Annotated in this window: 33 protein-coding genes and 1 pseudogene (2 of these 34 only partly in view); 32 read left to right on the top strand and 2 right to left on the bottom strand. The window is 74.2% G+C overall.

From position 1 onward, the window contains the following. From OG689_RS01195 to hypE, 10 genes are all read left to right on the top strand, one after another. Positions 1–153, top strand: the end of a protein-coding gene (locus OG689_RS01195; protein ID WP_266326778.1) for a DUF5947 family protein. 459 nt of this gene lie to the left of the window's left edge; only the last 153 of its 612 coding nucleotides appear in the window; its start codon lies off the left edge, out of view; it ends in the stop codon at positions 151–153. Further along, complete coding sequence (locus OG689_RS01190) at positions 150–860, top strand: DUF6084 family protein (RefSeq protein ID WP_266316758.1); 711 nt, start codon at positions 150–152, stop codon at positions 858–860. The genes OG689_RS01195 and OG689_RS01190 overlap by 4 nt, the downstream gene beginning before the upstream one ends. Next, the gene (locus OG689_RS01185) at positions 857–2287 is read left to right on the top strand and encodes a hypothetical protein (RefSeq protein WP_266316757.1); all 1431 of its coding nucleotides are present in this window, start codon (positions 857–859) and stop codon (positions 2285–2287) included. The genes OG689_RS01190 and OG689_RS01185 overlap by 4 nt, the downstream gene beginning before the upstream one ends. Further along, a complete protein-coding gene (locus OG689_RS01180) occupies positions 2284–2928 on the top strand; it encodes a hydrogenase maturation protease (RefSeq protein ID WP_266316755.1) in 645 nt (214 codons plus the stop codon). Before OG689_RS01185 ends, OG689_RS01180 begins: the two co-directional genes overlap by 4 nt. 263 nt (positions 2929–3191) lie before the next feature. Beyond that, the gene (gene hypA, locus OG689_RS01175; protein ID WP_266316753.1) at positions 3192–3572 is read left to right on the top strand and encodes a hydrogenase maturation nickel metallochaperone HypA; all 381 of its coding nucleotides are present in this window, start codon (positions 3192–3194) and stop codon (positions 3570–3572) included. 5 nt (positions 3573–3577) lie between these two features. After that, complete coding sequence (gene hypB / locus OG689_RS01170) at positions 3578–4435, top strand: hydrogenase nickel incorporation protein HypB (protein WP_266316751.1); 858 nt, start codon at positions 3578–3580, stop codon at positions 4433–4435. Then, positions 4432–6801, top strand: coding sequence for a carbamoyltransferase HypF (gene hypF, locus OG689_RS01165; protein WP_266316749.1), 2370 nt, complete (start codon positions 4432–4434; stop codon positions 6799–6801). The genes hypB and hypF overlap by 4 nt, the downstream gene beginning before the upstream one ends. 49 nt (positions 6802–6850) lie before the next feature. Continuing rightward, positions 6851–7147: a HypC/HybG/HupF family hydrogenase formation chaperone gene (locus OG689_RS01160; protein WP_190213902.1), complete on the top strand. Its 297-nt coding sequence runs from the start codon at positions 6851–6853 to the stop codon at positions 7145–7147. Beyond that, positions 7144–8298, top strand: a complete 1155-nt coding sequence (gene hypD, locus OG689_RS01155; RefSeq protein WP_266316746.1) for a hydrogenase formation protein HypD — start codon at positions 7144–7146, stop codon at positions 8296–8298. Before OG689_RS01160 ends, hypD begins: the two co-directional genes overlap by 4 nt. A gap of 88 nt (positions 8299–8386) precedes the next feature. Next, positions 8387–9376, top strand: coding sequence for a hydrogenase expression/formation protein HypE (gene hypE / locus OG689_RS01150; RefSeq protein ID WP_266326776.1), 990 nt, complete (start codon positions 8387–8389; stop codon positions 9374–9376). A gap of 73 nt (positions 9377–9449) precedes the next feature. Here hypE and OG689_RS01145 read toward each other — a convergent pair whose 3' ends face one another. Beyond that, a complete protein-coding gene (locus OG689_RS01145) occupies positions 9450–10823 on the bottom strand; it encodes a PLP-dependent aminotransferase family protein (protein ID WP_266316744.1) in 1374 nt (457 codons plus the stop codon). A gap of 184 nt (positions 10824–11007) precedes the next feature. Here OG689_RS01145 and OG689_RS01140 point away from each other — a divergent pair, with 184 nt between their 5' ends. The 21 genes and pseudogenes from OG689_RS01140 to OG689_RS01040 all read left to right on the top strand — a co-directional run bounded on the left by OG689_RS01140 (position 11008) and on the right by OG689_RS01040 (position 53506). Continuing rightward, on the top strand, positions 11008–11718 hold the full coding sequence (locus OG689_RS01140) for a hypothetical protein (protein ID WP_266316742.1): 711 nt from the start codon (positions 11008–11010) through the stop codon (positions 11716–11718). 254 nt (positions 11719–11972) lie between these two features. Then, positions 11973–12239 (top strand): annotated as a pseudogene (locus OG689_RS01135) (alpha/beta hydrolase); the annotation flags it as partial. A gap of 421 nt (positions 12240–12660) precedes the next feature. Next, positions 12661–12930: a hypothetical protein gene (locus tag OG689_RS01130; protein ID WP_266316741.1), complete on the top strand. Its 270-nt coding sequence runs from the start codon at positions 12661–12663 to the stop codon at positions 12928–12930. A 36-nt stretch (positions 12931–12966) separates the two neighbouring features. Further along, positions 12967–15792, top strand: coding sequence for a hypothetical protein (locus OG689_RS01125; RefSeq protein ID WP_266316739.1), 2826 nt, complete (start codon positions 12967–12969; stop codon positions 15790–15792). A gap of 372 nt (positions 15793–16164) precedes the next feature. Continuing rightward, the gene (locus OG689_RS01120) at positions 16165–17490 is read left to right on the top strand and encodes a helix-turn-helix domain-containing protein (RefSeq protein ID WP_266316737.1); all 1326 of its coding nucleotides are present in this window, start codon (positions 16165–16167) and stop codon (positions 17488–17490) included. A gap of 239 nt (positions 17491–17729) precedes the next feature. Beyond that, the gene (locus tag OG689_RS01115) at positions 17730–18173 is read left to right on the top strand and encodes a cobalamin-dependent protein (protein WP_266316735.1); all 444 of its coding nucleotides are present in this window, start codon (positions 17730–17732) and stop codon (positions 18171–18173) included. Continuing rightward, on the top strand, positions 18170–19450 hold the full coding sequence (locus OG689_RS01110) for a methylaspartate mutase (RefSeq protein ID WP_266316733.1): 1281 nt from the start codon (positions 18170–18172) through the stop codon (positions 19448–19450). The genes OG689_RS01115 and OG689_RS01110 overlap by 4 nt, the downstream gene beginning before the upstream one ends. 107 nt (positions 19451–19557) lie before the next feature. Beyond that, complete coding sequence (locus OG689_RS01105) at positions 19558–20559, top strand: asparagine synthetase A (RefSeq protein ID WP_266316731.1); 1002 nt, start codon at positions 19558–19560, stop codon at positions 20557–20559. Next, on the top strand, positions 20556–21824 hold the full coding sequence (locus OG689_RS01100; RefSeq protein WP_266316730.1) for a glutamate synthase-related protein: 1269 nt from the start codon (positions 20556–20558) through the stop codon (positions 21822–21824). The genes OG689_RS01105 and OG689_RS01100 overlap by 4 nt, the downstream gene beginning before the upstream one ends. A gap of 198 nt (positions 21825–22022) precedes the next feature. Continuing rightward, positions 22023–26723, top strand: a complete 4701-nt coding sequence (locus tag OG689_RS01095) for a non-ribosomal peptide synthetase (protein WP_266316728.1) — start codon at positions 22023–22025, stop codon at positions 26721–26723. Between the two features lie 121 nt (positions 26724–26844). After that, on the top strand, positions 26845–31299 hold the full coding sequence (locus OG689_RS01090; protein WP_266316727.1) for an amino acid adenylation domain-containing protein: 4455 nt from the start codon (positions 26845–26847) through the stop codon (positions 31297–31299). Between the two features lie 89 nt (positions 31300–31388). Next, positions 31389–33230, top strand: a complete 1842-nt coding sequence (locus OG689_RS01085) for a non-ribosomal peptide synthetase (protein WP_266316725.1) — start codon at positions 31389–31391, stop codon at positions 33228–33230. Further along, positions 33227–34117, top strand: coding sequence for a thioesterase domain-containing protein (locus OG689_RS01080; protein WP_266316723.1), 891 nt, complete (start codon positions 33227–33229; stop codon positions 34115–34117). Before OG689_RS01085 ends, OG689_RS01080 begins: the two co-directional genes overlap by 4 nt. Beyond that, a complete protein-coding gene (locus tag OG689_RS01075) occupies positions 34093–35274 on the top strand; it encodes a cytochrome P450 (protein ID WP_266316721.1) in 1182 nt (393 codons plus the stop codon). Before OG689_RS01080 ends, OG689_RS01075 begins: the two co-directional genes overlap by 25 nt. 125 nt (positions 35275–35399) lie before the next feature. Continuing rightward, positions 35400–35612, top strand: coding sequence for an MbtH family protein (locus OG689_RS01070; protein ID WP_266316719.1), 213 nt, complete (start codon positions 35400–35402; stop codon positions 35610–35612). Positions 35613–35619: 7 nt separating this feature from the next. Next, positions 35620–36612 (top strand): TauD/TfdA family dioxygenase, encoded by a 993-nt coding sequence (locus OG689_RS01065; RefSeq protein WP_266316717.1) that lies wholly within the window; start codon positions 35620–35622, stop codon positions 36610–36612. A gap of 336 nt (positions 36613–36948) precedes the next feature. Continuing rightward, positions 36949–50295 (top strand): non-ribosomal peptide synthetase, encoded by a 13347-nt coding sequence (locus tag OG689_RS01060; protein ID WP_266316716.1) that lies wholly within the window; start codon positions 36949–36951, stop codon positions 50293–50295. 4 nt (positions 50296–50299) lie between these two features. Continuing rightward, positions 50300–51577: an MFS transporter gene (locus OG689_RS01055; RefSeq protein ID WP_266316715.1), complete on the top strand. Its 1278-nt coding sequence runs from the start codon at positions 50300–50302 to the stop codon at positions 51575–51577. Then, a complete protein-coding gene (locus OG689_RS01050) occupies positions 51574–52164 on the top strand; it encodes a GNAT family N-acetyltransferase (RefSeq protein ID WP_266316714.1) in 591 nt (196 codons plus the stop codon). Before OG689_RS01055 ends, OG689_RS01050 begins: the two co-directional genes overlap by 4 nt. Then, positions 52161–53015, top strand: a complete 855-nt coding sequence (ddaH, locus tag OG689_RS01045; RefSeq protein WP_266316713.1) for a dimethylargininase — start codon at positions 52161–52163, stop codon at positions 53013–53015. The genes OG689_RS01050 and ddaH overlap by 4 nt, the downstream gene beginning before the upstream one ends. A 323-nt stretch (positions 53016–53338) precedes the next feature. Next, positions 53339–53506, top strand: coding sequence for a hypothetical protein (locus tag OG689_RS01040; protein ID WP_266316712.1), 168 nt, complete (start codon positions 53339–53341; stop codon positions 53504–53506). A gap of 187 nt (positions 53507–53693) precedes the next feature. On the opposite strand, the gene OG689_RS01035 is transcribed toward OG689_RS01040, so the two are convergent. Continuing rightward, positions 53694–56969: a BTAD domain-containing putative transcriptional regulator gene (locus tag OG689_RS01035; protein WP_266316711.1), complete on the bottom strand. Its 3276-nt coding sequence runs from the start codon at positions 56967–56969 to the stop codon at positions 53694–53696. A 338-nt stretch (positions 56970–57307) separates the two neighbouring features. Here OG689_RS01035 and OG689_RS01030 point away from each other — a divergent pair, with 338 nt between their 5' ends. After that, positions 57308–57671, top strand: the start of a protein-coding gene (locus OG689_RS01030; protein ID WP_266316709.1) for a hypothetical protein. Its footprint extends 668 nt past the window's final position; the window shows 364 of its 1032 coding nt (coding positions 1–364); its start codon is at positions 57308–57310; the stop codon falls past the right edge of the window.

Here is a 57671-nt window from a genome sequence, read left to right as displayed (position 1 = left end):
GTGCCGATCGACATCTGCTACGAGCTGGTCGGCCGGATGCGCCTGCACTGGCAGGGCTTCGACGGCGGCGCCGAGGCCCGGGCCGACCTCGCGGCCTTCTTCGAACGCGTCCGGGCCCGGGCCCGCACCCTCCCGAAGGGCGAACTCCCTTGACCCCACTCAGCTTCACCTGCACCGGGGTCCGGGCCGACCCGTACGCGGCCGGCCCGACCCTGGTCTTCCGGCTCCGGATCACCGCCGCCGACCAGGCCCGGGTGCACGCCCTCGCGCTGCGCTGCCAGTTGCGGCTGGAGCCGGCCCGACGCGGCTACGGCACCGAGGAGGGCGAACGGCTCACCGACCTGTTCGGCGAACGCTCCCGCTGGGGCAGCACGCTGAACCCGGTGCAGTTCGCCCAGGTCTCGCTCACCGTCCCCGGCTTCACCGGGGAGACCGAGGCCGACCTGGTGGTGCCCTGCACCTACGACATGGACATCGCCGCCTCCCGCTACCTCGGCGCGCTGACCGACGGCGAGGCCCCGCTGCTGCTGCTCTTCTCCGGCACCGCCTTCACCGGCGCCGGCGGTTTCCAGGTCGAGCCGGTGCCCTGGGACCGCGAGGCCCGCTGCGCCATGCCCGTCGCCGTCTGGCACGAGATGATCGAGCAGCACTTCCCCGGCTGCGGCTGGATCCGGCTGCCGCACGAAACCATGGACGCCCTGCTCGGATACCGCTCCCGGCACGCCCTGCCCTCCTGGGAGGCGACCGTGGGCGCCCTGCTGGCGGCCTCCGGCAGCGGGCCGTCCGCGCCGCGACCCGCCCGACTGCTCGGCGCGGCCGCGGCACCCGCACACCTGTCGACCGAAGGGACCGTCCGGTGACCACCAGCGCGTCCGTGCCCAAGGTGGAGTCACGCTTCTCCGCCGCCCGTCAGATCGCCGACGCCGTGCTCTTCGAGGGCTACGTGCTCTACCCCTACCGGGCGTCGGCCGCCAAGAACCGGCTCCGCTGGCAGTTCGGCGTCCTGGTCCCGCCCGCCTGGGGCGCGGACAGCGCCGAACACTTCGCGCAGCGCACCGAATGCCTGATGGAACCGCGCCGGGGCGCCACCCTGATGATCGAGGTTCGCTTCCTGCGGGCCCAGCGCCGTACCGTCGAACGTGCCCTGCCGGGCTGGGCGTTCGAGGTCACCGACGCCCTGGAACTGCCCGACCGGATCCTCGTCCCCTGGGACGAGGGCGTCGAGGAGAGGATCGAACTCTCGATCCCCGTCGACGAGTTGACCGGCACCGGGGTCACCGTCCCGTTCAGCCGGCCGGCCAGCGAGGAGAGCGAGCTGGTGCACACCGAGGAGGGCCAGGTGACCGGGCGGCTGCTGCGCCGCCGCGAACAGGTGGACGGCCTGCTGCGCCTGCGCACCACCGAAGTCCCCGGCCCGTACGCGGCGTTGAAGCTCACCGCCGAGCTGGAGAACGCCGGCGGCTGGGCCCCGCAGGACGGTGACGCCCGCGACGCCGCGCTGCCGCACTCGCTGATCTCCGCCCACCTGCTGCTCGGCCTCGACGACGGGTCCTTCGTCTCGATGACCGACCCGCCGGAGTGGGCCAAGGGCGCCGTCGCCGGCTGCCGCAACGAGCACACCTGGCCCGTGCTCGCCGGCGAGCAGGGCCGCGCGGACGTGCTGCTCTCCTCGCCGATCATCCTGGAGGACCACCCGATGGTCGCTCCGGAGAGCGCCGGCACCCTCTACGACGCGACCGAGATCGACGAGATCCTCGCCCTGCGCACCACCGCGCTCACCGACCGGGAGAAGCGCGAGGCCAGGGGCACCGACATCCGGGCGGGCGAGGTGATCGACCTCGCCGACTCGCTGCCGCCGGAGGTGTGGGAGCGCCTGCACGGAGCCGTTCGGGCCCTGCGCGAGATCACCGAGCCCGCCGACCCCCGGCCGCCCGCCGGGGTGACCGGACCGGACGACCCGTTCACCGCGGTGCGGCCCGACACCCCCTGGTGGGACCCGGCGGGCGACCGCAGCGTCGACCCGGCCCGCGACCGGGTGCGGATCGGCGACAGTTCGGTCGGCGCCGGCAGCCGGGTGCTCCTCAAGCCCGGCCTGCGGCGCACCGACGCGCAGGACCTCTTCCTGGACGGCCGCGCCGCCCTGGTCGAGGCGGTGCTGCACGACGTCGACGGCGCGGTGCACCTGGCCGTGACCGTCGAGGGCGACCCGGGCGCGGACCTCTGGCGCCAGCAGGGCAGGTTCCTGTACTTCCAGCCCGACGAGGTCGTCCCGCTGGAGGAGGCGTGAGCGCGCCCGCCGGCGGCGGCCCGGCCGGCCGGGTGCTGGTCGCCGGGGTCGGCAACATCTTCCTCGGCGACGACGGGTTCGGCGTGGAGACCGTCCGGCGACTGGCCGCCCGGCCGCTGCCCGAGCACGTGGAGGCCGTCGACTTCGGCGTCCGCGGCGTCCACCTGGCCTATCAACTCCTGGACGGCTACCGGACGCTGGTCCTGGTGGACGCCACCGCGCGGGGCGGCGTGCCCGGCACGGTGTACCTCATCGAGGCGGCCACCCCCGGCTCGGTGGAGCCGCAGTCCCCCGTCCTGGACGGGCACCGGATGGGGCCCGACGCCGTCCTCGCGCTGCTGGACACCCTCAGCGCGGGGACGGGCGGCGCCCCGCCCGGGCGGGTCCTGGTGGTCGGCTGCGAACCGCAGTCGCTGGAGGAGGGCATCGGGCTCAGCGGGCCGGTGGACGCCGCGGTCGACCAGGCGGTGGAGGTGGTGCTCCAGGTGCTGCGGGACGAGGCCCAGGACCTCGCGGCGGGGCCCGGCCAGGAGACCGGACACCGGGCGGGGAACGACGACCCGGCCGCCGCGGACCGTGCGGCGGCCGTGATGGCGGGGGACCGAGACGAGAGAAGGACACCAGCATGCGGAAAATCCTGATCGCCGGCCTGGCCGGGGCCGTCACCGTGCTCGTCGTGGTGAGCCTGCCCGACATCAAGCGCTATCTGCGGATCCGCCGCATGTGAGCCGCGGTACATGCCGCCGGCCCCGCCGCGGGGCTGCGGCGAATGGCGTAGGCACCGGCGTGGTGACGGCGCGGCTGCGGGGCCGCGCGGTCACCACGCCTTGTAATGGGGCCCGGACGAAGGCGCCGGCCCGACGGCAGGCGCCCACTGCGGCGACCACGCGCGGGAAGAAGGCCGATGCACGAGATGTCGATCGCCATGGCCGTGGTGGAACAGGTCGAGGAGGCCGCCGGCGCGGCCGGGGCCGGCGCCGTCGAGGCGGTCCACCTGGAGGTCGGCGAACTGGCCGGAGTCGTTCCGGAGGCCCTCGCCTTCTGCTTCGAACTCGTCTGCGCCGGAACGCTCCTGGAGGGCGCCGAGCTGGTCACCGCGACGGTGCCGGGCCTGGCCCGCTGCGGGCCGTGCGCCGCCGACTGGCCGGTCGGGATGCCGCCGGACCTGCTCTGCCCGCACTGCGGCGGATCCCAGGCCGAACTGCTGGCCGGGCGCGAACTCCGGATCACCGCCGTGCGCTGGGCCGAAGGACCGGCCTACGCCCGAGCCAACCAGGAAGGCTGAAGCCCATGTGCCGAGTCGTCGACCTGCAGCAGGCCGTGCTCGCCAAGAACGACCGCAGCGCGCAGGACCTGCGGGCCGAACTGGCCGCGCGCGGAGCCGTCGCCGTCAACCTGCTGTCCAGTCCGGGGAGCGGCAAGACCGCCCTGCTGGAGAGCGAACTCACGATCGCCCGGGAGCGCGGTGTCCCGGTCGCGGCCCTCACCGCCGACCTCGCCACCGAGAACGACGCCACCCGGCTGGCCCGCTCCGGCGTGCCGGTGAAGCAGGTCCTCACCGACGGGCTGTGCCACCTGGAGGCGTCGATGCTCGGCCAGCACCTGGCCGGCTGGCTGCCCGAGGACACCGCGCTGCTCTTCGTCGAGAACGTCGGCAACCTGGTCTGTCCGGCCTCCTACGACCTCGGGGAGTCGCTCCGGGTCGCGCTGGCCGCCGTCACCGAGGGCGAGGACAAGCCGCTCAAGTACCCCACCGCCTTCGGGCTGGCGAACCTGGTGGTGGTCACGAAGACCGACATCGCGGCCGCGGTGGAGTTCGACGAGGCGGCGTTCCGGGCCAACGTCCAGCGGGTCAACCCGGGGGTGGAGATCCTCCTCACCTCCGCCCGGACCGGTCAGGGCCGGGGCGACCTGCTCGACCGGGCGCTGGCCGTCCGCGCGGGCGGGCCGGTGCACCTGCCGGTGATGGCCCGGCAGGTGTCGACCGGACACACCCACGGGACCGGACACACCCACGGGACCGGTGACGACCACGGCCACGGCCATACGCACGGCGATGACCACCTGCACGACGGCGGGCACGACCACGATCACGACCACCCGCACGGGCACAGCCACTCGCACCTGCCGGTCGGGGAGCGGTCTTGACGCTCGACCAGGACCTGACCGTCCGCGAGCGGCGCCGGGTCGCCGTCCGCGGGGTGGTCCAGGGAGTGGGCTTCCGGCCCTTCGTCCACAAGCTCGCCACCGAGCTCGGCCTGCACGGCGAGGTCAGCAACACCGGCGAGGGCGTCACGGCCGAGGTCGAGGGGCGCCCCGACCTGGTCGCCGACTTCTGCCGCCGGCTGGCCAGCGACGCGCCCGTGCTGGCCGCGGTCGAGTCCGTCAGCCACGAGGAGCTGCCCGTCACCGGCGGCCGCGGCTTCGCCATCCTCGCCTCCGGCCCCGGCGGGCCCCGCCGGACCCTGATCCCGCCGGACGTAGCGACCTGCGCGGACTGCCTCACCGAACTCGCCGACCCGGCCGACCGCCGCCACCGCCATCCCTTCATCACCTGCACCAACTGCGGCCCGCGCTTCACCATCGTCACCGCGCTCCCGTACGACCGGGCCAACACCACCATGGCCGGCTTCCCGATGTGCCCGGACTGCGCCCGCGAGTACGGCGACCCGGCCGACCGCCGCTTCCACGCGCAGCCCGTCGCCTGCCACGCCTGCGGGCCCGTCCTCACCCTCACCGTCCCCGGCGAGCCCGGGCCGACCGGGTCGGCCGCCATCGCTCGCGCCCGCCAACTGCTCGCCGCCGGCGCTATCCTGGCGGTCAAAGGCATCGGCGGCTACCACCTCGCCTGCGACGCCGCCGACCCGCAGCCCGTCGCCCTGCTGCGCCGGCGCAAGGCCAGGGGCGACAAGCCGTTCGCGCTGATGGCCCGCTCGCTCGCCGAGATCGAACCGTACGTCCACGTCGGCCGGGCGGAGCGGGAGCTGCTCACCGGGACGGCCCGGCCGATCGTCCTGCTGCGCCGCCGGTCGGGCGGGCCGCAGCTCGCCGAGGAGATCGCGCCGCGCAGCCCGGACCTGGGGGTGATGCTGCCGTACACGCCGCTGCACCACCTGCTGCTCGGCCTGCCCGGCGACCCGCCCGGCCCCGGGCTGCTGGTGCTGACCAGCGGCAACCTGGCGGGCGAGCCGATCGTCACCGACGACGCCGAGGCGCTGGTCCGGCTCGCCCCGCTCGCCGACGCCTGGCTGGCGCACGACCGCCCGATCCACGTTCCGTGCGACGACTCGGTGATGCGGATCTGCGACGGCGAGCAACTCCCCGTCCGCCGCTCGCGCGGGTACGCGCCGCTGCCGATCACCCTCCCGCTGCCGGTGCGCGCCGCGCTCGCCGTCGGCGGCGACCTGAAGAACACGTTCTGCCTCGGCGAGGGCCGCCGGGCCTGGCTCTCCGGGCACGTCGGCGACATGGACGACCTCGCCACCCAGCGCGCCTTCGGCCGCGCGGTCGGCCAGTTGGGCGGCATCACCGGGGTCACGCCCGGACTCCTCGCCGCCGACCGGCACCCCGGCTACCGCGCGACCGGGTGGGCCCGGCGCAACGCGGCCGGTCGTCCGCTCGTCCAGGTGCAGCACCACCACGCGCACATCGCCGCCGCGATGGCCGAGCACGGGCTCGACGGTACCCGGCCGGTGATCGGGGTGGCCTTCGACGGCACCGGCTACGGGGACGACGGGGCGGTCTGGGGCGGGGAGATCCTGCTCGCCGACTACGACGGGTTCCGCCGGTTCGCGCACCTGCGGTACGCCCCGCTGCCCGGCGGCGACGCCACGGTGACCCGCCCGTACCGGATGGCGCTGGCCCAGCTGTCCGCCGCCGGGATCCCCTGGACGCCGGACCTGCCCTGCGTGGCGGCCTGCCCGCCGGAGGAACGCCGGGTGCTCGCCCGCCAGTTGGAGCGGAACCTGAACTGCGTCCCGACCTCCAGCATGGGCCGGCTCTTCGACGCGGCCGCCTCGCTGGCCGGCGTCTGCCAGCTGGCCGGCTACGAGGCGCAGGCCGCGATCGAACTGGAGGCGGCGGCCGTGGCCCATCAGGGCGACGACGGGCCGGGCTACGCGTTCGCCCTGCGCCCGGCCGAGGACGGGACGGGCCCGGGCGGTGAACGGCTGGTCGCGGACCCCGGGCCGGTGCTTGCCGCGATGGCCGCCGACCTGCGCGCCGGCGCGGCTCCCGGTCTGCTGGCCGCGCGCTTCCACCGGGCGGTGGCCGGCCTGGTCCGCCGGGTCTGCGGGCTGGCCCGTGCACAGCACGGACTGGAGACGGTGGCGCTGACCGGCGGGGTGTTCGCCAATGTGCTGCTCTCCTCGGACTGCGCCCGGGAGTTGAGGGCGGACGGCTTCACCGTGCTGCGCCACCGGCTGGTCCCGCCGAACGACGGCGGGCTGGCGCTCGGGCAGCTGATGGTGGCCGCGCGTCTCGCGGCGGGGGAGGCGGAGCAGGCCCAGTCCTGAACAGCGGGTGAGCAGTTCGACCGGTCGCGGAGCAGTGAAGGAGAGCCGGATGTGCCTGGCAGTACCCGGAAGGGTTGTGGAGATCGAGGAGCGGGACGGTACCCGGATGGCCGTCGTCGACTTCGGCGGCGTGGTCAAGGACGTGTGCCTGGAGTACCTGCCGGACCTGGCGGTGGGTGAGTACGCCATCGTCCACGTGGGGTTCGCCCTGCAGCGGCTGGACGAGGAGTCGGCCCGCAAGACGCTGGAGCTGTTCAACGAACTCGGCCTGCTGCAGGAGGAGTTCGGCGACCCGTGGGAGGCGGCCGCGGGCGCGGGCGCCGCCGCGAAGGAGGTGCAGGAGTGAAGTACCTGGAGGAGTTCCGGGATCCGGAGCTGGCCCGTCGGCTGCTGGACGACATCCGCGCGACGGTGACCAGGCCGTGGGCGCTGATGGAGGTCTGCGGCGGTCAGACGCACACCATCATCCGGCACGGCATCGACCAACTCCTCCCGGAGGGAGTTGAGTTGATTCACGGCCCGGGGTGTCCGGTGTGCGTGACGCCGCTTGAGGTGATCGACAAGGCGCTGGAGATCGCCTCCAGGCCCGGCGTGATCTTCTGCTCCTTCGGTGACATGCTGCGGGTGCCCGGCACCGACCGGGACCTCTTCCGGGTGCGCGGCGAGGGCGGGGATGTCCGAGTGGTGTACTCGCCGCTGGACGCGCTGCGGATCGCCCAGCAGAACCCGGATCGGGAGGTGGTCTTCTTCGGCATCGGCTTCGAGACCACCGCGCCACCCAACGCCATGACCGTCTACCAGGCGCGCAAGCTCGGGATCCGCAACTTCAGCCTGCTGGTCTCGCACGTGCGGGTGCCGCCCGCCATCGAAGCGATCATGACCTCGCCGGACTGCCGGGTCCAGGGCTTCCTGGCGGCCGGCCACGTCTGCAGCGTGATGGGCGTGGAGGAGTACCCGGAGCTGGCCGAACGGCACCGGGTGCCGATCGTGGTGACCGGCTTCGAACCGCTCGACATCCTGGAGGGGATCCGCCGCACCGTACGACAGTTGGAGCGCGGCGAGCACACCGTCGAGAACGCCTACCAGCGGGCGGTGCGGCCGGAGGGCAACCCCGCCGCCAAGGCCATGCTGGCGGACGTCTTCGAGGTCACCGACCGTGCCTGGCGCGGCATCGGGGTGATCCCGCAGAGCGGTTGGCGGCTGTCGCCGCGCTACCGCGACCAGGACGCCGAGCACCGGTTCCAGGTCTCCGGCATCACCACCGTCGAGCCGGCCGAGTGCCGCAGCGGTGAAGTCCTCCAGGGCCTGCTGAAGCCGAACCAGTGCGAGGCCTTCGGCACCACCTGCACCCCGCGCAACCCGCTCGGCGCCACCATGGTCTCCAGCGAGGGCGCCTGTGCGGCCTATTACCTCTACCGGCGGCTCGGCCTGCCCGCCGCACCCCTGCCGGCCAGGTCGCTGCCGGTCGTTCCGCTGGAGGCGAGCCCCGTTGCCTGACACCACGACCACCGTCACCGCCCCCGCGGCACCCGACTTCGCCAACTGGAGCTGCCCGCTGCCCTTGCGGGACCACCCCCGGGTGGTGATGGGCCACGGCGGCGGCGGGGCGATGTCCGCCGAACTCGTCGAGCACGTCTTCGCCCCCGCCTTCGGCGGACCGCTGCTGGCCTCGCTCGGCGACTCGGCGGCGCTCACCCTCGGCGGCGCCCGGCTCGCCTTCTCCACCGACTCGTTCGTGGTGCGGCCGCTGTTCTTCCCCGGCGGCAGCATCGGCGACCTCGCGGTCAACGGCACCGTCAACGACCTCGCCATGAGCGGGGCCCGGCCGGCCTACCTGTCCTGCGCCTTCATCCTGGAGGAGGGCGTGGAGATGGCGGTGGTCGCCCGGGTCGCCCAGGCACTCGGCGCGGCCGCCCGCCGGGCCGGCGTCGAGGTGGTGACCGGCGACACCAAGGTGGTCGAGGCCGGCCACGGGGACGGGATCTACCTCAACACCGCCGGGATCGGCCTGATCCCGGCCGGCGTCGACATCCGCGCGCAGCGGGCCGAGCCGGGCGACGTGGTGATCGTCAGCGGCGACATCGGGGTGCACGGCGTCGCGGTGATGAGCGTGCGCGAGGGCCTGGAGTTCGGGGTCCGGATCGAGAGCGACTGCGCCGCCCTCGGCGGGCTGGTGGAGGCGATGCTCGCGGTCACCCCCGACCTGCACGTGCTGCGTGACCCCACCCGGGGCGGGCTCGGTGCGGCGCTCAACGAGATCGCCGTCGCGGCCGGTGTCGGCGTCCTGGTCCAGGAGCGCAGCGTCCCGGTGCCGGACGAGGTGGCCAATGCCTGCGCCATCCTCGGCCTGGACCCGATGTACGTCGCGAACGAGGGCAAGTTGGTGGCCTTCGTCCCGCGCCGGCACGCCGACGCCGTGCTGGCGGCGATGCGGACCCACCCGCTCGGCGCCCGGGCGGCCGTGATCGGCGAGTGCGTCGCCGACCACCCCGGGATGGTGGTCGCGCGCACCGGGCTCGGTGGTACCCGGGTGGTGGATCTGCCGATCGGTGAGCAGCTGCCCAGGATCTGCTGACGGCCGGGCCGGCAGGCCGGTTCGGTGTTGGCCCCCCGCACGGCCCGGTACCGGTGCTCCCGGTGCCGGGCCGTCAGTGGACGGGCGGCGCGCAGGCCTCGTCGAGGAGGTCGGCGATCCGGTCCAGGGTCGCCGTCGGCGGCGTCCAGGGCACCCGCAGGTAGCGGGCGAGCGTGCCGTCCACGGCGAAACTGCTGCCGGGCGCGAGGTGGAGCCCGGCGGCGCTCGCCCGGGCCGTCACGGTGTCGGCCCGCAGGCCGTTCAGCCTGAGCCACAGCACCAGGCCGCCCTGCGGCACCGTGAACCGCCAGCGGGCGTCGTCCGCCAGCCGTCCGGCCAGGTGGTCGCGCTGGATGAGCAGTTCGGCCCGGCGCCGCTCGAGCAACGGTTCGAGGGCGTCGAGGAGTTCGACGGCGACGAGCTGTTCCATCGGCGGCGCCGAGAGCGGCTCGCAGAGCGGGTGGTGCAGGAGCTCGCCGATCAGCGCCGTGCCGGGGGCCCTGATCCAGCCCACCCGCAGCCCGGCCCAGACGGCCTTGCTGGCCGAGCCGACCAGCACCGCCCGCGGGATCCGCGCAGGCAGCGGCGCAGGCCCGGACAGGTGCAGGTCGCGCAGGGTCTCGTCGGCCACCACCGTCACCCGGTGCTCGGCCGCCGCCTCGGCGACCAGCTGCCTGGTGGGGGTGTCCATCAGCGCGCCCGTCGGGTTCTGGAAGTCCGGGACCAGATAGGCCAGTCCGCCTCGCGCGGTGGCGAACGCGGCCCGCAGCTGGTCCTCGTCCCAGCCCTCGGTGGTGACCCGCAGGCCGGACAGGCGGGCCCCGGCGGCGCGCAGGACGGCGGCGGCGCGCGGATACGTCGGGTTCTCGACGGCGGCCACCCGGGGGCGCAGCTGAGCGGCGAGCAGGGCGAGCGCGGCGCGGGCGCCGGAGGTCACCAGGATCTGCTCGGCCCGGGTGGGGAGACCCTCGCGGGTGTAGCGCGCGGCGATCGCCTCCCGGAGTTCGGGCAGCCCGGCGCCGCAGTGGCCGCCCTGCGCCAGCGCGGGGCCGGCCCGCCGGGCCGCGCGTGCCGTGGCGGCGAGGTACTCGGCCCGCGGGGCGGCGGGGACGGCCCTGCGCAGGTCGATCGACTCGCCGCTGCCGTCCGCCGACGGGGGCGCGAACCGCTCGGCGGAGCTGGGCGGCAACTGCACGGTACTGGCGCTGCCGTGTCTGGTCCGCACCCAGCCGCCGTCCCGCAGCCGGTCCAGTGCTGCCACCACCGTGCCCCGGCTGACGCCGAGCGCGTCGGCGATCCGGCGCTCGGCCGGCAGGGCACTGCCGACCGCCAGCCGCCCGTCCAGCACGGCCTCCCGCAGGGCGCCGTCCAGCGCATCCACCAGCGGGACGGCGCCGGCCTGCCACTCGCCGAGCGCCCTGACCAGTTGCTCCACTCCGATTCGCACTGGTCCAGTTTGCCCCAGGTGGACCAGGACGTGGTGCGGTGCGCCGCTCTAGGTTCGAGCCGTACCGGGCGGTCGACGCGCCCGGGCCGTCACCCCGCCCGGGCGGTCACCCCGCCCGGGCGGTCACCCCGCCCGGGCCGTCACCGCGCCCGCCCGCAGCCCGATCCCCGCACCGGAGAGTCAGTTGGCCAGCACCCGCACCACCCTGCCCCCACTCGGCTACCTCCCGCTCGGCGAGCGCCCGCTCCGCCGCCTGCCCCAACTCCTCTCCGGCCTCGCGCTGTACGGGTTCAGCCTGGCGCTGCTGGTCCGCGCCTCGCTCGGCGTCAACCCGTGGAGCGTTCTGTACGACGGGCTGACCAGGCACACCCCGCTCAGCTTCGGCACGATCAGCGCCGTGGTCGGGGTCCTCGCCCTGCTGGGGTGGATCCCGCTCCGGCAGCGGCCGACCTTCGGCACCTTCGCCAACATCGCCGTCCTGGCCCTCTCCTCCGATCTGGGCCTGCTGCTCGTCCCGCCCTACCAGGGCCTCGCCGCCCGGAGCGTCCTGCTGGCGGCCGGCATCGCGGTCAACGCCCTCGCCATCGCCGTCTATGTCGGGGCACGCCTCGGTCCCGGGCCGCGCGACGGGCTGATGACCGGCGCCGCCGCGGTCACCGGGCGCTCGCTGCGCTTCGTCCGGACCGTGATCGAACTGACCGTCCTGGCCGCGGGCTGGCTGCTCGGCGGCCGGGTCGGCGTCGGCACCGTGCTCTACGCCCTCGCGGTCGGCCCGGTCGCCCAACTGCTGCTGCCCCGCTTCGCCTACCGGGGCGCGGCCGAATCGGCGGGTCCGGCCCAGGCCCCGGCCGGACGGGACCGGCGGCGGGACGTCACGGGGGCGGGCGGACGGTGAAGCCCGCAGGGTCCGTGAGGCCGACGGGCGAAGCGCAGAACCGGGAGATGCCGTCCTCGAACACCATCTCTCCGTCGTCCGTCGCGGGCTACTGCGCCGGCGGCACCCCCTCCAGCTGCTACGTGGCGTCAGGGCGGCGACGCCGGCTACATCGAGAGCCCGAACCACCGGTACTGAGCGTGGAACCGGCTCGCCTATCCCTCATCGAGGTCCTGGTCGGCGGCTTCGTTGGCGTGGTCGATCTCGGCCATGTGCTCCGCTGCGCGTTCTCCTACTACCGGGCCCTGCCCACCAGCGCGCAGCAGATCCAGGACGCCGTCGCGACGGCTCGGCTGACCATGCCCACCATGGCCGTCGGCTCCCACCCCGTCGGCACCGGGCTCGAACGCCAACTCCGACCCATCGCCGACGACCTGGTCGGACACAGTCTCCAGGACTGCGGCCACATCATCCCCCTCGACCGCCCCGACGCGTTGTTCGCGCTCCTTGCTCCCTTCCTGTCCGCCGATCTGGCGAAGTGACTGCAGCGGGGCCGGAGGATCACGGTCGGCGGGCTACGAGACACATGCCGACCTCCACCACGGCCTGCTCCAACTTACCTGCAGCGTCATCTGCCTACGACGACTCAGAACCTCATTTTGGAAGGATCGGTTGGTCCCTGGAGCTCCGGTACCGGGTTGCGCAGAGAATCAGATACGTACACATATCGTCCGACATTCCGTCATGAACACGAGATTCCCGGAAAAGGCAATGCGGAGAAGTCGTCGTACGCAATTTTGGTGAACGTCCGAGCGGTGCGGCCGTGGCGGTGGAAAAAGGGTGGGCACACTGTGCGGTGCGGCCTTCGGCGGATTCCCCTCAGGAGTCTGTTCGCTCTCGAACGATCTGCGGATAGCCGCCTCCCACAATCCCCGGACGCGATCCGCGACGAGAGGGACTCCTATGCACCGAACCGCGAAGCGGCTGCGGAGCCTGGCGGCCTTGATGGTCGTCCTGCTCACGCTGGCGCTCGCGCCGGCGATGGCGCACGCCGCCGGCACCCGCCCGTTCTCCATCACCATCACCCACGTCGAGTGCGTCGACGACTGCGACGCGGTGGGACTGGAGGGACTTTTCGAAGGCCATGCCGACTTCTTCGTGAAGGCGTTCATCAACGGCGAGGAACACCGCACCCCGACATGGGACGACAGCGGGGACATCGACCCGTTCTGAACGGTCTCGGCCCAGCTACCGGCCGACGTCCAGAAGGTGCCGGTCACCATCCAGGTCTGGGACGAGGACGCCGCCCCGGGCGGCGACGACCTGGGTGACGCCAGCGAACACGACGACAACAACAACCTGGACCTCCTCGTCTCCTACGTCGACGGGAAGTGGCAGGACGCTCGCGCCACCACCGACCACGACGTCAGCTGGCCGAGGTCCTGCTCGACCGGCGACGGCGAGGACGGCAGCGAGAACGACGGGCCCCGGGTCAAGGTGTGCTGGGAGGTCAGCAGCATCTCCGAGAACGGTGACGCCGACGGCGACGGCCTGCTCGACGGCTGGGAGCGCAACGGCTACAACGACGATGACGACGGCATCGTCGACGTCGACCTGCCGAAGATGGGCGCCGACCCCAACCACAAGGACATCTTCCTCGAAATCGACTCCCAGGCGGGCCACGCGCCGACCCGCGCGACCATCCAGGGCCTCAAGGCCGCGTTCGCGGCGGCACCCATCACCGCCGGCTCGAAGGCCGGCGCGAGGCCGGGCGGGGTGAACGCGCCACCCAACCCCGACGGCAGACCCGGTATCAACCTGCACGTCGACACCGGCGGGCAGTACGACAGGAACGGCAGCGAAGGCCGGCCGCCGGTGAGCGACTGTGCGGACGGACGGGACAACGACGACCAGGACGGACGGGCCGACGGCCTGGACGGCCAGTGCAGCGGCAAGGAACCCCTGGAGGGGAGCTACGAGGACCCCCGTCCCAACTGCGCCGACGACCAGGACAACGACAATGACGGGCTGAAGAACGCCGCCGACCCGGACTGCCAGGCCGGGGAGAACCTCGGCGGCGGTCAGATCCTCTCCGGCTCGCCGGACACCTGCGAGCTCGGCGAGAACTTCTACGCCTCGAAGAAGGTGAACTTCGACCGGAGCAGGCGGTGGATCTTTCGCTACGCCCAGTCGGTCGCCTACTCGAAGGCGGGCGAGCCGCAGCAGGGTGCCCTCTGCGACGAGGACGCCGACGGAGTGCAAAAGCTCGGCGGACTGGGTGAGATCGGCGGGAACGACTTCGTCGTGTTCTCGCCGGCCGCCGGTGGCCTCATGCACGAGCTCGGCCACAACCTGAACCTGCAGCACGGCGGGGTCGAGAGGCATCCCAACTGCTCACCGAACTTCGTGAGCGTCATGAACTACGACCACGTGCGCGGGATCGAGCGCGTCGGGGGCGGGTACATCCTCGACTACTCACCGCCCAGGATCGCGATGGACGGCGCGACCCGCGGCGTCGCCCCGTTGCCCGACCTGGTCGAGAACCGGCTCGCCGAGCCGACCGTCCTGGACCCTTCGGACAACCAGAACACCTTCGTGTACGTCAACACGCTCGGCTGGAAGACCCACGGCGAACTCAACGTCTCCGCGGACTGGAACGCCGACGGCAGCACGGATCCCGGCGCGCCGATCCCGCCCGTCAACATCAACGACAGCGGGACCGGCGGCTTTCCCGAGGACTGCAAGAACGGCTCCACCGACGAGACCCTGCACGGCGCCGACGAGTGGTCGGCCGTGTCGCTGCCGTTCCGGCAGTTCGGGGAGCACGCGGACGGCCCGCTCAACCCTGAGCAGGACCCGCTGCCCACTCTGGCCGCCCAGACCGCGCTGAGCGAGGAGACCAACACCACGGACATCGGGGTCACCGTCTCCGACAACCCCGACCCGGTGGCCGCCGGGACCGACATCACCTACACGGCCGTCGTGACCAACCACGGCTTCAGCCCCTCCTTGGCGACGGTCCTGACCGACACGCTCCCCGCCGAGGCCGTCTTCGTCACCAGCGACGCCGGCTGCCGGGCGGACGGCGCCACCGTCAACTGCGGCGTCGGCCACCTGCTGCCCGGCGCCTCCCGCACCATCACCATCACCGCGCACGTTCCCGCGGACCTGGTCCACGACGCGGGCGGGCCGGTCACCCTGACGAACCGGGCCGTGGCCGACAACCTGATGGGCCCGGACCCGGTGGCCGCGAACGACACCGCCGTCACCGAGACCACCGTGGTCGCGGTCGCCGACCTGGCCGTCACCGAATTCACCGCCCAGGCGCCGCCCACCCAGCTGGTGATCGGCCGGACCCTGGCCGTCACCCTGCACGGCACGGTGGCCAACAGCGGGCCGTCCTCGCCGATGGACGCGACCCTCACCACCGTCGCCGCCCCGGACCCGGGCGCGACGGTCACGCCGGCCTCGTCCACGCAGAGCCTCCCCGCCCTGGCGGTCGGCGCGCCGCGGACGGCGGACAGCACTTTCACGGTCGGCTGCGACCGGCCGGGTTCGCACACCTACCGGTTCACCGCCTCCGTCGGGCCGGCCAGGCCCGGTGACACCGATCCGGTCGAGGCGAACAACCACCGGCCGGTCGAGTTCACCCTCGACTGCATCGTGCCGGTCCGGATCGACATCGAGCCGGAGGGCGGCCTCCCGACGCCGGTCGTCGTCCCGCGCGGCGTCACCACCGTCGCCGTCCTGACCACCGCCGCCGGCGAGTACGGCCTGCCGCTGGCCTTCGACGCGGCCACCGTCCAGGTGCCCACCGTCCGGTTCGGGCCGCGCCAGGTGGTCTACGCCGGGCCGGGCGGCAGCACCGAACCGCACCCGCAGGGCCATCTGATCGACGTGGTCGAGCGGACGGCGAACCCGGTGGAGGCGGTGAAGGACGGCGACCTCGACCTGGTCCTGCACTTCGACACCGAACCCTCCGGCGTCCAGGCCGGTGACACCGAGGTCTGCGTCAAGGGCTCCTACACCGACCGGGCCACCGCGCAGACCTACCGCTTCTTCGGCTGCAAGGCGGTGCGGGTCCTGCCGTTCTAGCCTCCCGCTCCTCCCGGCAGGGCGTCGGGAGCCCGGCGCCGAGCTGAACCGCCGCGGTGCGGCGCCCCGGACCGAGCGTCCCGGGGCGCCGCACCGCGGTCGTTCCCGGCGGCGGACGGCCCGGCCGGGCGGGTGCGGGACGGCGGCGCCGGGCACGGTGATCGGCCGTTGATCCCGCGTAGAACCCGGGCGTGGAGCATCGCGGTCGTAAGGGGAACCGGTCCAGTGGCTACAGCCGAAACCGGGATCCGGGCCGGCCGAACCGCGCGGGCCCAGTCCCCGGCGCCTTGGGCGCACGACCGAGGTCGTCAGTCTCGGGCCGAACCGGAGCTTCCGAGGGTGTTGTCCGAACGCGAGGAAAGGGGGGCTGGCATGGACGGCGGTCAGCCGGTGTCGAGTTTTGGCGAGTTGCTCAAGGTACGGCGGGAGCGTGTCGGGCTGACCCAGCAGGGCCTGGCCGACCACGCGACGCTGAGCGTGCGGGCGATCCGCGACATGGAGACGGGACGCGTCCACCGCCCCCGGCACGAGACCGTGCGGCTGCTTGCCGACGCGCTGCGGCTGGAGGGGCGGAGCAGGGCCGCCTTCGAGGCGGCCGCCCGGCAGCAGGCGCCGGTGGAGGAGCCCGCCGCGCCACCGGCCGCCCGCAACGCGATCGTCGGCCGGAGCACCGAGGCCGAGGTGCTGGCCGACGTCCTCACCGTGCACGGCGACCGGCTGGTGTCGGTGGTCGGCCTCGGCGGGGTGGGCAAGACCCGGCTCGCCCTGGAGGTGGCCCGGCGCCTGCACGACTCGGTGCGCTGGGCGGTGCGCTGGGTGGCCTGCGGCGACCGCGAGCCCGGCGGCCCCGGGGCGGCCTTCGCCGACCTGGTGGGCCGCCCCGGCCCGGCGGAGGGGCTCGCCGACCAGATCGGCGAGCGGCCCACCCTGCTGGTGCTCGACGGCGCCGACGGCGGCGTCAACTCCTCCACGCTGGACGACCTGTTCCACCGCTGCGCGGGACTGCGGGTGCTGATCACCTCCCGGGTGCCGCAGGGGCTGGACGGCGAACAGGTGATCCCGCTCGGGCCGCTGGAGACCCCGGCCCCCGAACTGGACGACGACCCGCAGCGGCTGGCCGAGGTCGCAGCGGTGCGGCTGCTGCTGTCGCACGTCCGCCGGGTGCGGCCCGGGTTCCGGCTCGGACGGGAGGAGGCCGCGGCGGTCGGCGCGCTCTGCCGGTACCTGGACGGCCTGCCCGGCGCGCTGGAACTCGCGGCTGGCTGGACCCTGGTGCAGTCGCCCGGCCAGCTGATGGCCCGGCTGCGCGGCAACCCCTTCACCCTCACCGCGCCGTCCCCGCTCTGCCACGAACGCGGGGACGTGCGTGACTCGCTGACCGGCGCGCTGCACCTGCTGAGCCCCCGTCAGCGCGCCCTGCTGGGCCTGCTGGCGGACGGGGACCAGGGGTGGACGGTGGAGGAGGCGGTGGCGCTGAGCGGCCGGCCCGTCCAGGAATGCCTGGCCGTGGTGCACGAACTGCTCTCCCGCGGGCTGGTGCGGACGGTGGGCGGCGGCCAGGGCGGGGTGCGGTTCGCAGTGCTCAACCTCTTCCGGGTGCTGTGCCGGGAGGAGCGGGAGAGCTGGCTGTCGGCGGGGGCCGCGCGCAGCGAGGAGCGCTCGGGACCGTACCCCCTGTTGGAGGCCCTCGCCGGGTGAGGCCGGGTCGGGCCGCCGGTGGTGGCAGCGGCGGGGGAGCGGGGCCGCCGGCGGTCCCCGGCCGCCGGCCGGCCGGCGGCCCGTTGCGCACATGATCTGCCGATCTGCTGCCGGGTGATCTGCCGGTCGGCGCGGAACACGCTCCATAAGCTTTTCGTCAGGGCAGGCGGAGAAATTCGCCCGGGAATCGACGCCGATCGTCGTTCCACGTTGGCCCACTAGGTGACGAGGGGCAGTCCGTGGAGCGTGGAAAGGCCGGAAAAGCCGGGCTGAATGTCGTGGTGACCACCATGGTCTCCGATTCGCACACCTGGAATCTGGTGTTTCTCCAGCTGTTGCTGGAAGAACTCGGGCACCGGGTGGTGAATCTCGGCCCGTGCGTCCCGGACGACGTCCTGGCCGCCGAATGCCGGCGGCGCCGACCCGACCTGATCGTCCTCAGCAGCGTCAACGGGCACGGCTACAACGACGGCCTGCGGGTCGTCGCAGGCCTGCGCGCCTGCCCGGAGCTGCGCGGCACGCCGATCGTCATCGGCGGGAAGCTGGGCATCGCCGGGGCGGAGGACGGCGCCCGCGCCCGGGCCCTGCAGGAGGCCGGCTTCGACGCGGTCTTCGAGGAGGCCGCCTCGGTGGACGCGTTCCGCTCCTACGTCCGCTCGCTGCCGGCCGGAGTGCTGTTGTGACGGCGTTCGGGCCGTTCGTGGCCCGCGCCCGGGCGGCCGGCGCGCTGGTGGTGCAGCCACGGATGGGAATGAGCGAGCCCGACCGGATGCGGGCCGGCCTGCTCGCCACCAGGAACGCGGCCGCCACCACCGTCGGCACCGTCACCCTGGACAGCTACACCCGCACCGGCGAGCTGGCCACCGCCCGCCGGGCCGTCGCCGAGGGTGTCCCGCTCAACGGCTACCCGATCATCAGCCACCCGCCCGGCGTCACCCGGTCCGTGCTGCACGGCGTCGCCGACGACAGCTTCCCGGTCCAGGTCCGGCACGGCTCGGCCCGCCCCGAGAAGATCTTCGCGGCGCTGCTCGCCGCCGGCCTGCACGCCACCGAGGGCGGCCCCGTCTCGTACTGCCTGCCCTACAGCCGCACCCCGCTGTCCGAGGCCGTCGACAGCTGGAGACGCTGCTGCGAGCTGCTGGCCGCCTCCCGGGCCGACGGCGCCGAGCCGCACCTGGAGACCTTCGGCGGCTGCATGATGGGCCAGCTCTGCCCGCCTGGCCTGCTGATCGCGCTCAGCGTGCTGGAGGGCCTCTTCTTCCGCCGGCACGGGCTGCGCAGCATCTCGCTCAGCTACGCCCAGCAGGCCAGCACCCGCCAGGACGAGGAGGCGGTGACGGCCCTGCAGGCGATCGCCGCCGAACTGCTCCCGGACGTGGACCGGCACGTGGTGATCTACACCTACATGGGCGTGTACCCGCTGTCGCCCGGCGGCGCGCAACTGCTGCTGGACGAGGCGGCCCGGCTCGCCGTCCGTACCGGCGCTGCCCGGCTGATCGTGAAGACCACCGCCGAGGCGTACCGCATCCCCACCGTCGGCGAGAACGTCCGGGCCCTGGAGAGCGCGGCCGCCGTCGCCGCCGGCGAGCGCCGCAGCCCGCCGGGGGCCGCCCCCGACACCGGGATCCGCGCCGAGGCCCGCACCCTGATCGACGCCGTCCTCGACCTGCACCCGGACATCGGCCGCGCGCTGGAGCTGGCCTTCGCCAAGGGCTACCTGGACGTCCCGTACTGCCTGCACCCCGACAACGCCGGCCGCGCCCGCAGCCGGCTCGACCCGGACGGGCGGCTGCACTGGTCGGACCCCGGGTCGATGCCGATCGGCCGGGCCGGCGGCGCCCCGGGCGCCCCGGCGCTCAGCTCCACCGAACTGCTCGGCGCGCTGTCGTACGTGCAGCGCACCTACGACCGGCGGGCGTTCCGCACCCCGGTCGCCGGCGGGATCTCCGTCGCCCGCTGAACCCGCCGGCCGCCCGCCTCCCCGGGTACTCCATGCACTCCACCCACCGCGCTCCACCCACCGCATTCCACCGGCACCGCGCCGCTACAAGGATGGGAAACGGCACCATGACCGTGCAGACCGCCCAAGGGCCCACGCCGCCGGCCGACCCCGGCAGGCACCTGGCGTCGCCGACCACGCGCAGCGCGCTGCGCATCCAGCACCACCTGCTCGGCGCCGCGCGGGAGTTCCTGCGCGGGGAGGGGTTCACCGAACTGCTGCCGCCGGTCATCGGGCCGGTCACCGACCCGGGCGCCCGGGGCTCCAAGCAGGTCGACATCGACTTCTACGGCCACCGCTACAAGCTGATGACCAGCGCCATCCTCTACAAGCAGGCCTCTCTGCTGGCCTTCGACAAGATCTTCTGCGTCGCCCCGAACGTCCGGCTGGAGCCCCTGGAGACGGCCGCCACCAATCGCCACCTGGTCGAGTTCCACCAGCTGGACGTCGAGGTCGCCGGCGCCTCCCGGGAGCAGATCACCGCACTCGTCGAGCAGTTGGTCGTGCACATGGTGCGCAGCACCGTCGCGGCGCTGCCCGCCGAGTTCGAGGAGCTCGGCCGGGACACCGACGCCTTCCACGACCTGCTGCAGGGCGCCTTCGAGCGGGTCCGGCACAGCGACGCCGTGCTGGACCTCCGGGCGGCCGGGCACGACCAGAACCCCGACGCCGAACTCGACTGGGAGGGCGAGGCACTGCTGTCCGCCAAGGCCGGCCGCCCGTTCTTCGTCACCGACTACCCCAAGGGTTCGCGCGGCTTCTACGACCGCGAGTGCCCCGGCGAGCCCGGCCTGCTGCGCAACTTCGACCTGATCGCGCCCGAAGGCTACGGCGAACTGTGCAGCGGCAGCGAGCGGACCAACGAGTACGCCGACATCATCACCCGGATGCGGGAGACCGGCGAGAACCCGCAGAAGTACCGCTGGTACCTCGACCTGGTCCGCGAGGGCATCCCCGCCAGCGCAGGCTTCGGCATCGGTGTGGAGCGCCTGACCCGGTACGTCGCCGGCCTGGACGCCGTCTGGCAGGCCAGCGCCTACCCCAAGCTCGCCGGGGTGGTCTCGCCGTGAGCGACCTCGCCGCCCCCGGTTTCCCCGAGGAGGCCGTCCGGCTGCGGGCCAGGACCGGCGCCGCCGCCGCGTTCCCGCCGGCCGGCGACTACGGCCAGGTGCTGTTCGGCGCCGGCCCGGACGGGCCGGACGGCCTCGGCGGCCCGGCCGACCGGCTGGACGCGCTGCGCCTGGCCCCGCCGGTGTTCATGGAGCAGCGGCTGGCCAAGCTCATCGACCTCGGCCGCGAACCCACCTACCAGGACGTCGACCTGACGACCGTGATCGGCGGGCTCCGGTCCACCGCGCCCGTCTACGTCTCCGCGCTCGGCTCGACCCGCGCCGCCGGCGGCGACCTCGGGCTGGCGCTCAGCCGGCAGGCCGGGGCGCTCGGCATCCCGATGGTGATCGGGGAGAACGTCGTCCCGGTGAACGGCTACGGCCGTCTCGGCGAGGCGGCGGGCCGCTCCCTGCTCGGCCGACTCACCGCCTACACCGAGCAACTCGCCGACGGCGTCGGCGGGGTCGCGGTGCAGCAGAGCACCGAGGACGCCGACGCCGAGGTGTGGAACCTCGTGCACAGCGACCCCGCCGCCCGGCCGCTGCTCGACTCCGGCCGGCTCGCCTTCGAACTGAAGGTCGGGCAGGGCGCGAAGCCCGGCCTCGGTGGGATGACCGTGCTGGACGCCGCGGCGGCCGCCCGGGTCGCCGACCGCTACGGCCTCGACCCGCTGTTCGAGGGGCAGCGGGTGCTGCGCTCCAGCAGCCCCGGCACCTTCACCGAGGAGATCCTGCGCCAGCAGGTCCGGCTGATGCGCAACAACTTCCCCCGGGTGCGGATCTGGGTCAAGCTCCACCCGGGCCGGGACGTCGCCGAGGCCGTACGGACGGCCGTCGAGGCCGGCGCGGACGCGGTGACCGTGGACGGCGCCGAGGGCGGCACCGGCTGGGCGCCCGCGGCCTTCCCCCGGCACGTCGGGCTACCGCTCGCCGAGTGCCTGCGCCGGCTCGGCACCCGCCCGGCCGGTCCGCCGCCCGGCCGGCTGCTGGTCTCCGGCCGGATGTGGGAGGGCAGCCGGGCGGTGAAGAGCCTGGCCCTCGGCGCCACGGCGGTCGGCCTCGGCCGCGCGGCCCTGCTCGCGGTCGCCGAGGACCCGGCGGACGGTCTGATCCGCCTGGTGGAATGCCTCGGCACCGAGATGCGGCTTCTGATCAGCTCGCTCGGCAAGTACGCGCCGGACGCGCTCGGGCCGGAGGACGTGTGGTCCCCCGACGGGGAGATCTGACCTCCGCACCGGAACGCGGTGCCTGAAACACCGGAACAGCCGCAGCGCGGCGGCCGGAACACCGCGACGCGGTACGTGAAAGACCCGGAACGGCAGCGCCCATTCCTGCCGTGATTCTTCCTCCTGCTCGCCGGCCGGCGGGCAGGTGCGCCCGGTCCACGGGCGCCTGGCATCGGTGTCATTAATCATCGGGGTTGAATGATGTCCTCAAGCGATTTCCCCTTCCTTCAGGCGGCCCGCCGCCACCCGTCCCGCCCGGCGGTCCGCCGGGCCGGCCGGACGGTCACCTACCGCGAGCTGGACGAGCTGAGCGGCGCCCTCGCCGGGGAGATCGCCCGGGAGACCGCCGCGGGCCAGGTCGTCGCCGTCACCGCCGACGACCGGCTCGACCACCTGGTCGGGATGCTGGCCGTACTGCGGGCCGGCCGGGTCCACCTCCCGCTCGACCCGCAGGCACCCGAGGAGCGCAACCGGGCGATCCTGGACGGGGCCGGCGCGGCCGCCGTCCTGACGGGCGGCCGGCTCACCGCTCGCCCGGGCGCCGCGGCCACCACCGCCGGGCCGGCCGGGTACGTGATCCACACCTCCGGTACCACCGGCACCCCCAAAGGCGTCCTGGTCCCGCTGGACGCCCTGACCGCGCACCTCACCGCCGCCGTCGCCCGGTTCGGCTTGACCGGGGACGACGTGGTGCTGCAGTTCGCCCGGCCCACCGTGGACGTGGCGATCGAACAGATCCTCGGCACGCTCGCCGCGGGGGCCTGCCTGGTCCTGCCGGAGCGCCGACTCCTCACCCCCGCCGCCCTGCTCGACCTGTTGGACGCCGAGGGCGTGACCGTCGCCAACCTGTCCGCCGGCTACTTCCAGGAGGTGGTCGCCGCCCTGCCCGGCCGCGCCGCGCCGGGCACCCTGCGGTTGATGATCTCCGGCAGCGACCGGCTGCACCCGGGCACCGCGGCCACCTGGCGGCGGCTCACCGGCGTGCCGCTGCTGAACGCCTACGGCCCCACCGAGACGGTGATCACCGCGACCGTCCACGCCGCCGACGGCGACGACACCGCCGCCGTCGTGCCGATCGGCGAGGCACTCGGCGGTCGCACCCTGCACATCCTCGACGAACGGCTGCGCCCCTGCCCGCCCGGCACCGCCGGCGAGCTGTACATCGGCGGGCCGTTGCTCGCCTGGGGCTACTGCGGCCGGCCCGGGCCGAGCGCCGAACGCTTCGTCGCCGACCCCTGGGCCGGTACCCCCGGCGCCCGGATGTACCGCACCGGGGACCTCGTCCGGCGGCCCGCCGAGGGAGCCCCGCCGGAGTACCTGGGCCGGGCCGACCAGCAGCTGAAGATCCGCGGCTTCCGGGTCGAGCCCGGCGAGATCGAGGTCGCCCTGGCCGCCTGCCCGGGCGTCGCAGGCTGCGCCGTGGTCGCCCACGAGGGCCGGCTCGCCGCCTACGTCACCGCCTCGGCCACCGCGCCCGCGCCCGACTACGCCCGGGCCCGGGCCTTCCTGGCCGGCCGGCTGCCCGAGCACATGATCCCGGCGACCCTCACCGTGCTGGCCGCCTTCCCGCTGACCGCCGGCGGCAAGGTCGACCGCGCCGCGCTGCCGGCGCCCGAGACCACCGGGACCCGCCGCCCCGGCCACCGCCCGCCGCGCACCGCCGCCGAGCAGCTGATCGCCGCGGTCTGGTCGGACGTGCTCGGCGTCGCCGAGGTCAGCGCCGACGACAACTTCTTCCACCTCGGCGGGGACTCGCTGACCGCCGTCCGGGTGGTCGGCCGGGTCTACGAGGTCTTCGGCATGGTGTCGCCGTACACCATCTTCGACGCGCCGACCCTGGCCGAGTTCGCCGCCGCCGTCACCGCCTCGGCCGGCCCCGCGCAGGCGCCGCTGACCGCCCGCGGCCTGACCCGGGCGCCGCTGTCCAAGTTCCAGCGCGGGCTCTGGTTCCTGGAGCAGTGGAACCCCGGCGCGGCCACCTACAACGTGCCCTGGGTCTTCCGTTTCCACGGTCCGGTCGAGACCGAACTGCTGCGCGCCGCCCTGGAGACGGTGGTCGCCCGGCACCAGAGCCTGCGGACCACCTTCGTCCTCGGCGAGAACGGTCCCGAGCAACTCGTCCACGAGCGGATCGAGCTGCCCTTCACCGTCCTCGACTGCCCGGCGGAGCACCCCGACGCGCTGGTCGCCGAACTGGCCCGGGAGCCCTTCGACCTGGAGACCGGCCCGTTGGTGCGCGCCCACGCCGTCCGCACCGCCGACGGGGCGACCACCCTGCTGCTGATGTTCCACCACATCGTCTGGGACGAGGGCTCGCTGCCCGTCCTGGAGCAGGAGCTCCAGGAGCTGTACGCGGCGCTGCGCGCGGGGCGCGACCACGCCCTGCCCGAACTCCCCGTCCAGTACACCGACTACAGCGCCTGGCAGTACGAGGACGAGAGCGCCGAGGAGCGGCTCGCCCACTGGCGCGCGGCGCTCGCCGACGCCCCGCAGACCCCGGTGCTGCCCACCGATCACCCCCGCCCCGAGATCCAGGCCTTCCGCGGCGCCTTCCACCGCTTCGCGCTGCCGACCCCGGTCGCCCGCGCGGTGCGCGAGTTCGCCCGCAGCGAGGACGCCACCCCGTTCATGGTGCTGCTGGCCGGCCTGGCGCTGACCCTGCACCGCCGCTCGGGCCAGCGGGACATGGTTCTCGGCACCCCGGTGAGCCTGCGCGGACGCACCGAACTGGGCGGCCTGATCGGCTACTTCATCAATTTGCTGCCGCTGCGCCTGCGGCTCGCGGAGGACCCGGGCTTCCGTGAACTCGTCCAGCACGTCCGGGAGGTGGCGATCGGCGCCTACCGGCACCAGGACACCCCCTTCGACGAGATCACCGGACTCGTCCTGGAGGACCGGCCCGAGGACCGCAACCCGCTCTGCCAGGTGGTGCTCGAACTGCACCCGCTGGACACCCGCCCGCTCACCGTCGGCGACAGCGAGGTCACCCGCGAACTGCACTCCAACGAGGTGTCCCGGTTCGACCTGTCGATCTCCGTGGACGACCTCGGCACCGGCTTCACCGGCCGCTTCGAGTACGACAGCGACCTGTTCGACCCCGCGACCGTCGCCGACCTCTGCGACAGCTGGGCGGACACCCTGGCCGCCGCCGTCGACCCCGCCGCGCACACCCTCTTCGAGGCGCGGGCGGAGCGCACCCCGCAGGCCACCGCCGTGGTCGAGGGCGACACCGGGCTGGCGCTCAGCTACGCGGAGCTGAACACCCGGGCCAACCGGCTCGGGCACTTCCTGGCCGGCCGCGGCGTCGGCCGGGGCGACGTCGTCGCGATCCTGACCGAACGCGGCCACGACCTGGTGGTGGCGCTGCTCGCGGTACTGAAGACCGGCGCCGGCTACACCCTGCTGGACCCGGACTTCCCCGCCGACCGGCTGGCCGGCGCCGTCGCGGACAGCGGCGCCGCGCTCGTCCTCACCCACCGCCGTGCCCCCGCGCCGTTCGAGGGCACCGCCCACCTCGACCTGGACGCGGTGGCCGAGCAGGTGGCCCGCTGCCCCGGCCAGGACCTCGCGCTGCCGGTCACCGGCGACGACCTGGCCTGCGTGATGTTCACCTCCGGCTCCACCGGCCGCCCCAAGGGCGTCGCCGCCCCGCACCGGGCGCTCACCACCACCTACCTCGGCCAGGACTACGCCCGCTTCGGCCCCGACGAGGTCTGGCTGCAGTGCTCGCCGGTCTCCTGGGACGCCTTCGCACTGGAGCTGTACGGTGCCCTGCTGTTCGGCGGCACCTGCGTGCTGCAGCCCGGCCGGCGGCCCGACCCGGAGACCATCGCCACCCTCACCCGGCGCCACCGGGTCACCCAACTCCAGCTCTCCGCCAGCCTGTTCAACTTCCTGCTGGAGGAGTTCCCGCAGACCTTCGACGACCTGAAGGTGGCCTTCACCGCAGGGGAGCGGGCCTCGGTGACCCATGTCGCCAAGGCCCTGGAGAACTACCCGCGACTGGTGGTCGCCAACGGCTACGGGCCGGTGGAGAGCCTCGGCCTGACCACCTGCCACCGGGTCGGCCCGCAGGACCTCGGCGGCACCTCGATACCCATCGGTCACCCGCTGAACGGCAAGGAGATCCACGTCCTGGACGCCGCCCTGCAGCCGGTCGGCCCCGGTGAGAGCGGCGAACTCTACGCCGCCGGCGGCGGGTTGGCGTACGGCTACCTGGGCCGCTCGGCGCTGACCGCCGGCAGTTTCGTCGCCCACCCGTACGGCCGGCCGGGGGAGCGGCTCTACCGCACCGGGGACCTCGGGCACCGGGCCGAGGACGGCACGCTGGAGATCACCGGACGGATCGACGACCAGATCAAGATCCGTGGGTTCCGGGTCGAACCGGGCGAGATCGAGGACGCCCTGACCCGCCACCCGCTCGTCCGGGAGGCCGCGGTCACCGTCCACGAACCGGCCCCCGGGGACCGCCGGCTGGCCGCCTACATCACCGCCGGACCCACCCCGCCCGACGTCGACGCCCTGCTCGCCGAGCTGGCCGGCCGGCTCCCCGAGTACATGATCCCGGCCACCGTCGACATCCTCGACGGCCTGCCGCTCAACCCCAACGGCAAGACCGACCGCCGGGCGCTGCCCGCCCCGGCACCCCGGCCGGCGCCGGGTTCGGCGGCCGCCGCGCTGGACGGGATGGAGCAGCTGGTGGCCGACGCCGTCCGGGCCGTCCTGGACCTGCCGCAGGTCGGCCGGGACGACAACTTCTTCCGGATCGGGGGCAATTCGCTGGCCGCCGTCCGGGTCGCGATGCGGCTGTCCCGGGAGACCGGGACAAAGGTGCCGCCGCACGTGGTGTTCCGGGCGAAGACCGTCAGCGCCATCGCCGAACGCCTCACGGCCCGATGACCGGCCGCGCCCGCCGCACCGCCGGCCCCGGCCGCACTGCCGGCCCCGGCCGCACCATCGGCCCCAGCCCCATCACCCGCCCGTGCCCCCGCCGGGTCCGCCCAAGGAAGGAAGCAGGACAGTGACCTCCACCGAAGAGCCGGCCCGGATCGCCCCCGTGTCGGGGCTGCAGAGGGGCCTGTGGTTCCTCGACCGCTGGAACCCCGGAGCGGCCACCTACAACATCCCCTGGGTGTTCGAGCTCACCGGCGCCCTCGACCTGGCGCATCTGGAGATTGCCCTGAGCGCCCTGGTGGCCCGGCACGAGGCCCTGCGGACCACCTTCGCCCTGCACGAGGACGGCCCGCGCCAGCACGTCCATCGCGACCCGGCCGTCCCGTTCACGGTGACCGACCTGCGGGCCCTCGACGAGCGGGAGACCGCCCGGCGCACCGAGGAGCTGATCGCCGCCGAGGCCGCCGCGCCCTTCGACCTCGAACAGGGGCCGCTGCTGCGGGTGTCGGTGATCCGCACCGGGGAGCGGCGGACCACCATGGCCGTCGTCGTCCACCACATCGTCTGGGACGGCTGGTCGGCCGACGTCTTCGAGCGGGAGCTCGCCGAGCTCTACACCGCCGCCGTGACCGGCCGCGACCCCGAACTCCCGCTGCTCACCGCCCAGTACGCCGACTACGCGGCCGAGGAGCAGGCGCAGTCCTTCGAGGAGCACCTGGCCCACTGGAAGCTCCAGCTCGACGGGGCGCCGGGCCTGCTGGAGCTCCCCGGCGACCGCCCCCGCCCCGCCGACCGGAGCCACCGCGGCGCCACCGAGCCGTTCGCGCCGGAGCCGGGCACCGCCGCCCGGGTCAAGCAGCTGGCGGAGGCCGAGGGCGTCACCCCGTTCATGGTCATGCTGGCCGCCTTCGCGTTGCTGCTGCACCGCTGGACCGGCGCCGAGGACATGGTGATCGGCACCCCCGTCACCACCCGCAACCGGCCCGAACTGGAGAACCTGGTCGGCTACTTCGTCAACCTGCTGCCGCTGCGGGTCCGGCTCGCCCGGACGATGACCTTCCGCGAGCTGCTGGAGCACGTCCAGGACGTCGCCTTCGAGGGCTACGCCTACCTGGACGTCCCCTTCGACCAACTGGTCGACCGGCTGGCACCGGACCGCTCGGCCCAGCACGCCCCGCTGGTCCAGGTGGTGTTCGGCGCGCACGCCGAGGACACCGCCCCGCTGCGGTTCGGCGAGGCCCTCGCCGAACGGGCCGTCCGCTCCAACGGCACCAGCAAGTTCGACCTGACCTGGTCGGTCTTCGACAGCGGCGAACTGCGCGGCGAGGCCGAGTACCGCACCGACCTGTTCGACCCGGCGACGGTCCGCCGGATGGCCGCCGACTGGCAGAACCTGCTGGCCGCCGCCCTCGACCGACCGGACCGCCCGCTGCGCGAGCTCGGCACCCCCGCGAGCGCCGGCCGGCCCGCCCGGATCCCGGCCGGCCGCTGCCTGCACCAGCTGTTCGAGGACGCCGCCGACCGGCACGGCGGACGGGTCGCGCTGACCGACGGCGCCCGCTCCCTCACCTACACCGAGCTGGAGATGCGGGCCAACCGCCTCGCCCACGCACTGACCGCCGCCGGCGTCCGCCACGGCGACCGGGTCGGCCTGCTGCTCGACCGGACCGCCGACATCGTGGTCTGCGTCCTCGCCGTCCTCAAGGCCGGCGCCGCGTACGTCCCCGTCGACCCGGCCGCTCCGGCCGGCCGCGCGGCCACCGTGTTCGGCGACACCGGCGTCACCCTCGTCCTCACCGACCTGCCCGACCGGGTGCCGGACGGGCCCTGGCTGCGCCACGACCTCGCCGCCCGGGCCGCGGACACCGCCGCGCTGCCCGCCACCCGCCCGCGAGCCGGTGCCCGCCCGGGCGACACCGCCTACGTGATCTTCACCTCCGGCTCCACCGGCCGCCCCAAGGGCGTCGCCATCGCCCACGAGCACGTCAGCCGCCTGATGGCGGCCGGCGTCGAGCACTTCGGCTTCGGCCCGCAGGACGTCTGGACGCTCTTCCACAGCTACGCCTTCGACTGGACCGTCTGGGAGATCTGGGGCGCCCTGCACCACGGCGCCCGGCTGGTCGTGGTGCCCTACCTGACCAGCCGCTCGCCCGAGGAGTTCGCCCAACTGCTCGACGAGGAGGGCGTGTCCCACCTCTGCCTCACCCCGTCCGCACTGCGCCAGCTGGAACCGGCCCTGCGCCGCCGCCCCCGGCCGCTGCCCGCGCTGAAGCAGATCATGCTCGGCGGCGAGGCCCTCGACCCCGCCGTCGTCCAGCGCTGGCTCGACCTCGACCCGCTGCCGCCCGCCCGGATCTGCAACCTGTACGGGATCACCGAGACCACCGTCCACGTCACCACCTTCGACATCGCCGGTCCCGGCTCCACCGGCGGCTTCGAACGCAGCCTGATCGGCGAGGCGATGCCGCACCTCGACGCGCTGGTGCTCGACGACTGGCTACGGCCCTGCCCCGAGGGCGTGCCCGGTGAGCTGTACATCGGCGGCGGCAGCCTCGCCCACGGGTACTGGCAGCGGCCCGGCCTCACCGCCGGCCGGTTCGTCGCCGACCCGTACGCCAACGACCCCGGCGCCCGGATGTACCGCACCGGGGACGTCGCCAAGCGACTGCCCGGCGGCGGCCTGGAGTACGTCGGCCGCGCCGACTTCCAGGTGAAACTGCGCGGCTTCCGGATCGAACTCGGCGAGATCGAGCACGCGTTGGGCGCCCACCCGGACGTCGACGCCTGCGTGGTCACCGTCCACGACCAGCGTCTCGCCGCCTACCTGACCGGCCGGGCGCCCGAACGGGTCCGCGAGTTCCTGGCCCGCACCCTGCCGGACTACATGATCCCGGCGAGCGTCACCGTCCTGGACGCCCTGCCGCTGACCGTCAACGGCAAGGTCGACCGGGCCGCCCTGCCCGAACCCGGCGCCCCCGCCGCGGCCGGCGGCCGCCACGTACCGCCGCGCACCCCCGCCGAACGGGCCTTCGCCGCCGCCTGGTCGCAGGTGCTCGGCGTCGACGGGATCGGCGTCCACGACGACTTCTTCCACCTCGGCGGCGACTCCATCCGGGCCGTCCAACTGGCCGGCCACCTGCACGAGGCCGGCTGGACGGTCTCCCTGCGGGACGTCTTCGGCGCCCCCACGGTCGCCGAACTGCTGCCGCTGGCCCAGCCGGTGACCGCCGCGGCCGCGGCCGACCAGCCCTTCGCCCTGCTCGACCCCGAGGACCGCGCCGACCTGCCCGCCGGCCTCGCCGACGCCTACCCGATGGTCTCCATGCAGCTCAGCATGGTCTTCCACATGGAGATCGCCGGCGGCACCGACAGCTACCACAACGTCAACAGCTACCGGATCTCGGCCGCCCTGGACGAGACCGCGTTCCGCCGGGCGGTGGCCGAAGTCCTCACCCGGCACCCGGTGTTGCGGACGGGACTCGACCTCTCCGGCTACCGCGAACCGCTCCAGCTCGTGCACGGCGAACTGCCCGCACCCGTCGAGTTCGCCGACCTGCGCGGCACCGGCGCCCAGGACGAGGCCGTCCGCGCCGTCTTCGAACAGCACCGCTCCACCCCCTTCGACCTGATGGAACCGCCGCTGCTGCGGATCACCGTGCAGCACCTGGCCGACCAGGTCTTCCAGCTCACCTTGTCCGAACACCACGCCATCCTGGACGGCTGGAGTTTCACCTCGCTGCTCACCGAACTCCTGGAGCGGCACGCCGAACTGGCCGCCGACCCGGCCAGCCCGCCCACCCCCGCCCCCCGCTCCGCCTTCCGCGACTTCGTCACGGTCGAACGGGAGGCCGCCGCCGACCCGGACTCGCTCGCCTACTGGCGAGGCAAGCTCGCCGGCGTCAGCGGTGAACTGTGGCCCGGCAGCAGCGAGGTGCACGAGGTGCCCCGGACCCTGGAACGGGTGCTCCCGGCGGCGCCCGCCCAGCTGCGGCTGGTCGCCGACGCGGCCGGTGTCCCGGTCAAGTCGGTCGCGCTCGCCGCCCACCTGCGGGCGCTGCAGGCGATCACCGGCCGCTCGCGGGTCACCACCGGCCTGGCGATGAACGGCCGGCTGGAGCGGCGCGGCGGCACCGAGGTGCTGGGGCTCTTCCTCAACACCGTCCCGCTGGTCGGCGAGCCGGTCGAGGGCGACCCGCTGGCCCTGGTGCGCGCCGTGCACCGGGAGGAGCTGGAGATGATGCCGCACCGGCGGGTGCCGTTCGCCCGGCTGGCCCGGCTGATGGCCGACACCCGGCTCGACAGCCAGTTCGGCTACCTGCGCTTCCACGCCCTCGGCACGCTCAGCTCCGCCCGGATCGTGGACGCCCGGATCGGCTGCGAGCCGACCATGCGGCACGAACCCAACAGCTTCGCCTTCGGCGCCTCGCTCATCCAGGACCCGGTGTCCGACCGCGTCCTGCTGGCCGTCGACCACCAGCGCTCGGTGGTGTCCGACCGGACGGCCACCGAGTTCGTCGACGCCTACACGGCGGCCCTGGCCGACCTGGCCGCCGCCGTGGCCGCCGGGCCCGACCGGGCCTGAGCGCCCGGCCACCGTACGGCCTCGGACCAGCACCGCGCCCCGGGGCGCGGCACCCACCCAGTATCCCGACCAGACGAGAGGTACCCCGCATGACCGACACCCTGGACACCGCCCCGGTCCTCGCCCCCTCCGCCGCCGACCCGCAGCGGCTCGACCCGGCGCAGGACCCGGTGGCCCGCTTCCTCCGGGCGGCCGCCGCCGCCCCCGCACGCACCGCCGTACAGGCCGCCGGCACCAGCCTCAGCTTCGCCGAACTCGACCACCGCACCGCCGTCCTTGCCGGTGCCCTGCGCGCCCACGGCATCCGCCGCGGCGACCGGGTCGGCGTCCACCTGCCCCGGACGGCCGAGCTGGTGGTGGCCCTGCTCGCGGTCTGGCGGGCCGGCGCCGCGTACGTCCCGCTCGACCCCGCCTACCCGGCCCCGCGGCTCGCCCTGATGGCCGAGGACGCCGCCCTCGCCCTGCTGATCAGCACGGACGCCGCCGCCCTGGCCCTGCCGCCCGGCCTGCGCACCATCCGCCCGGACGCCGCCGGGACGCCTACCGACCCGGCGCCCGGCACCCCCCACGATCCGGCGTACGTGATCTACACCTCCGGCTCCACCGGCACCCCCAAGGGCGTCGAGGTCTGCCGCGGCAACGTCGCCGCCCTACTGGCAGGCCTGGAGCGGAGCGGCGCCTACCGCGCCGAGCCGGCCGTGGTCGGCTGGAACGCCAGCGTCTCCTTCGACGCCTCCGTCCAGCAGTGGGCCCGGGTCTGCCGCGGCGACACCCTGGTCGTCCTGGACGACGCCGAGCGCCTGGACCCGGAGCGCCTCGCGGCCGTCATCGCCCGGCACGGCGTCACCGACCTGGACCTCACCCCCTCGCACTGGGAGCTGCTCCGCGAGCCGCTGGCCGGCGCCCGCACCCCGCGGCTGTTCATGGGCGGCGAGCCGGTGCCCGAGCGGACCTGGAAGGAGATCGACGCGGCCGGCCTGGACGCCCTCAACCTGTACGGCCCCACCGAGTGCACCGTCGACTCCACCACCACCCGCATCAGCGGTCCCGGCCCGCACATCGGCGCCCCGCTGCCCGGCGTCGGGGCCCACCTGCTGGACGAGCACCTCCGGCCCGTCGCCCCGGGCGCCACCGGCGAGCTCTACCTCACCGGTCCGGGCATCGCCCACGGCTACGTCCGCCGCCCCGGCCAGACCGCCGGACGCTTCGTCGCCAGCCCCTTCACCCCCGGGGAGCGGATGTACCGCACCGGCGACCAGGCCCGGCGGGGCCCCGGCGGCCTGCTGGAGTACGCCGGGCGGGTCGACCGACAGGTCAAGCTGCGCGGCTACCGGATCGAGCTCGGCGAGATCGAACACGCGCTGGCCCGCCACCCGGCCGTCGCCGAAGCCGCTGTCAAGGTGTACGAGGCCGCCCCCGGCGACCGGCGCCTGGCCGGCTACGTCACCGCGGCGTCCCCGGTCACCCCGGGCGAGCTGCTGGAGGACCTGCGCGGCCGGCTGCCGGCACACCTGGTGCCCGCCACCGTGACCGTGCTGCCGGCCTTCCCGCTCACCCCCAACGGCAAGACCGACCACGCGGCGCTCCCCGTACCCGCCGCGCCGGCCGAACCCGACGCCCCCGCCGCGGCCTCCGCGGCCCCCGCCCCCGGCGCCGACGGTGTCGGCGAGCAGGTCGCCGGAGTCTGGCGCACCGTCCTCGGCCTGGACACCGTCCGCCCCGACGACAGCTTCCTCGACCTCGGTGGCCACTCGCTCGCCGCGCTGCGGGTCGTCCACATGCTGCGCCGCAAGCTCGGCGTCGAACTGCAGCTGCGCCACCTGCTGGACGCCGAGGACCTGGCCGCCTTCACCGAGGCCGTCCGCCGCGCCACCCTGGCCGGGACGGCGCCCCGCCCCGCGCTGGTCGCCCGCCGCGACGGCACCCGATGACCCCCGGCCGCCCCCGCGTCGAGGGCGACTGGCTGCTCGTCCCCGCACCCCAGCCGCACCGCCCCTTCCGGCTGTTCTGCTTCCCGCACGCCGGCGGCGACGCCACCGCCTACATCCCGCTGGCGCACGCGCTGGCCCCGCTCGCCGAGGTCTGGGCGCTGCGGATGCCCGCCCGGGGCGGCCGCGGCCGGCACCCGATGCCCGCCACCTTCGACCAGCTGGTCCGCACGGTGGTGGCGGAGCTCGGCCCCCACCTGGACGGCCCGTTCGGCTTCTACGGCCAGAGCCTCGGCGCGCTGCTCGCCTTCGAGACGGCCCGCGCCCTGCCACCCGGCCGGCGGCCCCGGATCCTGGTGACCGCGTCCGCCCAGCCGCCCAGCGCCTGGATCGGCGGCCGCCCGCAGCACCGCGACGCCGAGGACCTGCTCCGGCTCGCCGGGATGGGCGAACTCGTCGCGGCCGACCCTGAGTTGCGGGAGATCGCGCTGCATTCCATCCAGACCGACCTGGACGTCAGGCACACCTACCGGTACCGGCCGGCGCCGCCGATCGAGTCCGACCTGCACGCCGTGGTCGGCGCCGCCGACCCGATGCTCGGCGCCGGCCTGCTGGACGACTGGGCCCAGCACACCAGCGGGACGTTCGGCCTGACGGTCGTCCCCGGCGGGCACCTGCTGGCGACCGTCGAGCAGCGCGGACCGGCCGAGCTGCTCACCCACCTGATCACCCGCGAGCCGGTGCGTCCGAGCCGGCCGGCAGGCCCGAGCGACCCGGACCACCCGTACGACCTGGACCGCCCGAACCGTCTCGACCGCCCGAACCGCCTCGACCAGCCGGTCCTCCGGCGCCAGAAGGAGCAGCAATGGTCAGCACCACGCTCGATCTGAGTGACCCCGGACTCTGGGCCCGCCCGGAACTGCCCGCCGTCATCGACGAACTGCGCGCCGACGACCCCGTCCAGCGCACCGAGACCGCCGAGGACGGGCCGGTCTGGTCCGTGCTCTCCTACGACCTGGCCGCCGAGGTACTGAAGAACGCCGGCGCCTACAGCTCCGAGGGCGGCTCGCTGCTCGGCACCGGCGAGGGCCGCACGCCCGCCGGCGCCGGCCGGATGATGGCCCTCTGCGACCCGCCCAAGCATCGCCAACTCCGTACCCCGGCCAACCCGTTCTTCTCACCCGGCGGAGTGCGCAACGCCGCCCGGAGCATCACCGAACTGGCCGGCGAGATCATGGACAAGGCGGTCGCCCAGGGCGAGACCGACCTGGTGGACGCCGTGTCGGCGCTCCCGCTGGCCGTGATGTGCGACCTGCTCGACGTGCCCGCGGGGGACCGCGACATGGTGGTGCGGGTCTGCGACGCCGCCTTCCTCGGCCGCACCGCCGACGAGCGCCGGGCCGGCCACCAGCAGCTCATCCCGTATCTGCTGCACCAGGTCATGCGGCGCCGGGCCGACCCCGGCGAGGACCTGATCAGCGTCATGGCCACCTACAAGCCCGGCGGCCGGCTGATGCCGGTCGAGGACGTGGTGCTCAACCTGGACAACATCGTCGTAGGCGGCGTCCAGACCGTTCGCCACACGGCCGCGATCGGCCTGCTCACCCTGGCCCAGCACCCGCACCTGTGGCGCCAGTTGCAGAGCGGCGAAGCCACCATGGAGCTCGCCGTCGACGAACTGCTGCGGTGGACCTCGGTCGGCCTGCACACGCTGCGCACCGCCACCCGGGACATCGAGCTCGGCGGCCACCAGGTCCGCCGGGGCGACCGGGTGGTCGTCTGGACCTGGGCGGCCAACCACGACCCGGCGGCCTTCGAGCGGCCGCACGAGATCCTGCTCGACCGCAAGCCCAACCGGCACCTGGCGCTCGGCCTCGGCGCCCACTACTGCATCGGCGCCCCGCTGGCCAAGGCCGAACTCGGCGCGCTCTTCTCCGCCGCGCTGGAGCGGGTCGAGGTGATCGAGCCGATCGGGCCGCCGCAGTACAACCGGTCGCTGATCAACTTCGGACTGGACCACTTCCCCGCCCGGCTGGTCGCCCGCTGACCGGGGACGATCCGAACGGCTCCCGTCGGAGCGGGTGTTGAACTGCCGCTCTCCTGCCTGGCCTACTGCCGCTCGGGCCGCCCGGCCGTCGATAGGTTCGCAACACCAACAAGGAGGTCACCACCATGACGAACCCGTTCGAGGACGACAGCGCCAACTACCTGGTCCTGGCCAACGACGAGAATCAGCACTCGCTCTGGCCGGTCTGGATCGACGTGCCGGCCGGCTGGACCGTGGTGCACGAGGAGGACACCCGCCAGGGCGCCCTCGACTACATCGAGGCCAACTGGACCGACATCCGCCCGGCCAGCCTGGTCGCCTCCCTCGGCGGGAAGTGATCGCGCCGTGCTCACCTGGGAGATCAACCCCGGCCGCCCGGCCCTGACCCGGGCACCCGCCCTCGCGGGCATGGCCGAGGCGGGCGAGTGGCTCCGCGCGGCCGCCCCCGAGCTGCGGACCGCCCTGCACGAGCACGGCGTGGTGTTCCTGCGCGGCCTGCCGGTCGCCGGGACCGCCGACATCGCCACCGTCCGCGACATCCTGCTGCCGAACCGCACCCCCTACCGTGAGAAGGCCACCCCGCGCAGCGACTTCGGGGACGGCGTCTTCTCCTCCACCGACCTGCCCCCCGCGCAGTCCATCCGGATGCACAACGAGAACAGCTACACCCTCACCTTCCCCGGGTTGCTGCTGTTCGCCTGCCTGATCGCCCCCGCCGAGGGCGGCGCGACCCCGGTCGCCGACTGCCGCCAGGTGCTCAAGGAGCTGCCGCCCCATCTGGTCGACCGGATGAAGTCCTCCGGCTGGACGCTCACCCGCAACTACTCCGACTACGTCTCGCTGGGCTGGCGGACGGCTTTCGGCACGGAGGACCGGGAGGAGGTCGAGGCCTACTGCCGGGAAAACCTGATCTCCTGGGAGTGGCTGCCGGACGGCAACCTGCGCACCCGCCAGCTCCGGTCCGGGACCATCAGCCACCCGGAGACCGGTGACGAGGTCTGGTTCAACCACCTCGCGTTCTGGAACGAGTGGTCGCTGGAGGAGGACGTCCGGGAGGCGCTGACCGAGGAGTTCGGCTCCGCCGGCCTGCCGTTCAACACCGGCTTCGGCGACGGCGAGCCGGTCACCGCGAAGGACGTGGCCGCGCTCAACGCCGCGTACGCGGCCGCGACCGTCCGGGAGACCTGGCAGCGCGGTGACGTGATGCTGGTGGACAACGTGCTGGCCGCGCACGGCCGCGACCCGTTCGGCGGGGACCGCAAGATCGCGGTCGCGATGGGTGAGCCGCTCGACGTCCTGGACTGCTGGCCGAGCGTGCGGCCGGCCGCCGGCGCCTGAGCCCGGCCCTCAGGTTCGCGTGAGTATCGCGACCTGACATCCCGCGCGAAGTCCGCTGCCGAAAGCCGGACTTGATGCGGGCATTCTTTGGAGCCGGCGCCCTGGAGTCAACGGGCCCGGTGCCCGGTCCGCCCGTCGGGCGCGGGTCCGCCTGCCCCGTCCCGCCCCACAAGCCCGCCCGCGCAGCCCGCCCGTACGTCCGGCGTGCGCGCGGGCGGGCTGGGCCCGGCCGTCGCCGCGGACCTCCGCCACCGCCCCGACACCGGCCCGCACCGCCGGCCCTGATCGGCGCGCACCGCCATGCCCCCAGACGCGATCTGAGACGAAGGAAGATCCGTGATACCGGTTTCGTTTGCGCAGCAGCGGCTGTGGCTGATCGACCAGATCGAGGGCCCGAGCCCGCTGTACAACCTGCCGTTCGCCGTACGGCTGCGCGGCGAGCTGGACGTCCCCGCCCTGCGGGCCGCGCTGGCGGACGTGGTGGAGCGGCACGAGACGCTGCGGACGGTGTTCCCGGTCGTCGGCGGTGGCCCCGTGCAGCAGGTGCTCCCCGCCGCCGAGGCGGAGTTCGGCTTCGAGGTGGTCGAGTGCGGTCCGGCCGACTACCCGGCCCGGCGGGACGCCGCGGCGGCCACCACCTTCGACCTGGCAGCCGAACTGCCCATCCGGGTCACGGTGTTCACCCTCGCTCCGGGGGAGCACGTACTGCTGGTGGTGCTGCACCACATCGCCGGGGACGGCTGGTCGCTCGGCCCCTTCCTGCGTGACCTCGCCGCCGCCTACACGGCGCGGCACGCGGGCGACCGGCCCGGCTGGGAGCCGCTGCCGGTGCAGTACGCGGACTACGCGCTCTGGCAGCGCGAGCTGCTGGGCGCCGAGGACGACCCCGAGAGCCTGCTCTCACGCCAACTGGCGCACTGGCGCGAAGCCTTGGCCGGCCTGCCGGAGGAACTCGACCTGCCCGCCGACCGGCCGAGGCCGGCCGTGTCGAGCGGCGCCGCCGACGGACTTGAGTTCCGCCTCGACGCCGGCCTGCACGCCGCTCTGCTGGAGCTGGCCCGTGCCCACCGCGCGACCCTCTTCATGGTCCTGCAGGCCGGGTTGGCCGCTCTGCTGTCCCGGCTAGGCGCCGGCACCGACGTGCCGATCGGCTCGGGCGTCGCGGGCCGGCCCGACGAGGCGCTGGACGACTTGGTGGGGTTCTTCGTCAACACGCTGGTGCTGCGCACGGACACTTCGGGCGACCCGGACTTCGTCGAGCTGCTGGCCCGCGTCCGGGAGACCCAGCTGGACGCGCACGCCCACCAGGACGTGCCGTTCGAGCGGCTGGTGGAGGAGCTGAACCCGGTCCGCTCGCTGGCCCGGCACCCGCTCTTCCAGGTGCTGCTGGTGCTGCAGAACAACGAACCGGCCCGGTTGGGCCTGCCCGGCCTGGAGGTCTCGCCGGAGCCGATCGGCATGCGGGTCGCGAAGTTCGACCTGAACATCGGCATGGAGGAGACCTTCGGTCCGGACGGTGCCCCCGCCGGCATCACCGGCTCGGTCGAGTACGCGGCCGACCTGTTCGACCGGTCGACGGTGGTTTCGATGGCGGAGCGGTTGGGGCGGTTGCTGGCGGCGGTGGCGGCTGATCCTTCGGTGTCGGTGGGTCGGGTGGAGTTGTTGGGGTCGGACGAGCGGGTGTTGGTGCTGGAGGGGTGGAACGACACGGCGGTGCCGGTGGTGGCGGGTTCGTTGCCGGAGTTGTTCGCGGTGCGGGTGGCGCGGTCGCCGGATGCGGTGGCGTTGGTGGCGGACGGGGTTGAGCTCTCCTACCGGGAGTTGAACGCGCGGGCGAACCGGTTGGCGCATCGTCTGATCGGTCTGGGGATCACTGCGGAGTCGCCGGTGGCGATGTTGCTGGAGCGGTCCTGGGAGGTGGTGGTCGCCACGTTGGCGGTGCTGAAGGCGGGTGGTTTCTACGTGCCGATGCACGCGAGTCTGCCGCCGGAGCGGATGGCGGGGGTGCTGGCGGACACGGGCGCCCGGGTGCTGCTGACCGACCGTACCGAGCTGGGCTTCGCGCACGCGGCGGCCGTGCTCCGGCCGGGGGACGACCTGCCGGACATCGACACCGATCCGTCGGTGGTGGTGCACCCGGACCAGTTGGCGTACGTGATGTTCACCTCGGGCTCGACCGGGGTGCCCAAGGGCGTGGCCGTCCGGCACCGCGACGTGGTCGACCTCGCCGCCGACCGCCGCTGGCGGGGCGGCGCGCACGACCGCATCCTGCTGCACTCGCCGCACGCCTTCGACGCTGCCACCTACGAGCTCTGGGTGCCCCTGCTCGCCGGCGGTACCGTGGTCGTCGCCCCGCCCGGCGGTCTGGACGCGCCGGGACTGCGGTCGGTCGTGGCCCGCCACCGGGTGACGGCCCTGTTCATCACCAAGGCCCTGTTCGACCTGGTGGCCGAGGAGGACCCGGAGGCCTTCGCCGGCCTGCGGACGGTCTCCACCGGCGGCGAGGCCGCCTCCGGCGCGCTGATGCGCCGAGTCCTGGACGCCTGCCCCGACCTGCTGCTCGCCCACGTCTACGGACCGACCGAGGCGACCACCTTCGCCACCTACCAGGCCCTGTCCGCGACCGAACCGGCCGCAGTCCGGGTGCCGATCGGCACCCCGCTCGACAACATGCGCAGCTACGTCCTGGACGGGAATCTGCGGCCGGTGCCGCCGGGGGTCGCGGGGGAGCTGTACATCGCCGGCGCCGGCCTGGCCCGCGGGTACTGGAACCGGCCCGCGCTGACCGCCGAGCGGTTCGTGGCCTGCCCCTTCGTGCCCGGCGGCCGGATGTACCGGACAGGCGACCTGGTCCGCCAACGGGACGGCGGCGCGCTGGAGTTCCAGGGCCGGGCGGACGCCCAGGTCAAGCTGCGCGGCTTCCGGATCGAGCTGACCGAGATCGAGGCGGTGCTCAGCCGCCACCCGGCCGTCCGCCAGGTGATCGTGATCGCCCGCGAGGACCGGCCCGGTGACACCAGGCTGGTCGCCTACTGCGCCGCAACCGGCGAACCGGCCGAGCTGGCAGCCGAGTTGCGGAGGCTCGCGGCCGACGCACTGCCCGCCTACATGGTCCCCGCCGCCGTGGTGGTGCTGGACGCCCTGCCGCTGAACGCCAACGGCAAGGTCGACCGCCGGGCCCTGCCCGCCCCCGACCAGGGCCGGCCGGACGGTGGCCGGGCACCGCGCGACCCGCGCGAGGAGATCCTCTGCGGCCTGTTCGCCGAGGTGCTCGGCCTCGACGAGGTGACCATCGACGAGGACTTCTTCGACCTCGGCGGGCACTCCCTGCTGGCCACCCGCCTGGTCAGCCGGGCCCGCACCGCCCTCGGGGTGGAGCTGGGTATCGCCGACCTGTTCCAGGCCCCGACCGTGGCCGGCCTCGGCGAGCGGCTCTCCGGCACCGCGACCCGGCCCGCCCTGCGCCCCCGGCCCCGCCCGGCGCACCTGCCGCCGTCCTTCGCCCAGCAGCGCCTCTGGTTCATCGGACAGGTCGAGGGCCCGAGCCCCACCTACAACGTCACGCTCGCCCTGCGGCTGCGCGGCCCGCTCGACCGGGCCGCACTGGCCCAGGCCCTCGCGGACGTGGTGGACCGCCACGAGTCCCTGCGCACGGTCTTCCGCGCGATCGACGGTGTGCCCGGGCAGGAGATCCTCCCCGGCCCGGTCGGCCCGCTGCTCACCGTCACCGGCGACCCTCTCGACGAGCTGGCCGGCCACACCTTCGACCTGGCCACCGACCTGCCACTGCACGCGTACCTTCGGCCGGAAGGCCCGGACGAGCACGTGCTGCTGCTGGTCATGCACCACATCGCCAGCGACGGCTGGTCGATGGACCCGCTGTTCCAGGACCTCGCCCGCGCCTACCGGGCCCGATGCGGCGGCGCCGCCCCCGGCTGGCGGCCGCTGCCCGTCCAGTACGCCGACTACACCCTGTGGCAGCAGGAGCTGCTCGGCTCCGAGCAGGACGGCGGCAGTCTGCTGGCCGGCCAACTGGCCTTCTGGAAGGACGCGCTGGCCGGACTGCCGGAGGAGCTGCCGCTGCCGCTGGACCGTCCGCGCCCGCCGGTCGCCGGCCACCGCGGCGACGTGGTGCCGGTCGAGCTGGAACTCGGCCTGCACCGACGGTTGGTGGAGCTGGCCGCCGCCAACGGCGTCACGCTCTTCATGCTGCTCCAGGCGGCCCTCGCGACGCTGCTGCACCGGTTCGGCGCCGGGGAGGACATTCCGATCGGGGCACCGGTGGCCGGCCGGATGGACGAGGCCTTGGACGAGCTCGTCGGGTTCTTCGCCAACACCCTGGTGCTGCGGGTGGACCTCGGCGGCCGGCCGAGCTTCGAGGAGGTGCTGCACCGGGTCCGGGCCACCAACCTGGCGGCGTACGCGCACCAGGACGTGCCGTTCGAGCGGCTGGTGGAGGAGCTGAACCCGGTCCGTTCGCTGGCCCGGCACCCGCTCTTCCAGGTGATGCTGGCCTTCAACAACACGGCGGAGGCGAACCTGGAATTCCCCGGCGTCAAGGCGGAGTCCGAGCCCGTCGGGGCGGGCAGTGCCACCTTCGACCTGACGCTGAACCTGGTCGAGCGCCGCCGGGCGGACGGGACCCCGGCCGGGCTCGGGGGTGCCTTCGAGTACGCCACCGACCTGTTCGACCGGGAGACCGCGGAGCGGCTGGCGGCCGGGTTGCTCCGGCTGCTGGCGGAGGTGGCCGAGGCCCCGGCGGGCCCGGTCGGGGCGATCGACGTCCTCTCGGCCCACGACCGGCGTGCCCTCGCGGGCCGGAACGCGACCACCGTCGCCCAGGCGCCGTCGACGTACACCGAGGTGTTCGAGGCGCAGGCGGCCCGGACACCGGACGAGGCGGCCCTGGTCTGCGGGGAAGTACAGCTGACCTACGCGGAGTTGAACGCCCGGGCGAACCGGGTGGCGCGCGGCCTGGTGGACCAGGGCGTCGGCCCGGAGGACGTGGTGGCCCTGGCGCTGACACGCTCCGCCGACGCGGTGACCGGGCTGCTCGCGGTGCTGAAGGCCGGTGCGGCGTACCTGCCGCTGGACGCGGAGTACCCGGCGGAGCGGATCGCCCACATGCTCGGCGACGCGCGGCCGGTGCTGGCGCTGACGCACCGGGCCTGGTCCTCGGACCTGGCGGGGGTGCGGGGCGTCCGGATCGACGAGCCGGCCTGGCAGGAGCTCTCCGGGGAGAACCTGGGCCCGCGGGCCGGGGCCGGGAACGCCGCGTACGTGATCTACACCTCCGGTTCGACCGGCCGGCCCAAGGGCGTGGTGATCGACCACGGCAACCTGGCCAACCTGCTCGCCTTCCACCGGGCCGAAACCGTGGCGGCCACCGAACGCGCCCACGAGGGCCGGCGGTTCCGGGTGGCGTTGACCGCCTCGCTCTCCTTCGACACCTCGCTGGAGGGGTTCCTCTGGCTGGCCTCCGGCCATGAGCTGCACCTGCTCGGCGAGGACGTCCGCCGGGACGCCACGGCGGTGTCGCGCTACGTCGCCCAGGCGGAGATCGACGTCCTGGACCTCACCCCCACCTACGCCGAGCAGCTGATCGAGGAGGGCCTGCTGGCGGGCCGCCGGCCGGCCCTGCTGATGCTCGGCGGGGAGGCGGTCGGGCAGACCCTGTGGAACACCCTGCGCGCCACGGACGGCACCCTCGCGTACAACATCTACGGGCCGACCGAGTGCACGGTGGACGCCCTCTACGCCCGACTGGCGGACGGTGAGCGGCCGTTGATCGGTGCTCCGGTGACCAACACCCGGGTGTACGTGCTGGACGCGGGGTTGAGCCCGGTGCCGCCAGGCGTGGCGGGGGAGCTGTACCTGGCGGGGGCGGGTCTGGGGCGCGGGTACCTCAACCGGGAGGCGTTGACGGCGGAGCGATTCGTGGCCTGCCCCTTCGCGCCGGGTGAGCGGATGTACCGGACGGGTGACCTGGCCCGGTGGCGGGCGGACGGCCAGGTCGAGTACCTGGGCCGCACCGACCAGCAGGTGAAGATCCGCGGCTTCCGGATCGAGCTCGGCGAGGTCGAAGCCGCGCTGGGTGCGCACCCGCTGGTGCTGCAGGCTGCGGCCGTCGCCAGGACGGACGCCCCGGGCGGGAGCCGGCTGGTGGCGTACGTGGTCGCCGAACCTGGTGCGGAGGCAGCCGAGTTGCGGGCCTTCGCCGGAGCCTCGCTGCCCGCGTACATGGTGCCCTCGGCGGTGGTGCTGCTGGACGCCCTGCCGCTGACCGTCAACGGAAAGCTCGACCGCACCGCCCTGCCCGCACCTGAGTACCCGGCGGCCCCGGTCGGGCGGGCGGCGCGGACGCCGCGGGAGGAGATTCTCTGCGGGCTGTTCGCTGAGGTGCTGGGGCTGGCGTCGGTGGGTGTCGACGACGGGTTCTTCGACCTGGGTGGTCATTCGCTGCTGGCGACGAAGCTGCTCAGCCGGGTGCGTGCGGTGCTGGGCGTGGAGCTGGGCATCCGGGCGGTGTTCGAGCACCCGACGGTGGCCGGCCTCGCCCGGCAGCTGGACAGCGGTGGGAGCGCCCGGCCGGGCCTGGTCCCGGCGCGCCGCCCCGAGGTGGTGCCGCTGTCCTTCGCGCAGCAGCGCCTCTGGCTGATCGACCGGATGGAAGGGCCGGGCCCGCTCTACAACGTGCCGGTGGCGCTGCGGCTGCACGGCAGCTTGGACCTGGCGGCGTTGGAGGCGGCGCTGGCGGATGTGGTGGAGCGGCACGAGAGTCTGCGGACGGTGGTGGTGGAGGCGGACGGCGAGCCCTGCCAGCTGGTGCTGCCGGCCGAGGCCGCCCGCCCGGCGCTGGAGACGGTGGACTGCCGCACCGGTGGCGCTGAGGACGCCCTGGCCGAGTACGCCTGGCGCCCGTTCGACCTCGCGGCCGACCTGCCGGTCCGCGCCGCGGTGCTGGAGGTGGGCCCGGACGAGCACCTGCTGGTGCTGGTGCTGCACCACATCGCCAGTGACGGCTGGTCGATGGGCCCGCTGATGCGGGACCTGGCCGAGGCGTACACGGTCCGTGCGGCGGGTGAGCGGCCCAGCTGGACGCCGTTGCCGGTGCAGTACGCGGACTACGCGCTCTGGCAGCGTGACCTGTTGGGAGCCGAGGACGGGACCGGCACCCTGCTGGAGCGGCAGATCGCGTTCTGGCGCGAGACCCTCACCGGGCTGCCGGAGGAGCTGGAGCTGCCGACCGACCGGCCCCGGCAGGCGGTGACCGACCACGTCGGTGACCGGGTGGTGCTGCCGCTGGGGGCGGAGGTGCACCGGGAGTTGCTGGAGGTGGCGCGGGCGCACCGGGTGACGCTGTTCATGGTGCTGCGGGCCGGCCTGGCGGCCCTGCTGTCCCGGCTCGGCGCCGGCACGGATGTGCCGATCGGGTCGGTGGTGGCCGGGCGTTCGGACGAGGCGCTGGACGAGTTGGTGGGGTTCTTCGTCAACACGCTGGTGCTGCGGACGGACACCTCCGGGGATCCGAGCTTCACCGAACTGCTGGCCCGGGTACGGGAGGTGGACCTGGCGGCCTACGCCCATCAGGACGTGCCGTTCGAGCGGGTGGTGGAGGAGCTGAACCCGGTCCGTTCGCTGGCCCGGCACCCGCTCTTCCAGGTGATGCTGATCCTGCAGAACAACGAGTCCTCGGAGCTCGGCCTGACCGGTCTGCAGGTCGCGGCCGAGCCGATCGGGATGCGGGCCGCCAAGTTCGACCTGAACGTGATCCTGGAGGAGAGTTTCACCCCCGACGGACGGCCGGCCGGGCTGGACTGCGCGATCGACTACGCGGTCGACCTCTTCGACCGCTCGACGGTCGAGTCCGTCGCCGAGCGGCTGGGCCGGCTGCTGGCGGCCGTCGCCGCCGACCCGTCGGTCCCGGTCGGGCGGATCGAGCTGCTGGACGAGGCGGAGCGCGGCCGGATCCTCACCGACTGGAACGCCACCGAGCTCCCCGTCCCCCCGGCTCTGGTACCGGAGGTGTTCGAGGCGCAGGCGGCCCGGACCCCGGACGAGGTGGCGCTGGTCTGCGGCGAAGTCCGGCTGAGCTACGCGGAGTTGAACGCCCGGGCGAACCGGGTGGCGCGGGGTCTGGTGGACGAAGGGGTCGGCCCGGAGGACGTGGTGGCGCTGGCGCTGGCCCGCTCGGCGGACGTGGTCGTCGGCATCCTCGGGGTGCTGAAGGCGGGTGCGGCGTACCTGCCGCTGGACGCGGAGTACCCGGCGGAGCGGATCGCCGCCATGCTCGGTGACGCGCGGCCGACATTGGCGCTGACGCACCGGGCGTGGTCCTCGGACCTGGCGGGGGTGCGGGGCGTCCGGATCGACGATTCGGCCTGGCAGCGGTACCTGGGGGAGAATCCGGGCCCGCGGGCCGGGGCGGGGAACGCCGCATACGTGATCTACACCTCCGGTTCGACCGGCCGGCCCAAGGGCGTGGTGATCGACCACGGCAACCTGGCCAACCTGCTCGCCTTCCACCGCGCCGAGACCATCGGCGCCGCCGAACTCGCCCACCCCGGTCGCAGGTTCCGGGCCGCGCTGACCGCCTCGCTGTGCTTCGACGCCTCCTGGGACGGGCTGCTCTGGATGGTGGCCGGCCACCAGCTCCACCTGATCGGCGACGAGGTGCGCCGCGACGCCGCGGCCCTCGTCCGGTACAGCCGGGACGCCCGGATCGATGCCCTGGAGGTCACCCCGACCTATGCCGAGCAGCTGATCGAGGAGGGCCTGCTGGCGGCCCGACCGCCGGCCGTGCTGGCGCTCGGCGGTGAGGCCGTCCGGCCCGCCCTCTGGGACGAGCTCCGGGCGGCGCCGACCACCGCCGGCCACAACCTGTACGGGCCGACCGAGTGCACGGTGGACGCGCTGCACGCCCGACTGGGCGACGGTGAGCGGCCGTCGATCGGTGCACCGGTGGCGAACTCCCGGGTGTATGTGCTGGACGATCGGCTCAGCCCGGTGCCGCCGGGGGTGGCGGGGGAGCTGTACCTGGCCGGTGCCGGACTCGGGCGCGGGTACCTGAACCGGACGGCGTTGACGGCGGAGCGGTTCGTGGCCTGCCCGTTCGCCGCGGGTGAGCGGATGTACCGGACGGGTGACCTGGCCCGGTGGCGCGCGGACGGCCAGGTCGAGTACCTGGGCCGCACCGACGACCAGGTGAAGATCCGCGGGTTCCGGATCGAACTCGGGGAGGTGGAGGCGGTACTCGCCCGGCACCCCGAGGTCCGGCAGGTCACGGTGACCGCCAGGGAGGACCGGGCCGGGGACCGCCGGCTGGTCGCGTACTGCGCGGTGACGGCCGCGGGCCCCGCCCTGGCCCCGGAGTTGCGCCGTTTCGCGGCCGATGCGCTGCCTGCGTACATGGTGCCCTCGGCGGTGGTGCTGCTGGACGCGCTGCCACTGAACGCCAGCGGCAAGGTGGACCACCGGGCCCTGCCGGAGCCGGACTACACGGCCTTCTCCACCGGCCGGGTGGCGCGGACGCCGCGGGAGGAGATCCTCTGCGGGCTGTTCGCTGAGGTGCTGGGGCTGACGTCGGTGGGGATCGACGACGGGTTCTTCGACCTGGGCGGTCACTCCCTGCTGGCGACCAAGCTGCTCAGCCGGGTGCGTGCGGTGCTGGGCGCGGAGCTGGGCATCCGGGCGGTGTTCGAGCACCCGACGGTCGCCGGCCTCGCCCGGCAACTGGACACGACCGCGGGGCCGCGCACCGCCCCCGCAGCCCGGACCCGCCCCGAGGCCGTACCGCTGTCCTTCGCGCAGCAGCGCCTCTGGCTGATCGACCGGATGGAAGGGCCGGGCCCGCTCTACAACGTGCCACTGGCGCTGCGGCTGCACGGCAGCTTGGACCTGGCGGCGTTGGAGGCGGCGCTGGCCGATGTGGTGGAGCGGCACGAGAGTCTGCGGACGGTGGTGGTGGAGGCGGACGGCGAGCCCTGCCAGCTGGTGCTGCCGGCCGAGGCCGCCCGTCCGGTGCTGGAGGCCGTCGACTGCCGGACCTCTGGTCCGGGGGCGGTGGCGGAGGAGTTTGCCGACCGGCCCTTCGACCTGGCCACGGACCTGCCGATGCGCGCGGCGGTGTTCCAAGTCGCTTCGGACGAGCACCTGTTGGTGCTGGTGCTGCACCACATCGCCAGCGACGGCTGGTCGATGGGCCCGCTGATGCGCGACCTGGCCGAGGCCTACACGGCGCGGACGGCCGGAGAGAATCCGGCCTGGCAGCCGCTGGCGATGCAGTACGCGGACTACGCGCTCTGGCAGCGCGAGCTGCTGGGCGCCGAGGACGACCCCGCGAGCGTGCTCTCACGCCAACTGTCCCACTGGCGGGGGGCCCTGGCGGATCTCCCGGCGGAGCTGGCGCTCCCCACGGACCGGCCCCGGCAGGCGGTGACCGACCACGTCGGTGACCGGGTGGTGCTGCCGCTGGGGGCGGAGTTGCATCGGGAGTTGCTGGAGGTGGCGCGGGCGCACCGGGTGACGCTGTTCATGGTGCTGCAGGCCGGCCTGGCGGCCCTGCTGTCCCGGCTCGGCGCCGGCACGGATGTGCCGATCGGGTCGGTGGTGGCGGGTCGCTCCGACGAGGCGCTGGACGACTTGGTGGGGTTCTTCGTCAACACGCTGGTGCTGCGGACGGACACCTCCGGGGATCCGAGTTTCGCCGAACTGCTGGCCCGCGTCCGGGAGGTGGACCTGGCGGCCTACGCCCATCAGGACGTGCCGTTCGAGCGGGTGGTGGAGGAGCTGAACCCGGTCCGCTCAATGGCCCGGCACCCGCTCTTCCAGGTGATGCTGGTGCTGGAGGGCGCCGGCGACACCCCGCTCGACCTGGCCGGCCTGCGGGCCACGGCCGAGCCGGTCGGGGCGAGCGCCGCCAAGTTCGACCTGAACATCGGCATGGGGGAGTCCTTCGACCAGGACGGGAACCCGGCGGGCCTGGAGTGCGCCATCGACTACGCGGTCGACCTGTTCGACCGGTCGACGGTGGTTTCGATGGCGGAGCGGTTGGGGCGGTTGCTGGCGGCGGTGGCGGCTGATCCTTCGGTGTCGGTGGGTCGGGTGGAGTTGTTGGGGTCGGACGAGCGGGTGTTGGTGCTGGAGGGGTGGAACGACACGGCGGTGCCGGTGGTGGCGGGTTCGTTGCCGGAGTTGTTCGCGGTGCGGGTGGCGCGGTCGCCGGATGCGGTGGCGTTGGTGGCGGACGGGGTTGAGCTCTCCTACCGGGAGTTGAACGCGCGGGCGAACCGGTTGGCGCATCGTCTGATCGGTCTGGGGATCACTGCGGAGTCGCCGGTGGCGATGTTGCTGGAGCGGTCCTGGGAGGTGGTGGTCGCCACGTTGGCGGTGCTGAAGGCGGGCGGTTTCTACGTGCCGATGCACGCGAGTCTGCCGCCGGAGCGGATGGCGGGGGTGCTGGCGGACACGGGCGCCCGGGTGCTGCTGACCGACCGTACCGAGCTGGGCTTCGCGCACGCGGCGGCCGTGCTCCGGCCGGGGGACGAACTGCCGGACATCGACACCGATCCGTCGGTGGTGGTGCACCCGGACCAGTTGGCGTACGTGATGTTCACCTCGGGCTCGACCGGGGTGCCCAAGGGCGTGGCCGTCCGGCACCGTGACGTGGTCGACCTCGCCGCCGACCGCCGCTTCCGGGCCGCCGGGTCGCCGGACCGGATGCTGTTGCATTCGCCGCACGCCTTCGACGCTGCCACCTACGAGCTCTGGGTACCCCTGCTCGCCGGCGGTACCGTGGTCGTCGCCCCGCCGCGTGACCTCTCGCCGTCCGTGCTGCGGGAGGTGATCGCGCGGCACGCCGTCACCACGCTGTTCCTGACCAAGGGACTGTTCGACGTGGTGGCCGAGGAGGACCCGGCGGCGCTGACCGGACTGCGGACGGTCGGCACCGGCGGCGACACCGCCTCGGCGGCGATGGTGCGGCGGGTCGCCGAGGCAGCACCCGGTGTCACCCTGCTGAACCTCTACGGGCCCACCGAGATCACCACGGCCGCGACCTGCCACACCCTCGAAGGGGAGGCACCGATCACCGGCCCGGTGCCGATCGGCACCCCGCTGGACAACACCCGGGTCCACGTCCTGGACGAGCACCTGCAGCCGGTGCCGCCCGGAGTGCCGGGGGAGCTGTACATCGCCGGCGCCGGCCTGGCCCGCGGGTACTGGAAGCGGGCGGCGCTGACCGCCGAGCGTTTCGTGGCCTGCCCGTTCGCCCCGGGCGAGCGGATGTACCGGACGGGCGACCTGGTCAGGTGGCGCTCCGGCGGGGTGCTGGACTACCTGGGCCGGGCCGACGACCAGGTGAAGATCCGCGGCTTCCGGATCGAACTCGGCGAGGTCGAGGCGGTGCTCGCCCGGCACCCGGACGTCCGGCAGGCCCTGGTCGTCGCCCGGGAGGACCGGCCCGGCGACCGGCGCCTGGTCGCCTACTGCACGACTCCGGCGGACGCCGGCCCGCTGGAGGAGGAGCTGACCCGCTGGGCGGCGCACCGGCTGCCCGGGTACATGGTGCCCTCGGCCGTGCTGCTGCTGGACGCGCTGCCGCTGAACGCCAACGGCAAGGTCGACCACCGGGCGCTGCCGGTGCCCGAGCAGGCGGCACCCAGGCCGGGGCGCGGTCCGCGCACCCCGCAGGAGCGGATCCTGCGCGACCTGTTCGCGGAGGTGCTCGGCCTCGACGAGCCTGCGGCAGGGGCGCGTCCGGTCGGGATCGACGACGACTTCTTCGAGCTGGGCGGCCATTCGCTGCTGGCGACCAAGCTGCTCAGCCGGGTCCGGACGGCGCTCGGCGCCGACCTCGGGATGCGGGCCGTGTTCGAGGCCCCGACGGTGGCCGGGCTGGCCGCCCGGCTGACCACCGGCGAGGCCCCGGACGCGCTCGACGTCCTGCTGCCGCTGCGCTCCGGGGGCAGTCGGCCACCGCTGTTCTGCGTCCATCCGGCGGCGGGGATCAGCTGGGTGTACTCCGGTCTGCTCCGCCACCTGGACGCCGAACACCCGGTCTACGGCCTGCAGGCCCGCGGTCTGCGCGGGGCCGCGCCGGCGAGCGTGGCGGAGATCGCGGAGGACTACCTCGGGCAGCTTCGGTCCGTCCAACCCGTCGGCCCCTACCACCTGTTGGGCTGGTCCTTCGGGGCCGTGGTGGCGCACGCGGTGGCGGTCCGGCTGCAGGAGGAGGGCGAGCAGGTGGCCCTGCTGGCCCTGCTGGACGGGGCACCGGCCCGACCGGAGGAGCCCTCCGCAGCACCGGTCGGGGAGCCGGCCGACACCCTGGCCGAACTGCTGGTCTCGCTCGGGTACGACCCGGCCGACCCGCGCGGCCTCGGCGACCTGGAGGCCATGCTCGGTGAGGCCGCCCGCGTCCTGCCGGACGTCCTCGCCGGCAACGAGAAGTTGATGCGCGAACACGTCCCCGGGCACTTCGAGGGGGACGCGGTGTTCTTCGGCGCCACCCTCGACAAGCCCGCCGACTGGCCGTACGGGGAGGCCTGGCGGCCGTACGTGGGCGGCCGGATCGAACAGCACCGACTTGCCTGTGAACACGGCGCGATGACGCAGCCGGGTCCGATCGCACGGATCGGTTCCGTGCTGGCCGAGAAGTTGCCGGCCGAGAAGCTTGGGGAGTAGAGCGATGAGCCGTGTCGATGTGGAACCGAAGGTCGAGGAGCGGCCGCCCCGTGGGCGGTGGGGGCTGCTGGCGGAGCCCGACTTCCGCCGGCTCTGGATCGGGGAGACGACCAGCGGCCTGGGGACGGCCGTCGGCAACGTCGCGCTGGCCCTGGTGGCGGTGGTGACCCTGGGGGCCAGCCCGTTCATGGTCGGGCTGCTGACCGCCTCCGCCTGGCTGCCGTGGCTGTTCCTCGGGCTCACCGCCGGTGCCTGGGTGGACCGCTGGCCGCGCCGGACGGTGATGCTGGTCTGCGACCTGGCCCTGCTGGTGCTGTTCGCCAGCGTCCCGGTGGCCGGCTGGCTCGGGGTGCTGACCATCGGCCAGCTGGTGGTGGTGGCCCTGCTGACCGGGGCGGTGAAGGTCTTCTTCAGCACCGCGTACGGCGCGGTGGTGCCCTCGCTGGTGGCCAAGCCCGACCTGCTGGAGGCCAACGTCAAACTGCGGGCCGGTGAGTCGGCGGTGGAGATCGCCGGGCCCGGTGTCGCGGGCGTCGTCTCGCAACTGTTCGGGGCGGCGACCGGGATGCTGCTGGACGCCGTGACCTACCTGGTCTCCGCGCTCTTCCTGGGGGCGATCGAGACCAGGGAGAAGCCGCCGGCGCGGGCCGCCCGGCAGAGCATCGTTCGGGAGATCGGCGAGGGGGTGCGGTTCCTGGTCCGCGACCCGTACCTGCGCACGCTGGCCTGCTTCGGCGCGGTCGGCAACCTGGCCCTGAACGGGATCCAGGCCGTCCAGACGGTCTTCCTGGTCCGCGGGGTGGGCCTGGACCAGGGCGGGGTCGGCCTGGTGTTCGCCGTGGTGAGCGTCGGCGGGCTGGTCGGCGCCTCGGTGGCCGGCCGGATCGCCCGGCGCTTCGGCACCGCCCGCGGCCTGCTCGTCTGCGAACTGGTGGTGGCGCCCTTCATCCTCCTGCTGCCGACCGCCGGCCGGGGGGTGCCGCTCCCGGTGAGCGTGCTCGCCTGGGCGGTCGCGGTCTGCGGCGTGGTGGCGGGCAACGTCATCGCCGGCAGCTTCTACCAGACCTACTGCCCGCCCGAGCTGATCGGCCGGATCCGGGCGAGCGCCTCCACCGTCAACTACAGCGCGATCCCGGTGGGCGCCCTGCTGGGCGGCTACCTCGGCGGAGTCCTGGACAGCAGGACCACGATCTGGATCATGTCCGCCGTCCTGCTCTCCGCCGGCCTGATCCTGCTGGCAAGCCCGATCCGATCCCTGCGGAACTTCCCGGAGCACTCATGACCGACACCGTTGCCACCAGCCTCGACATCAGAGCCCTGCGGGCGGCCGACAGCACCGCCCTCGCCGACCTCTACCTGCACGACCGCCACTTCCTGCGGATCTGGGAGCCCGAGGAAGCGGACGGGTTCTTCACCGGCCCAGGCCAGCGCGAGGCGGTGGAGTCGACGCTGGGCGAGTGCGCCAGCGGGCGGATGCTGGCCTGGGTGATCGTGGCCGGCGGCGAGATCGTCGGCCGGGTCAACCTCAACAACCTGGCCATGGGCCCGCTGCGGAGCTGCTCGATCGGCTACTGGGTCGCCCAGCGGTACGGCGGCCAGGGGTACGCGAGCTTCGCCGTGGAGAGCGCGCTGGACATCGCCTTCCACGACCTGAACCTGCACCGGGTGGACGCCTTCGCCCGCCTGGACAACGTCCGGTCGCTGCGGGTGCTGGAGAAGAACGGCTTCCGGACGGTGGGCGTCTCACGCGGCCACCTGCACGTCGGCGGCCGCTGGCAGGACGAGATCTACCTGCAGAAGCTGGCGCCCTGGGACGACGGCGTCCAGCTCGAACCGGCCTTCGCCACCTCGATCCTGGGAGAGTCATGAACCGGCCGCAGCACCCCCGGACCGCCCGCGCACCGCACCCCCGGAGCGCCCGCCCGAGGACCTACCTGATGTGCCGCCCGACCTACTTCGAGGTGACGTACTCGATCAACCCGTGGATGGACCCGGCGAAGCCGGTGGACGGCCCGCTCGCGGTCACCCAGTGGGCGCGACTGCGGGACCTCTACACCGAGTTGGGCCACACCGTGGAGGAGATCACGCCGCTGCCCGGCCTGCCCGACATGGTGTACGCGGCGAACGGGGCCACGGTGGTGGACGGCCGGGTGCTGGGCGCCCGGTTCCGCAACGCCGAACGGTCCGCGGAGGGCCCGGCCTACCTGGAGTGGTTCCGCTCCCGGGGCTACCGGGAGACCCTCGACCCCGTCCATGTGAACGAGGGCGAGGGCGACTTCCTGGTCACCGACACCTGCGTACTGGCCGGCCGGGGGTTCCGCAGCACCCCCGCCGGGCACCGCGAGGCCCAGGAGTTCTTCGGCCGCCCGGTGATCGGGCTGGACCTGGTCGACCCGCGCTACTACCACCTGGACACCGCGTTGAGCGTGCTGGACGGCGACGAGGTGATGTACCACCCGGCCGCGTTCTCGCCCGGCAGCCGGTCGGTGCTGCGGCGGCTGTTCCCCGACGCGCTGCTGGTCGGCGAGGCCGACGCCGAGGTGTTCGGGCTCAACGCGGTGAGCGACGGGCTGAACGTGGTGCTCCCGGAGGCCGCGACCGGACTGTCCGCGCAACTGCGGGCCCGGGGGTTCCGGCCGATCGGGATGGACCTCACCGAGCTGCTCAAGGGCGGTGGCAGCGTGAAGTGCTGCACGCTGGAGATCCGGCCGGGCGCCTGAGGGCGCGGGGCGGGTGGCCCGCCGGGGGCGCCCGCCCGGCCGGCCCGGGCCCGGCCGTCGATCGACGAGGGAGCCGGGAGGTGGACGGTACCGGTCGACGCCCCGGGTCGACGCCCCCGATCGACGCACCGGCCGACGGTGATCGGTGCAGGTCAGGGCCCCGATCAACGGGATCGACGGCCGGCCCGCCGAGCGATCGACGCGGCGGCCCGGGCGTGGTGCTCAAGCGTAGATCCGGCGTTGACCGCCGCTTGTCAGAGTGGAGTCACCGAAGAGGCGGAGAACACACTCGCCGGAGAATCACTCCCAGGGGGTATCCAGTCATGAAGACCCGATTCAGCAAGCTCCGGTTGGTCGCGGCGGGCCTCGGCATCGCGATGGCGCTCGGCAGCGCGGCCGGCACGGCGGGGGTTTTCGGCGGGACTCACGACCGGGTGGTTGTCGCGGCGCCGGACGCGGGCCTGGAGGACTGGAACAGCACCGGCTCCTGAGCCCGGCACGCGCCCCCCCGGGAGGCCCGGACGCCCCCGGCCCGCACCGTGCGGACGCCGGCCGGCCCACCAGCATCCGTCACCAGCGGTGCTACGTGGACCGGCCGGCGTCCGCACGGCAGGGGCTTTCTCCGGTCGGGCCTGCGGGCCCTGGTCTTCCTCCGGACGGGGCCGGAAGGCGGCCCGGTCAGGGGACGGCCGGTACCGGCGAAGGCTCCCGCAGCAGCCCGGCCACCTCGTCCGCGTCGGGCAGGCCGAGGCGGCTGAACAGGGTGTGGGCCAGTTCGAGGCGGGCCCGGGCCTCGGGAGCCCGGCCGAGATCGGCCAGCGCGCGGCCCAGCACCACCAGGGCCTGCGCCTGGTCGCGTTCGGTGCCGACCTCCTCGCAGAGCAGCAGCGCCCGTTCGGCGTGGTCGAGCGCCTCCGCCGTCCGGCCGAGGGTGCGCAGGCTGTCGGCCAGCCGGTAGCGCGCGTGCGCGGCCCGCTCCCGCAGTCCGGCGCCGGTCGACACCGTCAGGCACTCGCCGAACCAGGTCACCGCCTCCTCGTGCCGGCCCAGGAAATGCAGTGCCAGCCCGAGCACATAGAGGGTGTAGGCCCGGCCCGGGTCGTCCTGCCTGGTCCGCAGCTCCGCCAGGACGGCGTGGCAGATGGTGACCGCCTCGGCCGCCCGCCCGCTGCGCACCCGGGCCAGCGCCGAGTTGACCGTCGTCACCACCGCGCCCGAGCGGTGGCCCAGCGCCCGGGCGAGCGACAGCGCCTCGTCGTAGTGGCCCACCGCCTCGTCGTGGCGGCTGAGGTACTGGCAGATCAGGCCCAGGTCGTTGAGCGCCTGACGGAGGATCACGGTGTCGCTGGTCTCGCGACAGGCCTCGGCCGCCAGCCGGGCCTCGGCCTCGGCCCGGTCGAGCAGGGTGGCCGACAGCGCGATGTTGCCCCGCAGGAAGCGGGCCCGGCCCTCGGCCCGTCGGTCCCCGTGCCGGACGGCGGCCTCCACCAGGGCCTCGGCGGCGGATCCGAACTGCCGGCTCAGCGGCGTCAGGCCGAACGGCGTCAGCGCGATCAGCAGGTCGATGGCCCGGCGCAACGGCAGTTGGACGGGCTGCGCGGCCGCCCGGCCCGGTCCGTCCTGGGACGCCTGCCCGGCCGTGCCCCCCTCGTCCACGGCCGGGACGGCCTTCGCCCATTCGGCCACCTGGGCGGCGAGCGCGACCGCGCCCGGGGTCTCCGCCACGGCCCAGGCCTTGGCGTCGTCCCGACTGTCCAGGCCGAGCCCGGGGGAGCGGGCCGGGCCGAGCGCGCCGGCGGCCGGGTCGCCGGGCACCACGTGCTGGAAGGCGGTGCAGGCGGTGGCGAGCTGGTGGTCGAGCAGCCGGTCCCGGGCCGCCACGTACTCGCCGGCGCCGGCCGGCCCGCCCGTACCCGCCGCGGTCGTACCGTCCGCCGTCGCGCCGGCCGGGTCGGCCCCGCCACCGGTCAGCTCGTGCTCCGGGCGGCGGCGGGCGAAGGCGCGCAGCAGGTCGTGGTAGCGGTAGCGGCCGGGGAACGGCGAGTCCACCATGGCGACGTCCACCAGGGACTCCAGCAGGTCCTCGGCGTCGTAGTCGTCCAGGTCGAGCAGGGCGGCGGCCGCCGCGAGGCCGATGTCGGGCCCGTCGACGCTGGCGGCCAGCCGGAAGGCCCGGGCCTGGTCGGGGGTGAGCTGGCGGTAGCTCAGTTCGAAGGCGGCCTCCACGGCGAGGTCGCCGATCCGCAGCTCGTCGATCCGGCGCCGCTCCACCGCCAGCCGCTTGCTCAGGATCTGCACCGTCCAGGACGGCCGCGCGGCCAGCCGGGCCGCCACGATCCGGACGGCCAGCGGCAGGTACCCGCAGGCCACCACCAGGTCGAGGGCGGCTTCCCGTTCCTCGGCCAGCCGCTGCGGGCCGATCGTCCGGGCGAGGAGGTCCAGCGCCTCGTCGGGCCGGAAGACGCCGAGGTGCTCCTGCACGGTGGCGGGCAGGCCGCCGAGCCGGGTGCGGCTGGTGGTCAGCACGGCGCAGCCGACGGCTCCGGGGAGCAGCGGCCTGACCTGGGCGGTGTCCTTGGCGTTGTCGAGGACGAGGAGCAGGCGCCGGCCGTCCACCATCGACCGGAACAGTGCGGACCTCGCCTCGACGCCCTCCGGGAGGGACTCGGCCGGCGCCCCGAGCGCGACCAGGAACCCGGCCAGCACCGCCTCGGGCTCGGCGGGTGCGGCGTCGCTGCCCCGCAGGTCGGCGTAGAGCTGGCCGTCCGGGAAGGCGTCGCGGATCCGGTGGGCGACGTGCAGCGAGAGGGCGGTCTTGCCGACGCCGCCCATACCGACCACGGTGGCGATCACCAGGGCCTGCTGGGCCGGTGCGGCGAGGGTGGCGCAGAGGGTTTCGACCAGTGCCGAGCGCCCGGTGAAGTCGGACGCGTCCGGCGGGAGTTGCGCCGGCCGGGGGGCCGCGCCGGCCGATGGGCGGGGGCGCTGGGCGGCCTGCGCCGAGCCGCTCGGGCCGGCGGTACCCGGTCCGGTGGAGTCGGCGTCGGAAGCGTCGGAAGCGTCGGCAGCGGAATATTCGGGTCCGGTGGACGAGGCGCCGGCCCCGTCCGAGGCGGGGGAGTCGTGGTGGGGGCCTGTGCCCGGCGGTCTGCCCGTCGGCGGGCCCGGCGGCCCGGCAGCCGCCGGCCGGCCGTGCGGCCGGACGAGACCGACCGGCGCGGTGACGGGCGCCAGTGCGGGGTCGCCCTCCAGGATCCGGCGGTGCAGCGTCTCCAGCTCCAGACCCGGCGGGACGCCGAGCTCCTCCAGGAACAGCTGGCGCACCCCGCGGAACACCGCCAGCGCGTCGGCCTGCCGACCGGCCTGGTACAGCGCCCGCATCAGCAGGCCGTAGGACTTCTCGTGCAGCGGGTACTCGGCGGTGAGCGCCGTCAACTCCGGTATGCAGCGCGCGAAGCGGCCCAGCGTGAGGTCCAGCGAGATCCGCTCCTCCAGCAGCGCCAGCCGCAGCTCGTCCAGCCGCTTGCGCTGCCGTTCGGCGAACGGGCCGGGGATGCCGGCGAGCGGTTCGCCCTGCCAGAGGTCCAGCGCCTGGTTGAGCAGGTCCCGGGCCTGCTCCGGCTGCCCGTCGTGCGCCGTCCGCTCGGCCCGCGCCGCCAACTCCTCGGCCTGGGCGGTGTCCACCGCGTCCTTCGGCAGCACCAGCCGGTAGCCGTCACCGATCGAGACCAGCACATGGGGCGCCGCCCGGTCGTCCTCCAGGATCTTGCGCCAGCGCCAGGCGTACGTCCGGACGGTGGTCATCGCGGCACCCGGCGGCTCCTCGCCCCAGAGGGCGTCGATCAGGTCGTCGGCGCGCGCGGCCCGGCCCGGTCGCAGCAGCAGCACCGCGAGCATCGCCTGCTGCTGCGGGCTGCCCGTACGCAACGGGACCTCGCCGCGGTACGCCCGCATCAGACCGAGTAACGAAAAGCGGAAGTCGTCCATCCCTGCCCCACCCCACTGCACCCCACGCGGCTGCCCCGCCCGTGCGCTCCACACTAAACACGGGCGAACAGCCACATGTCGAGATGGCGTTGAACAGATTGTGATCGACCGTTGACGCATCTTCACTACCGTCGGTGGGGCCGACCGGGGCCCGCCCGCCGCAACGGCACTGCTCCGGACGGGGGGCGCGGCCACCCGGCCCGCCACCGCGCCGGGCACCGCGGACCGGCCGCCGTCGCCGGACCGCCGACCCGGTCCCCGCGACCCGGACGGGTCATCGACCACGCTGTCTGGAGGCGGACGCCATGCACACCGACCTGCTGTACGACCTGCTCGACGTGGACCGCCAGGCCGGCCCGGCCGAACTGCTCAGGACGTCCCGCGCGGTCCACCAACTGCCCTATCTCGTCCTCTCCCTGCTCGCCCGGGAGGAGGTCAGGATGGGCGAGCCGGCCCGCGCGGAACTGCGCCGCGCCCGGGCCAGGACCGAGCACTACGCCGAACTCGCCCGCGGGCTGGAGCAGTCGACCGGGGTCCGGGCGATCAGGGGCCTGCGGCTGGCCGGGTACTACCCGCCGGGGCTGCTGCGCCCGCAGGGCGACCTGGAGCTCGTCGCCCCCGGCGAGGCGGCGCTCTGGCAGGCCGTGGTGCGGCTGGTCGCCGACCACC

It is taken from the genome of Kitasatospora sp. NBC_00240, assembly GCF_026342405.1.
Classification (GTDB): Bacteria; Actinomycetota; Actinomycetes; order Streptomycetales; family Streptomycetaceae; genus Kitasatospora.
This window is presented reverse-complemented; position numbering and strand designations above follow the sequence as displayed.

Coding starts and splice junctions, on each gene's coding strand:
- hypA (WP_266316753.1), top strand. CDS start 3,192: ATGCACGAGATGTCGATCGCCATGGCCGTGGTGGAACAGGTCGAGGAG.
- hypB (WP_266316751.1), top strand. CDS start 3,578: ATGTGCCGAGTCGTCGACCTGCAGCAGGCCGTGCTCGCCAAGAACGAC.
- OG689_RS01160 (WP_190213902.1), top strand. CDS start 6,851: ATGTGCCTGGCAGTACCCGGAAGGGTTGTGGAGATCGAGGAGCGGGAC.
- hypE (WP_266326776.1), top strand. CDS start 8,387: ATGGGCCACGGCGGCGGCGGGGCGATGTCCGCCGAACTCGTCGAGCAC.
- OG689_RS01130 (WP_266316741.1), top strand. CDS start 12,661: ATGCACCGAACCGCGAAGCGGCTGCGGAGCCTGGCGGCCTTGATGGTC.
- OG689_RS01120 (WP_266316737.1), top strand. CDS start 16,165: ATGGACGGCGGTCAGCCGGTGTCGAGTTTTGGCGAGTTGCTCAAGGTA.
- OG689_RS01105 (WP_266316731.1), top strand. CDS start 19,558: ATGACCGTGCAGACCGCCCAAGGGCCCACGCCGCCGGCCGACCCCGGC.
- OG689_RS01095 (WP_266316728.1), top strand. CDS start 22,023: ATGATGTCCTCAAGCGATTTCCCCTTCCTTCAGGCGGCCCGCCGCCAC.
- OG689_RS01085 (WP_266316725.1), top strand. CDS start 31,389: ATGACCGACACCCTGGACACCGCCCCGGTCCTCGCCCCCTCCGCCGCC.
- OG689_RS01080 (WP_266316723.1), top strand. CDS start 33,227: ATGACCCCCGGCCGCCCCCGCGTCGAGGGCGACTGGCTGCTCGTCCCC.
- OG689_RS01075 (WP_266316721.1), top strand. CDS start 34,093: ATGGTCAGCACCACGCTCGATCTGAGTGACCCCGGACTCTGGGCCCGC.
- OG689_RS01070 (WP_266316719.1), top strand. CDS start 35,400: ATGACGAACCCGTTCGAGGACGACAGCGCCAACTACCTGGTCCTGGCC.
- OG689_RS01055 (WP_266316715.1), top strand. CDS start 50,300: ATGAGCCGTGTCGATGTGGAACCGAAGGTCGAGGAGCGGCCGCCCCGT.
- OG689_RS01050 (WP_266316714.1), top strand. CDS start 51,574: ATGACCGACACCGTTGCCACCAGCCTCGACATCAGAGCCCTGCGGGCG.
- ddaH (WP_266316713.1), top strand. CDS start 52,161: ATGAACCGGCCGCAGCACCCCCGGACCGCCCGCGCACCGCACCCCCGG.
- OG689_RS01040 (WP_266316712.1), top strand. CDS start 53,339: ATGAAGACCCGATTCAGCAAGCTCCGGTTGGTCGCGGCGGGCCTCGGC.
- OG689_RS01035 (WP_266316711.1), bottom strand. CDS start 56,969: ATGCGGGCGTACCGCGGCGAGGTCCCGTTGCGTACGGGCAGCCCGCAG.